The organism is Alteromonas sp. ABH4_456, from assembly GCF_056160645.1.
On sequence record NZ_JBSWXO010000002.1, the window covers coordinates 1 to 57,671 of the forward strand.

A 57,671-nucleotide genomic window follows, 5' to 3' on the forward strand; every position below is an offset into this window, starting at 1 on the left:
TCTTACTTTTCGCCTTGCCCATTCTTATTCGCCACCAGGAAATATGACGATCTGATCAGGTAAACGCTGTAAAGTTCAATTTAGGCAACAAAGCCGTTAATAAGCATTAACGTTACCTATTTATGATGTATCTTTTTTTAAGTTACAGTAGTTCACAAATTAAGAATACTTATTTTCTTTACTAGAAAGCTTCGATTCCAGACGTTAAGAGTAAGTTATTTATCAAATCTGTTTAGGAAGCTCTCTGCAAGCTCATACTGGTAACTTCTTATAAATTTCATTAGATAAGGTCGAGACTGGGCGTTTTTGGCGTAATACGCCAAGGGCACATTCACATCAGAAAACCGAATCAAATCTATTCTGATATAGTGTTCTATGCTTTCCAGTCGCTCCAGAAAGCGATCAAAGCAATCCCTAACAAATGCTTCTTTTCTAGTGAATTTTAAATCATTAATGCGCATTGCGCTTGCGAACTCTTCCTCTGATATGACCTCTTTACGCTCATCCGATATACGATACTCTCTGCCAGCCCAATCAAGCATTTGAAGAGCGCTAGCACACCTGTAATCGCTTTTAATATCGTCTACCAAAGACTTCGCTTGTGAAGATTGTTTCCAATGATGTTCGACTTCTCTCTGACGTCGATTTTGACGCATCTCAAAAATTGCCCGCCAAACTCCTACTAAACCTACAAAAATGGCGATTAATTTGGCTATCAGTTCAACTTCATCTTTTATCGTAATAAGGTCCATTTATATTTTCCACGCAGTAAGGTAATTAAGTAACTACTTTTTGTGACGAAGAGACAATGAGGCAATATTTCTATCTTCAAGACTTTACTATTCAGTGGTAACAAAGTTATTAATACTCATATTTAACTCAAAAGATACGATAATTTTTATAGACAAACTAGACTTGTACACTTGTTAAAATAGCCTAGGATGCTTCAAACCAGATAACACTTTAACAACCTCTTTTAACTTAGCTTCGGAATGTGTAATCGCTGTAAAGAAGGCTAAATACGGCTCCTCTTCAAAATGATTTTCCTTGAACTCAAAATGTTCCGGTACTGCTGTATCAATGCGAATATTAACATCAGAAAAAATGGCTTTGAGTTTAGTGTTGGTGAAGTCCCCCCAAGATTCAATTTTTCCTGGGTTTGCAGCATATAGTGGATAGTGAAGACAATGTATTCCGCTCTCTTTAGACTCGAGCGTCAATTTTTTAGGCTCTAGCCCTAATTGCAAGTAACAATGAATTTTTTCTAAATCATACCCGCTTCTATTCATTGCAGATAACCACAGCATACCTCCAGGTGAACGCGCATTAACTTCGATCAGGTTAAGCTCTCCGTTCGACTCAATTCCTTCAATATGAAAAACACTATCAGGGTATCTAAGTCCACGGAGTATATGTCTAGCAAACTCGCATACTACTTTTTCTTCTGTAGTAAAAGATTTGAAATTCGGAAAATTTTCGTTAAACGACTTTATTGGAGGAGTTACAGTAGGACCGTCGCCAATATAGGAACTTTGGATAATTGTTAATTTATGTTGTACGATCGCGTAGATTTCACCGCCGATCAAATATCCATCAATCGAAAACTCAGTGCCGTCTATAAAAGGCTCTATAACTTTAGCCATGCGTCTTTCGGGCGAAACATTCAATGTTTCGAGAACATCTTCAGGAAAAAGTTTATTTTCTGGAATCGGCTCCTTTGCGTATTCGACTGCGCGAAGCCAAGAGTTAAAAATTTTTACTCCCTCTGCACTTGCACCAAACGCAGGTTTTACAACGTATCTACCACTTGGAGAATCGATCTTTTTAAGATGAAGTGAGGACTTTGCATTTACTTCAACAAATTCTGTACAGAAATTAAAATGTGATAAATATCTTTCTTTATCACACTTGTATAGGGACATAATTTCTCGACAAGCAATCTTATCGCAAGCGTACAAGATACCTAAATCAAAATTACCAAGTACCTCTTTTTCAATTGCTAGTTTTGGTAGCAAAGCAAATTCGTTTAACGCAATAAAGCGCAAAGTTCCAGAATCAATTTCTTTAGGAAAGAAACGAATGAGCTCTGACTTTAAATTCTTTATGTCTCCTTTGAAAACTCCGCTGATTCCAAGAGGAACATCACTGTAGCTTGAATCCCAACCTTCAACAATCGCGATAAAAGTCTTAGAATCTTTAACTAGATGCTCTCTCAACTTCGTCACAAAGCGATGAGTCTTCTCGTAAATTTGGTCAACAACGAGTATTACAGTTAGTTTTTTCATAAACCATTACGACCTAAAAGCAATTAGTTGTTTTTGGCGTTCGATTTATCGAAGTACAAATTAAGCAAGTAAAAACCGAACATTATTTTTCCTAAAAACAACATCCAAGCAATGCTATTGGCGGAAACGGCAGAAGCAAATAACTCAACATTGTCTAAAGAGCATTTAGTTAAAAAAGTATGTTCTTTAACAGTTAAGCAGTCACGGCCTGGAGCAGCCAGTTGGGCAGCTCCAAACAACAGTATGCTTAAATTAGTTACTGTATCTGGTGACTTAAAATTTCTGCGCAATACTGAATACAAAGAGAGAACTATGAGGCAATTGCAAATATTTACCATAAGCCTTAGAGCTTGATCATTCTGTTCATTAACTGCTTCACCTTGAATACTTCCACGCCAAAGTGTAAATGCAACAAGTGCAAAGCTTATAACAACAATGGGTAATATTTCCGCTCGTCGGTCTTTTTGACGAGGAGAGTTTTTACTCACAAACACCCAAGCTAAAACGAAACAAATAGTCCCAAACATTTCAATATATGGCTCGACAATTTGCTGGTCATGATTGATTAAATGGAACGCGCCAATCAGTAGGTATGCTAGAGACAAAAAACCTAATGGCATGGTCATTGGCTTAAATGACGAATCCATGCAGTCATACATGAAGCACACAGCTAGGAGCAATCCTATAGTAAAACTAATAACTGCTGAAAAGTTCGCAGTTGGATTTACCTCAATAAAAAATGCCGAAATTATAGCCACTACGAGCCCCGAAACTACTGTTCCTAGCCATGTGCTTTTCTGGAAATACTCATCTACTCTTTGCTTTGCCGAAGTTAGATTCATTTCAAATGGCTCCATTACAAAATTACTAGTCGTTCCATTGAGGATTATTTTCAGTGACTGATAAAACTGATGTAATTTTGAATTAAATTAGCTTAGATTGTCGTAAGCTATTCATCTTTTGAATCACGAACTTTTTCATCAATTTCAGCTGACATAGTGTGCTCTACTTCCTGGCCACTAGAAAGACCGGTCACTGCAAACTTCAGTCCTGCAACGAGCCAGCTTATCCCGAACGCTATTAAGCAAACTACCTCAACCCAAAATATGGATTGGTCACTCGGCGCATCAGTATCAGCTAAAAGAAATCGGAGACAAATAGAGGCAATCATACTTAGTCCGCACATGTAATAAATGATTCTTCGCCTAAAAAGCTGTTTCTTAAATTGCGGATATTTTTTTTCTTTTTTGCATGTTCTATGGGCAAATATAAAACATAATATGCACAGTATTCCAATAAGTCCGAAAGCACCTGTAAAGTGTACTGTAGGCGTCAATTCCCACGAATACATATTGCAATGTGCGTCTGGCGAATTTTCCCAGAGTTCTTTGCACTTTGTTGGTAAATCTTTAAGAATGAGGGGATTTTCCTCAGTAAGCATAGCAATCCATCGTCCGTCTATGTCAGTGGGGAAACAAGCCACCAAAAGAGCAAACACTCCGGCTAATTTGGTCAATATGAACTGAATTCGACTCGTACCGTGAAAGGCAAATAAGAATGACGCGACAATGAATAGTATCCCAACAAACGGAATAACTGAGCCCAAGTGGAAAGTAACACTTATACTCGTTGGAATATTCGAAATGGTCCACGTTAGATCGGTATAAAAAAAATAGGTAATAGTAGTGATGAGCGCAACAGCGATTGCCAATAAACCAACTATCGTCCTTAGAGCCTCATAGTAGAAGATTTCTTTATGAATCGCTTTGTCCATGCCTTGCCTATCCCCATTTCACTTATTCTTAATCCTGCATTCAACAAGCTGCATATTTTAGCAAGTTGTCACTTGTAAAAAATTAAATCAAACATAAGTGTTACCTGTCAGATTTCATATTTTGCGGATTAAAAGTTTGCACTAAAAAGAATCATAAGGCCGCCCACATCTCTTTTCTGTATTAAATCTGAACTGTCTGTAAAGCTCGTTGTATCTCCGTCTTTTAAACCATCGCGCAGTGTTTCAAAATCTGTATCTCGAAAATACCCTAACCCTATGTTCATATTCATCACATCTTTTTGACGCAGGCCAAACATCGCCCCAACCCCCATCACCGAACCCAAGCTATTACCTTGCTGCGTGGCAAGACTAACTGATACAAATGGACCGACGCCATATTGGTATTTTCCTCGTGACCAGTCCCAAAAATAATGAGCTTCAAGCATCAAAGCTAACTGAGTGCCCACCTTTTTCCCAACAAATATGGTTCCATCGCCTCCTTCAGCATTACTTTCAATTTCAACATCTTCAATATAGTCTGGCCCGTTGTATGAGAGGAAAACTAGCGCGGGGTTCCAATTAAACCCACCGAAGTCAGCAGCTTCCTTTTTCTCTTCTTCTGCCTTTTTTGCATCCTCGATAGCTTCCACAACTTCCGTTGGAGCAGGCGCGACAGTGTTTGGATTCGATGTTGACGAAGCGGAGTTTAAAGTACTCAACCGCGCTAGTGCAGGGTCCCTTCCTGTCGCAACTCTTTCTAATAATAAGTTTTCTACGTTTTTAGCTGCTTTTGTATAAAGCTCAATATCTTCTGTTTCGTAAGGCTTTTTGGGTAACCCGAAACCTGCGTCCACACACTCTTGAACATTACCAAAATTGTTCCTATAACCAGATGTTGTTAAAGGGTAATAAGTGCTCCCCTTTCCATGGCACAAGTAATTTCTCGAAAGTTTAACTTCAGGATCTTTGCCTTTACTATTCTGTATATAGACACCGAACTCTTCTTGATTTTGCGTTTCCGCTGCTATATTGGCAACTTGTGCTAGAATTGCGGATGGGTAAAGAGTTAGAAAAACGATAGTTGTTATAAAAAATGATTTGAGAGGTTTCATAGAAGTTCCTTTTCCTTGCTAACGTGATCTTTCACAACTTAATTAATAAAATTGCAAACCAAACTGATCATTTTTTAACCCACCAAAGGCTACAAAGCAAGATATTTGTTCAATTATTAATCAACCCTCTGTTCTATGACTAATAACTTGGCCACTCCATTATTTGTTTCCCTTTCATTAATCTATATTAACGTTACCTATTCGAGTAAAGATAAGAAATTAGCTTTCCACTTTTGAATACGATATGTCATGCAAGCGAATAGCGCTCACTTCAGAAGCAAATGTTGAATAATTAAAGGGTTGTAAATCTCTGCCAAGATAGTTGGGTGACGTCAACATGTTGGAGATATACAAGATGAAAGCTAAGCTGCCTCATATTGGTATTTTTTGGGTCTACAAGTCGATTGTACTTGCTAAAGCAATGCCTTTGAATAGTGCAGAGCCTGATAGCCTTTCACTCTATGACAGTGACTTTAGCCATTTAGTAGAGTGGGAAGAGCATAGAATATACCTTCCGTGTTTTCCTGAGCTCATTGCTGCTGAATATCAAGAAGTCAGCAGGGGTAGAGTAATCTACTCTGGAAACTCAAAGTTCTTTAAAATATATGCAGACAGAAAAGTGGTACAGAGCGTTGAGCTTCAAACCTTGGTATGTGATAAATTTAATCTAATACCGAGTCAATGCACTTGGAAGCGAGACAAGCATTACCGAATCTTTAGTTCATAAAAAGCTTACGAAAAAGTTAAAAAGTCGCTCAGTAAAGAATACGCAAGCAAATCATAGGGACATGACGTTGAATATATTTGAAGTAATAAACAATAGTATTTCTGATTTTGTAGAAAACCAAGAAAATAAAGCGCTCAAGAGAGGTACAGGCTCTTATTCGATACCGTTTAGAGGCTCTATCTTTGGAGAAATCGAGACAGCAAAAGTATTAAGTAAGCTTAATACAGAATCAGTCGATGTGATTTGGTTAGGCTCAAATCCTAATGTTCCTGAATCTCTCGACGCTATTTTGACTCCTTCCTCCCCTTCTCACTACGAGGGTTTTGTGCAACAAGCCATGAACGACAACTTCAGCGAAGCGTACAAAAATAGCGATGGTGTGAATGCCCCATTGTGGGATCCTATTAACAAGCCAAACAACAAGTGGCAATTCTACTCAGAAATATTCAACAAGCGGTTTGGCGAACACAAAACGCTCATGGCTAACATAGTGCTGTGGGGAAGTAGGGATTTTAAAAGCTTCACCTCTCAGTTGGCTAGACACGATAAAGCGCTTTTAGACAGAGCCATTCAGTTTTCGTACAAGCTGAACAATCAGATAATAGAGTACTTCAAGCCAAAGGTTGTTCTTGTTCCCAAGAGCTTTAATAGCCCATCATCAAAGAATTGGCTGTTACACTCTTCAAACTTAACAGACATACAGCATCACGAAGTGAGAGGTAAAGTAACGTTCAAGTTTTCAGTAGGTAAACTGCAAAAAGACGATTTTAAAACAACTGTAATATCAGCCCCCCACCCTTCATACACACCAAGAATTGGTCGTGAATTTAGAGAATCTGCGCAAAACGCTATCTTCACAGTATTACAAAATTGCTGATACACATTACTCAACACGTCTACAGTAGAGTGTTGCTTGCGCTATCATCTGGCAACACTGTCAACTGTTCAAGAAAATATCTTTGTAGCGTTCAAGCATTTTAATGCGTTTAGTCTCTAGAGTGTTAGGAGACAGAATAAGATTACGTGTGTTGCTCCTCTCTATACCAGATAACGTTCGCTTCCCCATTAGTTTGACTCTATCTTCGATGGGCATTTCGACTAACGAATCGGGAGCAATGATATCAAACTGACTCAAGAAACAAGGCACACGCTCCATCTCTAGTAGAGAATACTTTTTCGCCGAGTGTTTATATGAATAGACATATGCACTCTCGACCCTAGTTGCATACGATATGTTTTCCATAACCATAAGGGCATCATTTTCGGTATAACGTCGTTTATTAAATATGAGGTTAAATAGCTTCGATACCGGACAATAAATTTTGTTCTTTATGGTCGCACCGCACTCAGCTTTAAAAATATCATAAGTGGCCTGAGTAAACGGTTGCTCTTTACCTCTTATTTTCCAATTAAACTTCTCTTCCTTCCCGAACAAACTGTTATGAACAATTTGAGGAGCAAAAACATTATGTAATTGAAGGCCATTTTCCATTAACGATATGATAGAGTTTTTTGTCGCGCGTTTACGCTCGCTCCCTAGTAGCTCGTTAAACCAATTAAAAAACTCGGCTAACTCACCATCCTTAAAATAAGAGGGAGTGAAGTTGATTTTAACATGCCTAAAATCCACACCACCGTTGTTACTAATTAAATAAAGCCTTATCCCACGTTCTTTTTTAAATTTCAAAACCCAAGAATATTTATAATATTTGTTGCTTGAACTTTGTTCTAAAGTAGCATTTTTAGGACAATCGCCAGCGCTTAACCGACTCCTTATTTTTAAAGACTTTTCTTTAGATATACCGTAGCCAATTGTTAACCTATCAAAGTCTGGGTCAACCCATCGAGGATTATCTAAGTAGCGATAAAAATTATCTGAGTTTCTTTTTAAAAATCCGTCATTACTTACTATGGCACTAAGTGCGCTATCTCTGTCCTCAATTCGTAGTGCCGAATAAAAGTCTTGAATTAACTTTGAATCCTTCTTTTGAGTTTTGGCGTTACTGCACATTGAGTCATTAAGTTTGCATCGGGAACGTAGTTGACGAAACCTCCTTCTACTACAATGATTATTAATGAAATTGTTATTATGTACTGTGGTAGTAGTATAGTTAGTAGTATTAGTGATAGTAGTAGTGTACATACTGATAGTTGTGTGCGTGTGTAACATGTATTTAAATTAGTTAACTCACAAAATTTTCCTATTATTTTAAAAAATATCTTTTACGCCTCAAAAACGTGCTCTAGCCCTGCTAATACCGCATCCCTACTGCATTTTTACGATATTACATTTTTCAGAATGCAAGCGTTGCGCAACGACTTATCATTAAAGAAAATGTGTTAGTAGCTACTAACGTAAAATGAGTTTCGCACACAACGCTCTACTTCCAATCCACTTTTAAGCCGTAGCACTACGTCAAAAAGTTCAAAAATCACACTGTAGCACTACGCCTTCTCACTTACAACAAAAGCGTAGCACTACGCATAAATTCTTCGTGAGTCAGAAAAATTAGTACACTTACTTATTGACAAGAACACATTTCGCTCTTAGTTTGATCATAAAGAAATCAACTTCCATCGAGATTATGAAAAGAAAAACTTTCGACACCGAGACATGGATAGGGCAAGGAGAGGCTCTGTTAAAATTAGGAGTGAATGTTTCAAAAGAAGACACGATTCACCACGAAACAATGAATACTATTGCCCTAAATCTTCCACTATTACGAAAAGCATTAAATGCTGGAAAGAACGATAAAGCAGAAAAAATAACAAATGAATTAAACAGTTTAAATAGCGATATTGACGACCAAGTATGGAAAATATGGAGTACAAGAATTCGCGTTAAGAAAAATAACGAGAGAAAAAACACCGTTAGATTAGAGAATGAATCTTTAACATATGTTAAAGATTACTCTAAAGCGAGAAAAACGACAGTTAACTCCTTATTTAAAGACCTTAATCATGAGTATTTCTTCGTAGAAAAATCGCAAAAAAAGTATTTAGACTCTTTCATCGAATTGACAGTAGAGGAGAAAACTCTTTTTAATTTTATTTGCAGAAAAGTAGTGAACTGCATTAATGAAAAAGAAAAAATTAATCTGGCAAAAATAACATTGGAAGCGAGAGGTGAAATACCGGTACGCGGAAATATTTATCACTTCGGCTCTATTAACCATAAAATCGAGCCTACCGTCAAATACACAACAAAGCCTTTTAAAAAAGTTCTACAAGAAGGTTCTATAATTCACCTAGTTGAGCCTTTACCTCGAAGGATTTTAAGACTTCTCGTATTGCTTCGTCAAAGGTACTTAAACTAAAAAACCACTACTTTCATGCCGAATATACCCGATATAGCGAAATAATAATTATTATTTCGCTGGGACAAAACAGCCATATAAATCATTAAAATCGCCTGATATTATCTTCTTCGCTTTCTAAGCACTTCCATTCAAATTCAATACTTTTAACTACAACTTCGGAGCATTTTATGAATGCAGCTTGCCCCTATGCGCTGTATTTAGGTCGACTTGCGCCTAATAGTCAGCGCTCTATTGCTTCACAGCTAAATAGCATCGCAGACATGATGGGTTGGACTGATGAAGAGAGAACAGATAAATATCATCATATCGATTTTCAACAAGCTACCTATATTAAAACGAAGCTTATTACTCAGGGTTGGTCAGCTAGATCTATCAACAGAGCAATGATAGCGATCAGAAGTATCGTAAAAATAGCTGTACTGTCTGGACTCGTTCCAGAAATGCAGTCGATTCAACTTCGGGCTATCAGCAAAGTGAATCACGGCAAACATAATGGAAAGCCTCTCTCAACTGAGCAGGTCAGAAAGCTACTGATAAAGTTACAACGCGATACATCTGTTCTTGGTATTCGAAACTACGCGTTAATCTCAACACTTTTAGGCACAGGGTTACGACGAAGTGAACTAGTAGCACTCTTGGTAGAAGACTTTATCGAAGGTACTGCTCTGGTCGTCAAAAAAGGAAAAGGAAACAAGAGCCGAACTGTTCATCTGCCAGCATGGACGCAACTTGCGCTGAATCAATGGCTAGCACTTCGAAGTAAAAGCAACGGCCACTTGTTTGTTCGAGTCGCAAAAGGTGGAAATATTAAACACAACACCGCGTTGTCATCGTGCTCTATCTATTCACTCACTAAAAAGTCGCTAGCATCAATTGGCGTAGAAGGAGTCTCGCCGCATGACCTTCGACGAACGTTTATCACACGATTACTTGAACAAAATGTAGATATAAACACTGTGCGCCAAATGGCAGGACATGAGGATATCAGTACAACCATCATGTACGACAAGCGAAATGAAAAAGTGATGCAAGAAGCTGCATCTCTACTTTCCTATCAATAATGGGGCGCTAGCATGTCTTATAAAGTACTCAATAAGTCGAGTGAGCTTAATTACCTTGCATGTGAATGGGGCAAGCGATTACTCAACTATCTGCCTTCAATCGATACCGATATACTCAGTAAAAGTCTTGCCAGTAATTTGCGTGGTAGCAAGGTAGCTACACAATCGTTTTTCATAGGTAGAAGCAAAAACGTCAATTACAAAGCTTGCCTCACTATTACTGATACTCAGCCTCAGGTAACGAAAACCTTTTTAGCAAATTGTCGCTATATCAGAACCGTGATGGACTTGCCTAAGCAAACCGAGTTACTGATTCAGTTCGCCTTACTCTCGCAGGTTAACAAGTGGATTAGAGCGCTTTCTTCTGAGGTGCACATGCAAACAAGCCACCTTTCGTTAAACGAAATCCTCAAAGACATTTCAGGCATCAGTGACGAACTATTTTCTCACGCAACAGCGCAGCTCAATCATTATGGTTTTCTGCCTGATACAGACTTTTTGTCCTTCGAATATGGCGCAATGCCAAAAGCACTTGTTCGAACGTTGCTAAGTGAAACAATTACCTCAAGGGAAACACTAATAGCACCGTTGCTGCATCCTTCGCCCGACGCAAGCTTCACATTAGATGATTTTCCTCACGTGAATACTGCGCTTTTGTCGCAATATCTCACTGCTGCTAGTAAGTCTAGACAGTCTGGAGCAAGTATTTTGCTCTATGGAGCTTCAGGAACAGGTAAAACAGAGTTATCGAGGACACTTGCCAAATACTGCGATAGAACACTTTACGAAATTCGCTCTACTGCACTTGCTAGCAATTTTTCTGAAGATGAGTTCAATAGCCGCTTTCCAAACAAAGAAAGGCTACGTTATTTAGCGTTACTTCAATCATTGCTGACGCGTAAGGCGGACGCTATGTTGCTGGTAGATGAATGCGAGAGTTTATTCGATTGTGCTGACAGCCAATACAGTAAAGAACATCTACAGCGATTCATTGAGCAAAACGAAATTCCCTGCATTTGGATTACAAACCATATCCAATATCTTGAGCCAAGCTTTATCAGGCGATTCAAGCTCGTATTAGACGTTCCTACGTTAAGACCAGAAGAAATCGAACAGATAACGCGGCCTTACTATCACGGCTTGAGTGTTTCTTCCTCAGCACGAAAAATGATTAGTCAAACAGAGAACATTACGCCAGCAATTGTTGCTAACGCAACACATGTCGCTCACGCTGTAAACGCTAAACGTGCTCGCGCAGAAGCTGTAATCGGTCAAGTTGTCGAAGCGTCACTAAGAGCAACGGAGCAATGGCAAAATAAACTTGAGTACAAAAGTGAGCTACCTTTCGATACGAGCTACTTAAATATTAAGCAGTCAAAGGAGTATCTTAACGAAATAGCGTTTGCACTTAAACAAAACCAACCAGCGAGGACATTAATCTCAGGTCCTCCAGGAACAGGCAAAACTGCTTTCGCGCACTATTTGACAGAGCAATATGGTAGGAAACTGCTGCGTGTTAAATGCTCTGATATTTTAAGTAAATGGGTGGGTGAAAGTGAGCAAAAGGTGGCTGAGCTATTTCAACGCGCTCATGATGAGGAGCAAGTCATATTGCTTGATGAAGTGGATAGCTTACTAAGCTCACGTGAAGCGCTCACTGCTCATCACGAACATCAGCTGGTTAATAATTTCTAACGCAAATAGAGTGTTTCACACAGCCTTTATTCGCTGCTACTAACTTTTCCGACAAGCTTGATAAAGCCGTGTTACGTCGGTTCGATTTCAAACTAGACTGCCAATATCTTACATCGACTCAAGTAATAGAGTTGTACAAAAAGCTCACTAGAGTAAGAACGCTCAAGGAAGCTGAAAAACAAAGGCTATCTTCACTGCGCAACCTTACACCCGGTGATTTCGCTCTATTGGCTCGTCGAAAGAAGTTTCAACCCAAAATTCAAATTCGTGACTTTGCCATCAACCTGTTGGCAGACGAAAACCTGCGTAAGCAGAAACACACCTCAATGGGCTTTATCCGCCCTTAACATTCAAAGGTAAACATTATGACTACATCTGTATTGAGTTCACTCAAGGTTATCGCTCGTCCTGAAATTAAGCAAAAGCCACCGGTATTGAACAAGCGCATGAAGCTAATCAACCGACTCGAACAGCAAAAAAAGCTCGCCACTTGCATGCTTGAAGACACACCATTCGTGGCATACAAAGAAAAAACAGTCAAAGATCCAGAAACAGGAGAACGAATTAAAAAGCGTTGGCAGGCTACTGTTCGTCCTTGGTACTACGACACCGATAACCACTATTTCCTTGAGGTTAAGGTGGGCATAAGAGCAATCGAGTTACAAAAGGGGAAACCAGCCATAGATGTTGGCGAGAAAGAAAAGCTCCCAGAAGTCATCGACATCTTGATAAGCGCGGTAGAAAAAGGAGAGCTTGATGAGTTCTTAATATCGCCGCCAAAGACTGTCGCAAAGGGGAAGACTCCGGCCAACGCAAAGTTTGCAAAATCGTAGTTAGCCCCCTGCTCTACTCATCAGTTATCGTCCTTAGCGCGTGACTGTATGAACAACGACAACAAACCAAGAGTCGAGTGCTGTCTATCTAACAAAAGTAAGTCGCACTTACGTAGCGCTAGCGTTTCAGAAGTAAAATGAATAGCGCTACTGAAAGCTTCGTACAGACGCGCTAGGCAGCACTCACATTAATAGATTCCAATCAGAAGAGTTTTTATTATGCATATTCATTATGAGGGACTCGCTTTGCCTGTCTCAAAGCGATTTGCAAAAGCAATCGTCGATTTACTTGTACAGCACAGCGTGTCACAAACAAGCGTGACAATTAATTTCAGAAACCCAAATTACTCAGCTGAAAATGGTGGTTTTCACCCTGTAGAGATTCGTTTGGAGAAACGTAATAATGCATGGCACTTTTGCTACGTCACCGATTTTGCCTATATAGGAAGTGGCCCCAATGCAGAGCTAGCAAAAGACCTCGACTTTGATTTCGATGCAGGTGTTTTTCAAAACCTGTTCGGTGTGTTTCCTATTGAGCAGGCAACTGATATGTACCAAATATGGGAGGGTAACTTCTTGCATTACTGGCAGGAGGCTAACGCATTTTATATTTCTTGCGTAAGCCAAAAATAGTAAGTGACTAAACGTCTCCGAAATACTGCTTTAAGAAAACGTAAGCTTTCTCCTTCTCTGAGTGAGGCATTGCTTGCATAACAGCTAAGGTGTTGATCTTACCTGTAGAGGAATCCCAAAAATTCTTTTTGACGACTTGGTGTCTTCCGCATAATGCTTGCCACTGTGTTGGATCAAGTCGATCAGCATTTGGATTAATTGAGTGAGGTTGCATATGGTCCGGAGTCAATTTTACAGTACCTCCCCCGATGTGATCTTGCTCACCTTCTTCCAATCGGCAATACTCTCCTCCCTCACGCCATTCACAACGGTACTGAGCTCTTTCAAGAACTTTGTTCCAAGTTGCTTTGGTTGGGAGTACTCGTTTGCCTGCGGTCGCTCTTATATCTAAAGACTGAAGGACATACTCGCCAACAGCTAAATAAGCTCTGTCTCTCTTTGAGAGGATTGTATAACCTGAATCGGTACGCAGCTCTGAAAGCCTTTGGTGCCAATTTTCTGGTTCTACATTTGTAATAGGATCTTTTGAGACTTCAATCAACATCTCACGAGTAACAACTTTTCCAACATTATCAACGAAGAAAGCTTCTAGACGTTCCTTTATGCTCTTTTGTGTATATTGTTTTTCAATAGAACCTCTCGGGTACGGGTTAATGCCTGACACAGCTTTCCTTTTTGACAGTAATGAGACCTGATAGAATGAAACCAGATTACGAACACGATGACAACATGCTAGAACACATTTTAGACATAGAACAACAAGATATATCTGAACTTGTTGAAGATGAAGGGGATAAAACAGTTGATTTTGAGGCTGCTAATTCCTGCACTTTATATATTGGCGACAATTTAACCAACCTGTCAAAAGTTTCTAAACGTTTAGTTGGACAGGTAGGATTTTGCTACATAGACCCTCCATACAACACTGGCAGCAAATTTATCTACCCTGACTCTTTGAAAAGCAAAGAAAATAATATCTTTGGAAGTCATGCAGCATGGATGGAGTTTATGTCATCTAGATTGAAAGCTGCCAAATTATTACTTTCAAAGAAAGCCATAATTGCTATTAGCATTGATGACTACGAACAACCTTATTTGAGGGTTGTGATGGATAAAGTATTTGGCGAAAACAACTTTATCGGCTGCCTTTGCATTAAGAGAAGCAACAATGGGAAAGGTGCGAAGAATAGTATCTCAAGTAATCATGAATACGTTGTTGTTTATGGAATGTCAGATCAATCGAAGGCCATGGGTTTGATTGAAAAGGATACGGAAAAGTATGACAAAGCGGACGAATGGGGTGCGTATAGATTAGATGGCTTGTTTCGAAAAAAAGGAGATGCAAGTTTAAAAACTGAGCGACCAAATATGTTTTATCCGCTGTATTACGACGATAATGGCAGGGTCTATACTGAAAAGCTTAAAGATGGATTGAAAGAAGTTTTCCCTGTAGATAGCAAAGGAATAGAAAGGCGTTGGCTCTGGGGAAAAGATAAAGCAAATAGTGAATACTGGAAGCTTTTTGCAAGTAAGGGTGGGGTGATATACGTCAAAAACTATCATTCGAACGATAAACGTGTGAAACCCAAAAGCATATGGAGCGATAACAGATATTTAACTGAGAGGGCTACAAATGAAATCAAAGATATATTTGGTGACAAAGTTTTTGACACTCCAAAACCAATAGCACTCGTAGAAGACTTAATCGACTGCTTTGCTGAAAAAGATGCTTTGATATTAGATTTCTTTGCAGGAACTGGAACAACTGCACATGCCACTTGGAATTTAAACAAAAGAGACAACGGGAATAGAAGAGTAATTTTAATGGAGAACAATTCAGAGATTTCTCAGAAACATAAAGCTTACCATCATGGCTATAAACATATTCATGAAATAACAGTAAAAAGGCTTGAGCACTTAGGAAGGATTTACCCAGACTTTTCTTTTAAGTGCGTTAAATAGGATTTACAAAGGGAATTTTGATATTGTCGACTAAATTTACAATTTCAGAAAGTATAGAAAAGCATGGTATCGCGATACTCCCACCTATGGACGTATTCGATAGTATCAAAGTCGTTAACGAAGTCGGCTTGAAGGTAAGCGTCTCGATGTTAGATCCTTGGTATAACAAAGGTGTTGGTGGCGTTCGAGAAGATTATGTTGAGTTTATTAACACAATACTGGCCTCTACTAGTACATTCTCTGAGCATCTTTATCTTTGGGGTTTTCCTGAGATTGTCTCGATCTTTTGTAATATGATACCTGACGGATTTAAGTTAGAAGCTTGGCTTACTTGGTATTACAAGAACAATCCATCGATCATTAGAGGGTGGCGTTCCTCTCAGCAAGCTTGCTTACATTTAAAAACACCAGAAGCACCGATGTATCCAGAACATTTTTTGAATGACATTCAAAAAGAGAAGCAGGCTGCTGGAAAGCTTCGGTATATACCAGGACCAACAAGCGTGATTGAAGCAGCCTTGAATATCGGATTTATAGGCAGAAAAGAGCAGACTGGACACCCAGCCCAAAAACCAGAAAAAGTTTATGAAAAGCTTTTAAATATGGTGTGCAAAGAAGGGAATCTTGTATTTGATCCCATGGCAGGCTCTGGAACGACAGGCTCCGTAGCTAGGAAATATGGTATAAACGCAATCCTAGCTGACCATGACGAAAACTACATTCAAATAATGGAAAAGAGATTAGGCATCAATCGAATATCATTATAGAACGCCTTACCTACTCTACTCCATAAGTATGTTTCTTTCGTGTCTCATTCGGAATCAAAAAAGTTAATCATTCTATTATACATCGTTTTCGGCTGAGGAGTTTTGACAACCTCTATTTTCGATGAAAACACTTTGTGATATCTTTTATATAGAGTTTTATCCTCTTCATAATTCAGTTTCCATATACATTCAACGCCCAATTTTTGCGAGGTTTTAGGGGAGGTTCGTTGAATAATGGCACTATAAGCTTTGTTATTAATATGTTTAACACTCGTACGTAAGATCTTAGCAATTTCCTGTAAAGAACTGTAGTTGAGTGTTATAGGTTTTTCCAAATCCGCACCATGACTGTCCATTCCTAGTCGCATAGCATTTTTTGCACCTAGTTTGCCGAATCTATGTACACAGCAGTGGCGTAACTGACAAATCTTATCGAACTCCCGGCTAACTCTTTCATCCAACACCAAATGCACTTTTAAGAGCTCTTTGAAGGTGGTCACTATATTTTTTGAGCCTGTGAACGAAAACTCGTCCATGAGAGCCTCTGGCAACATATCTCTATCATGATGAAAAGCTGCTCCAAATTTGATTTCTTTCTCAAATGAGTGCTTTTGAGATAAAGGATCTACCTTCACTATTTCTCTTACTAAAGCTCTGATATAGCTTTCAAATGCTGAAAAATAACCTATGAGCAATACGGAAGCATAAGCTCTATCAATTCCATCTTGCGCTAACCACAGCCTGTTAATAGCGTTGGAGTTATCGATAAATTCATCAATCGGTGAAAGCCAAGGCTTCCGTTCTCTAGGCCCAAAAAAATCTACGGTATTTACAGAAAAAGTTAATGCATCTACCTGAACCATTAATGAGAAATCTGATTGGCTCATTGTAAGAACTCTTCAACGTAAGCAGCTACTAAATTTGTTATTTTTTCAGCTCTTACTTCGCCAACCCGCTTGATACGCCTCAACTCTGTCCCAGGGTCTTGAGAAGCCAAAAGATCTCCTATAGTTTTAAAAGTTATATTTTCACTTTTTAGCTTATCTTTTGTCCACTCTGTTAGTCCTGGTATTTCATGAAGAGGTAAAGACATACACGTTTCAAATGTAGAGCCGTCAACTAGTTCTGCCCCACAGTTGTGACAAAATTTCTGATTTATATTAAGTCTCTCCTCACCACAAGAAGCACACTTTGGTAAATTTAAAGACAGCGAATCAATAGTTTCCCTACTGATAATATTAGAAATTACTCTCCTTACGGGCTGCTTTTTGGAAGGTAGCTTCAATCTTGCCGAAACTTCTTTTGCGGACCAGCCTTTGTCACGCCCTGAAAATGCTCTAGAGTTAAGTAATGCTGACAAATGTGGGATATATCTGAAATATTCGCGCCCCTTCCCGTGCGATACTTTTTCTTCAACTTCGAACAAAAGGCCTGCTTCTACAAGTAGGTTCAGCATTCTAAGAACGAACGGCTTCTCTTCAATTCCAGATATTCCTATCTTAAATTGTTTTTCGCCTTTATCGATATTCTTCTGGTTATCTTCAGTTAAAAGTCTAACAATTTCATTAAAAACACTCTCCCCATTTTCTATAAGAATTTTCAGTTTAGGAGATTTTATTGAGATAGTTTTAAACTCAGCAATTCTATCTTCAATGTTAAGTTGAACAATCTTATTTATACCTTGCTGTATAGTTCCAAAATCTTTATTTTTATAACTTTCCAACATTGAAAGATAGGCTCTTGGTACACCAAAAGATGCGAACTTTAAATACTCTTTAATTTCCTCTGGAATTGAATCAAGATTGGAAGTTCGTTTATTTGCAATAGAATCCATGTCTTCTAGGTATCTAGGATCCTCAACAGACAACCAGACTGAATGTAAAATACCCTCTTGAGTGGGGTGAAACCTTGGGCTGTATTCTGTTGTGCCAGGGTATACTGATGCTTTGGGAGAAACGGTTGGAGATTTCAATACTCTAAAAATTTCGAAGAACTCCTTCATATATTCAGGAGTAAGGGTCAAAGCAGCATCGTCTAAGAGCAACACTGTCCGAGTTCTATTCAGCTCTCTTTGATGACGGTTAATTAGCTCTAGGACCAAGTATATATTTAGGCTCTTGGACAGCTCACTTTCTTCTTTATTTACAGAAAGATTCCTCTCTATTTTGGAAATCAGTGACTTAAGAGTTTTAATACTCACTTTATCAAATAAAACTACATCTTCTGATTCGAGCTCATCGTTTTCAGAAATCGCTAGAACTATTCTCGCTAATACCCACGAGTGAAAGACACTGATCGCATCAGCTTTAGATGCAAGCATCGGCTCCAGCCAAAAATACCGATTGAATGTCACATAAATCGCCGCAGGAAGAGAATGATCTGTTTTGCATTTTGCAGCAATATATCTCATCATGTGAGTTTTACCGCACCCCCTAGGACCTACAATTAGCGCAGTTTGCTTCTTCAATAAAATCGTTTCTACTTTCTTTGAATGCTCATTCTCAGCAGTTAAATCCAGTAGTTTTTCTTCATCCAGATAGTCTGCCCGTTGCTCAAAAGTATTATTAATATCTTCCGGATGTGAAGTCATAATGTAAAGCCCTTGGTAGGTGGTCTTTCTTCGACAATAAACTTAATAATTTATAAATATTATGTCACAACGTTCTGATTTACAAAACAATATGAATTTTTAGCGGAAATGACGGCGATTTAAAAGACGCTTCGAGAGTGAAGAGAATGAAAATTTATTGATCCAACAATACGCAGATTCTATTTTAGGTGCAACTTACAACTTTCAAATCCAAATAAAAAAGCCCTGATCATTTCTAATCAGGGCTTCCGAATGGATGGTGCCTCGACCCGGGATCGAACCAGGGACACGCGGATTTTCAATCCGCTGCTCTACCAACTGAGCTATCGAGGCACATAAACTGTGCTATGTAAGCTTTATAAAAAACTTTGCAAAACTTTGCAAGCTTTATCGAAGTGCTTACTAACTTTAAAACTATTGCTCTAGAAGCTTTCTTGGTAAATCTGACTGGAAGTGCTTGCACTTTTCAATCCGCTGCTCTACCAACTGAGCTATCTGGGCGAAACTTGGTAGCTAGGAGACTTTTTAAAGCCTGTCCTGCTGTGGGTGCGTATTAAACGGATTTCCGTGCTTCAAGTCAACCGTTTTTCTGCATATTTTTTTCAACTGCGCATTAGTTGCGCAATTCAGAGAAAAAAACAGCAACCCGTGCATTTTTCAGCCGTTTAACACTACTTCTTTGGGGGGACGTAGCCTTCGATGGTCGGCTCAACCCCTTCGAACAAAAAGGCCTCCATCTTTTCTTCCAGGAACTTTCTGTCTGTAGGTTCCATCATATTCAGCTTTTGTTCGTTAATCAGCATGGTTTGCTTTTTCTGCCATGCGGCAAAGGCTTCTTTAGAAATATTGTCAAAAATACGCTTTCCCAGTTCGCCGGGATAAAGCTGAAAATCCAGTCCGTCTGCGTCTTTATTCAGGTGCTGGCAAAATACTTGTCTGCTCATGGTGTCTCCTTAAGCCGGGCTGACAAACCCGCGATTGTGGGCATAGTCTAAAGGAATTGTTTTATTTGCGAGATAATTTTTTGCGTGGGTGCTGCAGTACCCACGCCCAGAGGCTCATCAAGATTAAACCAGCGCTGACTATTTTCCTCAACCCGCTGCTGCTCAATGCCGTCAGCCAGAATCAACCAGGGCTGAATATCCAGATGAAAATGACTGAAGGTATGCCTGAAAGGCTCAAGCGCTTTCATTTCGCCCACACTCACCGGTAACTCATCTGCCAGTTCTGTGACCGTCTTATCTGTTTCTATAAATCCGTACAATCCGCCCCAGAGGCCGGCCGGAGGACGCTGCGCCATTAACACACTGCCGTGATAAAACACTGCCACCATAGACGTGGTCCGAACAGGCAAGACTTTCTTTGGCTTTTTACCGGGAAACTCGCCTTGCCGTCCCTGCGCATAGGCCAGGCAATCTGTTTGCAACGGACACGCATCGCAACGGGGCTTTGAACGGGTACATATCATGGCCCCTAAGTCCATCATGGCCTGAGTGTAGTGATTACAACGTTGCTCAGGGGTATTCGCAGCGGCATATTCCCATAGCTGATTCTCCACCGGCTTTTGTCCCGGCCAACCTTCCACGGCATAGAACCGCGCCAGTACCCGTTTAACATTGCCATCAAGGATTGGATGATTCTGACCGCAAGCGATAGACAATACAGCACCGGCAGTAGAACGGCCGATGCCGGGTAAAGCGACAACCTCATCAAGGGTAGCCGGAAACTGGCCATGATATTGCCCGGCGATAATGCCTGCCGCTTTATGAAGATTGCGGGCTCTGGCGTAGTACCCCAATCCCGTCCAGTGATCCAGTACGGCATCCTGCGATGCATCTGCCAGGTCATTTACCGTAGGAAAACTATTCATAAAGCGCTGGTAATAAGGGATGACTGTTGAAACCTGCGTTTGCTGAAGCATGATTTCCGACACCCAAACCCCATAGGGCGTGATATTCTGCTGCCAGGGAAGATGTTTACGGCCATGCACATCGAACCAGTCCAGTACACGTTCTGAGAATTGCTTTGTCATTTAGGCTATTTATTCACTCTTTCTGCTACCCTGCTATGATAACATGCCGCGCTGAATACCAAAGTTAAGCAGGTGTAAGCGTGTCACTTCCTACATTATTCCTTCCGGGCACATTGTGTGATGAAAGAGTGTGGTTGCCGGTATGGCAGAAACTGCAGGTTCATCAGCGTCGCTACGTACCTTTGCAGTGGGCTTCTTCCATTGATGAGATGCTGGCTTTGACCACCGACCGTGTTCTGGCAGGTGAAAAAGTGCACCTTGCCGGCTTTTCCATGGGCGGTTATATCGCTGCACGCTGGGCGATTGATAATCCTGACAGCGTTGCATCACTGACGATGATCGCCAGCTCTCCTTACGGTTTAACTGCAGAAGAAGAAAAACGCCGTGCCCAACTGGTCACGATGTTGAAAAAAGGCAGTTTCAAACCTGACAGCCCGGCCTACATTACCCGCTTTATTCACCCTGACCACCAGAACAACCCCGCTGTAGCCGGTGTTGTGCAGGACATGGGGAAAGATCTCGGTGCGGCCACCTTACTGGCTCACACACAAGCGACCACGCCAAGACCAGCGCTGACAGACAAACTAAAAGCCTGCTCCTTCCCTGTTCATTTCATTGCTGCCGCTGACGACCAGGTAGTCACAGCCGGTGTACTTAAAGACGCCGCTGAAACTATTCCTTCAGCCTCATATACGTCGGTACCCGGCGCCGGCCACATGTGTCTTTTAGAGCAACCGGACACTGTGAGCCGTATTTTACAGTCGATTGTGGACTAATCCGGCGGATTTCACAGCAGTACCACAGTAATTGCAGTAATATTAACCACTCTATATTGCAATCACCCGGGCAGCGGGCATAATGCCGCCCCTGTTTAACCGGTAATAGTGCGGACACGAAAAAATGGGTCAATACAAAAATCAGGAAGAGGCGGAAGCCGCCGGCGTTTACATCAGCAAGGTACGCAGCTTTGTTAAACGTGAAGGCAGATTAACCAAAGGACAGGCTAAAGCGCTGGAATCTTTCTGGCCAACCATGGGCATTGAGTTTAAAGATGAAATGCTGCCTTTACAGGATCTTTACGGTCGCGATGCGCCGGTGGTGCTGGAAATAGGTTTCGGAATGGGCAAATCTCTGGTAGAAATGGCAGAGAACGACCCGCAATCAAACTTTTTTGGTATTGAAGTACATCGTCCCGGAGTAGGCGCATGTTTATCGGAAGCCGGTGAACGTGGCCTGACGAACTTACGTGTCATGGAATACGACGCGGTAGAAGTGTTTAAGAAAATGATCCCTGACGGCAGCCTCGCCCGGGTTCAACTCTACTTTCCTGATCCATGGCATAAAAAGCGTCACCATAAACGTCGTATCGTACAACCTGAATTTGTACAAATGGTGCGTGAGAAGCTTGCTGTCGGCGGTAAATTCCACATGGCGACAGACTGGGAACCTTACGCTGAGTATATGGCGGAAGTGATGAATGCGGCTCCCGGCTATGAGAATACCGCGACAGACGGAGACTATGTACCCCGTCCGGACTACCGGCCAATTACGAAGTTTGAAGTCCGTGGACAAAAGCTTGGCCACGGTGTGTGGGATCTCATATACCAACGTACAGAATAATAAAATAACCGGAAAACACACATGCTCAGCCCGCAAAGCCAGTTAATGGAAAGAAACCTGGCACTTTTTGAAGAAGGTAACTGGTTGATTATCAACCCTGCCGACGCGTACTTTGCCGATCAGATAGATCACAGACCTGTGACCTTTCTTCACCAGTACTTCGACATTTTCAGTGAAAGTGTGCGGGTGATCCCCTGCTGTGAGTTCGACAGCCGCGATGTCAGTCATTCTGAGGCCGGCTTTTGCATTGAACAAAAGACCGGCGCTCACCGCCATCTGTTTGCCCCGTTCACTCCGGCGGAAACCTGTTTTTCTGACATTCTGATTTACATGCCTAAATCAAAAGCGCACATGCAGATGTTGCTGGCCATGGCTGTCTCTGCGTTACAGGAAGGCGGTCGCATTCACATTGTGGGCGAAAATAAAGGTGGCATTAAAAGTATCGGTAAGCTGATTGAAAAGACCGGTCCGTCACAGAAAGTAGACTCTGCAAGGCATTGTAGTCTGGTTACGGTGATGCCTGATAAAGCGGGAACAGCGTTTACCCCCGGGGACTGGATTGACGAAGCTGAATACGAGGTTCAGGGGATCCGGTGGGAAGTCGTTTCCATGCCCGGCGTGTTCAGTCACGGTGAACTGGATGACGGTACCCGTATGCTGCTGGACAAAGGATCTGACCGTTTACGGGGTAAAGTACTGGATTTTGCCTGTGGTGCCGGTGTTATCGGTGCACATTTGCTCCGTCGCTTTCCCCATCTGGATATGACATTGCTGGATGTCAGTGCCCTTGCCATTTATTGCAGTGCCAGAACGCTGGCCGCAAATCAGCAGTCAGCAACACTGGTTGCATCAGACGGCTTGCATGGCGTGAACAAATCTTTCTCACACATTGTCACCAACCCGCCGTTTCATACCGGCGTAAAAACAGATTACACAGTGACCCGCCGGTTTATTGAAGACAGCCGCCGCTGCCTGAACTCAAAAGGCACATTACAAATGGTTGCCAACCGCTTCTTACCCTACCCCGGACTGCTTGGTGATATTTTTCCGCAAACCCACACGGTGGCGCAGGATTCCCGCTTTTCATTGTATTTGAGTATTTGCGGATAGGCAGATTTTGAACTGTGTGGTAACGTTTACCATCACATAACCGGTGTTGATTTAACTGTTTGGTAAACAAAGCAGCGCCATTGCTTTGAGGTTGTCGGGAGTCTTGTTGTGAATATTGTTTTCGCCATTTCAGAAGTGGAAGATTTAGTCAAAACAGGAGGACTTGCCGACGTAGGAAAGGCATTGCCTCTGGCTTTACTGGATGCCGGTGAAAAAATCAGCATCATCATGCCCTATTACAAGGCGATTGCGGACGAATATAAACTCGCCGATGCCTGTGCACAACAGACATTATTTGCCGAAGGTAAGGTATACCACTACAACATCAAACAGTTGTCCTGGCAGGGACTTAATATCTACTTTATTGACTATCCTGAATATTTCGCCCGCGACGGTTTATACAGCAGCACCTATGAAGCCTACCAGGACAATGCTGAACGCTTCAGCTTCTTTTGCGGAGCAGCGTTGAATGCATTGCAGGCTCTGAGTATTCAGCCTGATATTATCCACTGCCACGACTGGCACACGGCCATGCTGCCATTTCTGTTGCGCTTTGATCAGTCCGGCTACTTCAATAAGACGAAGACGGTTTTTACTATTCACAATGCAGCCTTTCAGGGCGTGCACAAACTGGACGACATTCCTTATCTTCGCCATCACCCTGCGATTTTGTCTCAGATCCACGGCGGCTACATCAATATGTTGCAGTCGGGCATCGAATTCGCCACCAAGGTAACAACTGTCAGTCCGAATTACGCAAAAGAGTTGCTTACAGACCTGGGCTCACACGGCCTGCACGACCGTCTGGTCATGCGCCAGCAAGATTTGTCGGGTATTCTGAACGGTTGTGATTACGGGCAATGGAATCCGCAGGACGACGCCTATCTGCCGCAAAATTATTCTGCCGACACCTTACACGATAAGAAAACCTGCAAACTCGCGTTACAGGAACTCAGCCATTTACCTCAAAATCCCGATGTGCCGCTGCTGGGCATGGTGTGCCGTTTAACAGAACAGAAAGGCTTCGGTTACCTTGTCCCTATTTTGCAGGATTTGATGCACCACAACGTACAGATGGTCATTGTCGGCACCGGTGATCCCACAGTTTGTATGGATCTGGATGAGTTTGCCCAGAATCATCCTCAACAATTTGCCTTTATAAACGGTTTCAGTACCCACCACGCTCACCTTGTGGAAGCCGGCTCGGATTTCTTCCTGATGCCATCCCAGTTCGAGCCTTGTGGCCTGAATCAGATGTACAGCCTTGCCTACGGAACATTACCCATCGTACGTTCAGTGGGTGGCCTGAAAGACACTGTCATTGATCAGTGTCAGGATAAAGGAAACGCAACTGGCTTTGTTTTTGATGCCCCGACACCGGAGGCCCTGCTGGCGTGTATCCGCCGTGCCCTGTTGTTCTACTATGAACACCCGGTGCAGTTCAGAGAAATGCAAATCCGTGGCATGCAAACCCGTTTCACCTGGGAAGCGTCAGCAGAATCTTACCTCGCACTCTACAGGACGATGATTTAAAGGATTAAATCACGGATGTTGCTTTATTTTTACGCAACTATAAGCCACTATTGAGTGAAGGGACGCGCTTAGAATAAGACACTGTTTAATGAGTCAGCACGCTGTGCAGCTATCAATACGTAGTTTGTTTTTGTGGATGGTTATGGCCATCGCCACAGCGTCTTTGCTTGTATCTGCGGGTCTGTCCGGCTACAACCAGGTGAATCATTACCGCGAAGCACAGCGCGAAGATGTCACTATCTTTATTGACTTACTCGCCGCCCTGTTTAAAGACGACCTTCTTAAAGTACAATCAGACAGAGATAAACGGTTACTGGGTAATAAACTTAAAAACCTGGCGGTTTCTCCTGATTTGCTCAACGTGCATATTTACCAGCAGGATATATCCGGTCAGCTCAGAATGGTGGCAAACTACACCAAAGAAGGCGAAACCCGTACCAGTTCGAAAGAGTCCTCTGTCAGTAATTATTTTCGTCCGGTTTACTCAAACGAAATCGTTGAAATTGCACGTGCCATCGAGAATGAAGATGCCTCAACGGCGGGGTACATCTATATTCAGGTGTCCACACATCGTCTGAATGAAAAAATCCAGCAGTCCATTTTGACGTCTGTCACCGTCATTATTCTGATGCTGGTGATCTGCTTTATTGTTTCTCTCAAAATGCAAAAGCTCATTACTGCGCCTATCCAGCGTCTGGGAGATTTTCTCAGTAAAACGTCCCGGCAAAGGGATTACTCCGCCCGTGCTGAACCCGGCAATATCAGAGAGCTGGCGTATTTATCTGAATCGATTAACGTAATGCTGAGTCGTATCCAGGAATACATGCAAAAACAGAAAATGGCGGAGGAGCAGCACCGTAAACTGAATGCCAGCCTGGAAGATATGGTGAGCCAGCGCACGAACGCGCTTAAAGATGCCAACCAGGAGTTAATCCAGACACTGGAGAAGTTACACCAGTTTCAACGACAAATCGTTCAGAACGAAAAAATGGCGTCACTTGGAGATATGGTTGCCGGTGTGGCCCACGAAGTTAACACACCAATTGGTCTTGGTGTCACGGCTTCCACCATGATGCTGGACAGATTGCACATCATTCAAAAAGAATTTGAGAGTAAAACACTAAAAGCCAGTACAATGGCCAGGTTCTTAAATGAGAGTCAGGAAAACCTGAATATCATCTACCGGAACCTTAACCGTGCAGCAGAGCTGATTTCCAGCTTCAAACAGGTTGCGGTAGACCAGTCTTCAGAGAGTAACCGCAGATTTTGCTTTGCACAGCTGGTTAATGAGATACTGTTATCCTTACGTCCCAGATTAAAAAAGCTCCATCATGATATTCGCGTAGACTGCGATCCGACGTTATCAGTGGAGACCAAAGCCGGCCCTATCAATCAGATAATAATAAATCTGATCATGAATTCTGTCATACACGGCTTTGAGCATATAGAACACGGTGAAATAGACATCATTGCGGAAATGATGACACCGACAAAAATGAAATTAATTTACAAAGATAACGGAAAAGGCATATCGAATGATATCCGCAAACGTATCTTTGACCCGTTTGTTACAACTAAGCGGGGGCAAGGTGGTTCCGGACTGGGTATGCATCTGGTCTACAACCTGGTAACACAGGCACTGAACGGCACCATCTCAATTACCAGTGAAGAAGGAAACGGCGTGGAATTTATTATCATTTTCCCTGTCGAAAGCTCTGAAACCGGAAATTTACCGTTAAAAGGTGAATAAGCCCTTGTAAATTTTGTACAAATCCTTATACCGTTGACAAGTTATCCGATAAACGCTTTTAAAATAGTCACCCGGATATTAGAATTGTCAGAAGCTAGCTTAATCGATTGTAGAAGAGTGTAAAACACCATGCAGACGCCAAATATATTAATTGTTGAAGACGAAGTGGTAACGCGTACCACACTAAAGAGCTTATTCGAAGCTGAAGGCTACAATGTGTTTGAGGCCGAGAATGGCGATCAGATGCATGATTTCTTCGAAAATCACTCTATTAACCTGGTTATCATGGATATTAACCTGCCGGGCAAAAATGGTCTGATTCTGGCGCGTGAAGTACGCGACCGTAAGAATGTAGGTCTGATTTTCCTGACTGGCCGTGACAACGATGTAGACCGTATTCTGGGTCTGGAAATCGGTGCAGATGACTATCTGACTAAACCTTTCAATCCACGTGAACTGACTATCCGTGCCCGCAACCTGCTTGCACGCACTACCAGTTCTGCAGAAGACGACGACTTACCAAGCCGCGTCAGCTTCAACGGCTGGATTCTGGATGGCGATAGCCGCTCACTGATTTCACCAAGCAGCACGGAATTCCGTCTGCCACGCTCTGAATTCCGTGCACTGCACCTGTTCCTGAGCAACCCTGGCAAAATTCTTACCCGTGAACAGCTAATTATGGAAATGACAGGCCGTGAACTGCGCCCGAACGACCGTACTGTTGACGTAACCATCCGCCGGATCCGTAAACACTTCGAATCCGAGCCGAGCGATGAAGAGTTGATTGTAACCATCCACGGTGAAGGTTACCGTTTCTGCGGTTCTGTAGACAGCTGATAGCCCGCCGGGCATTAGCTTTCACATTCCACAGATGAAAAAATGCAGCCTCTGGCTGCATTTTTTGTGTCTGATGTTTCTGATGCGGCTATTTGATTGAAGCCGACAATCAGCTGCCGGCTATACGCATTTCACCAATCAGCACTGAGCCGGTTTGAACACCGCCGCGAAGCTCGCGTTCGGCGCCGATGGCAGCAATGTTCATAAACATATCTTTCAAATTACCGGCAATGGTCACTTCGTGAACCGGATACTGGATAATACCGTTTTCAACCCAGAAGCCGGCAGCACCACGGGAATAATCGCCTGTTACGGTGTTTACACCCTGCCCCATTAGCTCTGTAACCAGTAAACCGGTGCCCATTTCTTTGAGCATCTCAGCATCTGACTGCCCGGTGTCCCCCACAATCCAGTTGTGGATACCGCCAGCGTGACCGTTTGAAATAACACCCAGTTTGCGTGCTGAATAGGTCGTGTAGAGATAGTGAGATAAACAACCGTTCTCCACAATCGTCATGTCTTGTGTTGCCACCCCTTCAGCATCAAAGCTGGAACTGGCCAGCCCTGATTTCAAATGAGGCTTTTCTTCAATGTTCAGCCATTGAGGGAAAACCTGTTCGCCCAGCTTATCCAGCAGGAATGAAGAACGGCGGTACAGGCTGCCACCGCTGATGGCACTGACATAATGGCCAAATAATGAACTGGCAACGTCCTTATGCAACATAACCGGTACTTTGCCTGTGGCAATTTTACGGGCTCCCAGACGGGCGACAGTTGCCTCAGCGGCTTCACGGCCCACTTCTGCAGCAGGTTTAAGCAAATGCGCCTGACGGTTTACTGTATAGGCGTAGTCCCGTTGCATATCACCATTTTCAGAGCCGATCATCATGCAGCTCACGCTGTAACGACTGCTCGGATAGCCGGCGTTGATACCATGGGTATTACCGTACACCCGCATCCCCAGGTTTGCGTTATAAGATGCGCCGTCTGAGTTGGTAATGCGTTTGTCGTATGCCATGGCGGCCCGCTCAGCTTCAATGGCAACCTCAATGCCTTTTTGCGGGTCCAGCTCAATGGGGTGATACAATTCTAAATCAGGAAATTCAGTGGCAATCAGTTCTTTGTCTGCCAGGCCAGTGCACGGGTCTTCACTGGTATAACGGGCGATATCCACCGCTTTTTCTACCGTCAGTGCCAACGCTTCCTTACTTAGATCCGCTGTAGACGCACTGCCCTTATGCTTGCCGACATAAACGCTGATCCCCAGACCACCGTCGTTATTAAATTCCACATTTTCTACATCGCACATGCGGGATGACACAGCAATCCCCTGCACTTTCGACATACTGGCCTCGGCCTGCGTCGCGCCTTTTTTCAGCGCCATTTTAAGAACGTCGTCTACGACATTCTGAATTTCCGCAATTTGCTTTTCAATTTGCATAGTGAGTTTCGCTATTTCCGTCTGTATGTCACAATAACCGAATACTGCAGTGTAACATTTATGAGTGCCAAATGAGCGATAACAACCACCATTCTGATGAAGAAAACTCATTTAATGAAATTGATCAGGATGATGAGAGTGAATTAATCAGTAAATCCGAACTGAAGCGTCTGTCTGCTGAACGTCAGAAGCTCGGAGAAGACCTGGTTAACTTAACGCCGGCCCACCTTGCCACCATTCCTATGGACGAAGAGCTGGAAGACGCAGTGATGCTGGCGCGAAATATTAACCGCAAAAAAGATGGTTTCAGACGTCAGCTTCAGTTTATCGGCAAATTAATGCGCAGCCGGGATACCAGCGATATTGAAGCTGCGCTGGCAAAATTGACGCACGCACACCAGGCCAGCAATGCCGCGTTTCACGCGCTGGAAAAAGCCAGAGAAGCGGTAATTAATGAGGGTGATGACGCCATACAACGCCTGATGGAAGAGCATCCTGCCCTGGATCGCCAGAAACTGCGGCAGTTCCACCGTCAAATCAGAAAAGAGCGGGAGAACAACGCACCGCCAAAAGCATTCCGCGAGTTATTTCAGTACTTAAAAGAAGTGATTCACGAAGGGTAATTCAAAAAAGCGCGATAAGATTTTATCGCGCTTTTATCAGAGTAATAAAAAAATTAAGCAGTACCACCTACGGTGAGTTCATCCACCTTCAGCGTTGGCTGACCAACGCCAACCGGCACGGACTGGCCGTCTTTACCGCACACACCGACACCGCGATCCAGCGCCACATCATTACCAATCATAGAAATTTTCTGCATGACTTCCGGGCCATTGCCAATGAGGGTAGCGCCTTTTACCGGCGCAGTAATTTTACCGTTCTCAATCAGATAAGCCTCTGCGCTGGAAAATACAAACTTACCGGACGTGATATCTACCTGACCACCGGCGAAGTTCGGTGCGTAAATACCTTTGTCGATTGACGCAATGATCTCCTGCGGGTCGTGCTCACCGGCCATCATGTACGTATTGGTCATACGTGGCATGGGTAAGTGCGCGAAGGACTCACGGCGTCCGTTTCCGGTTGGGCTCACACCCATCAAACGGGCATTCATTTTATCCTGCATGTAACCTTTCAGGATGCCGTCTTCAATCAGCACGTTATGTGCTGACGGCGTGCCCTCATCATCTACAGAAAGAGAGCCACGGCGGTCAGCCATTGTGCCGTCATCTACCACTGTGACCCCTTTGGCAGCTACACGCTCGCCTATACGGCCGCTGAAAGTAGATGCATTTTTACGGTTGAAGTCACCTTCCAGACCATGGCCTACCGCTTCATGCAGCAGCACACCCGGCCAGCCGTTACCTAACACCACCGGCATGGTCCCGGCAGGGCTGGCGATCGCTTCCATATTCACCCGCGCCATGTGCAGTGCTTCATCGGCCAGGGTTTCGTAGTAAGGCCGGCCGTCTTTATCTGTGGTGAAGAAGTCATATGAGTGGCGTCCGCCGGCGCCGGCACTGCCACGCTCCCTGCGATCGCCTTTTTCCATCAGTACTGAGCAGTTCAAACGCACCAGCGGACGAATATCTGCCGCCAGGGTGCCGTCAGTCGCAGCCACCAGTACTTCTTCATACACGCCGCTTAAGCTCACTACCACCTGATTAATACCGGGTTCTTTTTGACGGATATAAGCATCCACCGATTTTAACAGCGCAATTTTTTCAGCGTCCTGCATGGCAAGCAAGGGATTGTTGTCTTTGTAACGGGTGATATAGCTGCCGGTTTCCAGTGACTGAACATGATGTTTACCACCGGAAGGAGCAATCGTGCGGGCTGCACGGCAGGCGTCCAGCAGAGCCGTTTCATTGATGTCGTCAGAGTATGCAAAACCTGTTTTTTCACCACTGACTGCACGCACACCCACACCGCGCTCGATGTTGCAGCTGCCGTCTTTGATGATGCCGTCTTCCAGCACCCAGCTTTCATGCTGGCTGGACTGAAAATACAGGTCAGCATAGTCATTGTCATGGTGATAAATTTCACCCAGCGCTTTTTCCAGCGATGACAAATCAAGGCCTGAGTCTGTAAGCAGATGCGTTTTTACGTTATTAAACAAGTTGGCTCCTGAACCGGTTATGTTGGCTGACAGGCATATTCGCCTTCAACTTCACCCGATCGTTAATGTCTATTTTAGCACTTACCAGCCCGGTCTGTTCAGGCTCGCAGGCCAGAACATCCCCCCAGGGAGAAATCACCATACTGTGACCGTAAGTTTCGCGCTGGTTGGCATGAATGCCGGTTTGATTTGCGCCAGCCACAAAACACTGTTTTTCAATTGCCCGGCTACGCAAAAGCACTTCCCAGTGTGCTTCGCCGGTACGCTGCGTAAAAGCAGCAGGCAACACCAGAATATCGATGTCTCCCATTGCCGTAAATAAGCCGGGAAAGCGCACATCATAACATACTGCCAGACCAATACGCCCGACCTCTGTATCCACAACTACCACCCGGCTGCCGGGTTTCGTATATTTAGATTCCAGATAGGTACCGGTGCGGTCATTTACCGCCACATCGAAAAGGTGAATCTTCTGGTATTCGGTTATCAGTTCGCCATCCGGCGAATAAAACAGGCAGGAAGCTGTAAACAGGTTTTTCTCAGAGGTTTTGAGCGGAATAGTACCACCCGCCAGATAGCACCGGTATTTTGCCGCCATAGCACTGAGTGCCTGTTGAATTTTGCCTTCACCTTTCGCTTCAGCGATAGTCAGTAATGTACCGTCACGGGTGCCGAAACAGGCGAAACACTCAGGCAGTACAACCAGACTGGTCACTTCGTCCGGGTCTGGCAGTAACGCAAGCTGAGACTCAACAAATTGTAAGTTCGCTTCGATATCCGGTCCGGATGTCATCTGTATTGCGACTACATTAACCATTGTTTACCTCCAGTTTGATGCGCTCCATGTCCTGGTCTGTGATGGGATCATCCGGCGATGTTGCCGGCCGCGTTTTCGCCGGCAGTGCGACTTCTTTGCTGTCCCTGCCCACCTCTTCAAATACCGGTTCACTTAAGCTGCCGGTAACATGGTAGTTCACATTTGATATGACTTTCGCTGATGTTAACACCTGGTCAAGTGCCAGTGCAGCCAGTGCGGTTGGCGGCGTGGCGAGGAAGTACACCAGGATAGGCAGGTTGCCGGTGACGTTAGGCGAAAACACCACATTGTAATTCAGCTGGTTTTCCACCAGATCGGTATAGCCTTTGATATTAATTTCACCGGCACCGCCATCAATTACAGTATCGCCGGTATACGCTTTGCCGTCAGCGATGGACAAGGTACCGCTCATATCATCATAAAAGAAGCCCTTCGCGAACACATCACGGAAATCCAGGCTCAGTTTACGCACCAGTGAATTCAGACTGAAAAGGGTAAAAATACGGGAGCCTTTATCACTGACTTCACTGAGATAACCGTCTGACAAAGACCACTTTACATCGCCTGTCAGGGTTTCTGCACTAAAATCCATGGGGGATTTTGCCCAGCTTAAATCAAAGTTCATTCTGGCGCCTGAGTCTTTAATGCCGCTGTCGACGCCCCAGTTTTTCAACATCATGCCCACATCATCACTTTCCAGCGAACCACCCAGTAAAGTGTTGTTGTCGTCGCCGTCAAAGACCCATTTTCCTTTTGCCGAAAACTTGCCATGCTTACTCACTGCACTAAGTTGCCGGATATCCAGACCAGACGTCGCTTTCGCCACATCCAGTGTTACCTCGCCTAAATCTTTGTCTAGGAATATGCATTGTTTACAGTGGAAGTAGACCGGCGGTAACGTATTCGCATCCCAGTTATGGGCCACGCCTTCATCTTCTGATTCCCAACTTTCAAAACGGATATAATCAGCTTCAACGGCAACGCCCCGCGCCAGCCAGTCATCATACAAATTCACCGTCGCTCTGGCTTCCGTGGCGTTGATATCCAGCATCCAGTTATTGTTTTGCTGCTTGGTGGTAATTTTAGCGTTATGCAGATTCTGACCGGCAATCACCAGGTTACCGGCATTAACAAATATACGTTCCGGCACAGAAAATAACGCGTTTTTCTGCGTACCGGGTTCGCCGCCACTGCCCATGCCGTTTACCAGTAACTCGATGGTTTTGTACCAGTCCGTCACATTCACGACATCCATGGCGGCAGAGATACTGAAACCTATGCCCATGCCTACAAAGTCGCTGTCACCCAAAGCCAGGTGGGCGCGGGAAAACTGCATTTCCTGATGAGGCAGTACACCTTCGAAGCGCACATCATCACCTAAGCTGGCTTTCACCGTTGAGGCTTGCTCATTCCCTTCACTGATCACATTGAACAATAAATCACTGTCTGCTGTTTTAGCAAAAGGAGCTGGCAACTTTGAACTAAGGCCGGTTAACGGCGTAGTAATATTCGCACGGTAGCTGAATCCTTCCGGCGGAATACGCAATGCGACAACGGCCTGCCAGTGGGCATCACCGGATAAATAAGTGTCGAAGTCAGGGTTAAACTCAGCCAGCAGAGGATTAATGTTCCAGGTACCATCCAGCGACAGATCCACCAGATAATCTTCGTATTCCTGCTTGCCGTCAAAAGACAAACTCACCGGCTGCCCGAGCAACGACGCCTCTAAATCAGTGAACTGCACCTTTTCGTTTTCAAAGGTGACTTTACCGGTAGCGCCGGCAAAATCCATTTTTACGCTGCTCACGTGAACATCGTTCCCGGGCAGGGTCACTTCCCCCCGGGCAATGACCTGGTTACTGTCGAAAGGAATTTCAAGATGTAAGCCAGCAGACAGGTCTCCCTTTATCTGCACATCTTTTTCCAGTAATCGTCCCAGCGAACCGGATAAACTGCTCTGCAGCATAAGTGAAGTAACATCCGCCCCTCTGGCTTTACCCGTGGCATCGATAATCACTTCCGAGTCACCCCGTAAAGCAGGGATCACAGCAGTCATATTACTTACAGCAACACCACCAAGTGTGCCTCCCGGACTGTGCATAGTCAGGCTGTCGTTCTCGAACAATAAAGTAAGGTCCAGCCCTTCCAGTGGCAGCCAGTCATCAGAGAAGCGGAATGTGCTGCCGGTTACCTGTATTTTGGCCTGAAAAATCCCTTCATTGCCGCTGAAAGGAAAATCTGCCGGTTTACCCTGCCAGAGTATAGTGGCTCCATTTATTTGCCCCGGCCCGACGAAAGCGCGGTTGAGAAAAGCCGTTGTATTCTTGCCAATTAGCGGACCAGGCAACAAGTGCTGTATATCTTTTACCGGACGGGACACGATGTCAGCACTTACCGACAACTCCCGTGATGTGGTATCAAAGCGGAATGCAGGTTGAAACGATAATTTATCCGACTGCACATCCAGTTTGTGGCTTTGGACAACCCAGTGATTGCCGTCATCAAGGGACTGCCGGTAAACAAACACTTTCCCTCTCAGCTTGCTTACCTTCACTGATTCCGGTAGCAAATTATCGATGTCCAGGGTGCTGTCATCTGCAGATAACAACACCACACCTTGTTTCTTATGCCAGAAAATGTCCATGTCGAGGTGAGAAAGCCCGGGCACATAGCCATCCTGATCCCAACTCACGTCAATGAGTTTTGCTGCCAGGTCAAACCCTTTCGGCTGCAGTTTTACCTGTAGTGTAGCCAGTTGCCCCCCCGGGTTGATATCGCGGATATTGTCATCGGCGGTATCGTCTGTGAACAGGGGTAATAACACCAGAAAAGGGTTCACCGGTGCCGGCTTCACCGTATTCACCAGTAATTCATTATCCGATACAGTTCCTACCAGGTCTGTTACCAGGCTCTGATCGTTGGCATCAAAAATAAGCTGATCAACACGGAAGTGCCATTTGTCTTTAACCGGTTGCGCCTGAATGCTGCCGCCGCGGATCCCCGAGTTAAACACCAGCGCATCGTCGCCCCCCCACGCCAGCTTACTTTCGTGGAATTCGGTATAAAACGCACTGAAGTGACTTTCTTTTACTTCAGCCCAGAGTTCAAAATTCGCCCGGCTTTCACGCAACGGACGCCGTGTTGCCAGCAAGCCGCTAACCCAGGGAGAAATATCCAAATCCTCTGCCCGGGCGTACATCACGCCATCCAGTGAATCAGGGGTACCGGTGAGATCGAGAATAAAAGAAGCGGAGTTATTTGCCAGTTCCTGTACCCGCACAGCGCCGGTGCCCTGGTGACGCCGGTCTTTGTTGATCCAGCTCAGTGACTCCAGTTGCAGTACTTCCCGCTCATTATTGCGGGTAATCGCAACCTCACCTTCAGTAAGTGAAAAGCGCTGTAACTGCTCAAGGAAAAGGCTTTTAAGCGCATCGACGACAGGAAAATCACTCTCACCGGCACCGTCAAGACGGTCGGCATCGATTTCGAGTGTCAGTGCGTCCAGAGTAAAGGCATTGGAAGACAACATCCGTAAGCGCAGGCTTTCCCAGAAATCGATGTCCATGTGGACTTGTTTAATGCCAAGCGCCACCGGAGAAGAGTCGCCGTTGGCGAGCACCACATCATTTAATACGATACTGGGGCCTGATTTTTCCCAGTCTGCCTGAACGCTGCCAATTTTGAGATCGACACCGTATTTTTCACTGACATAGTCTTCGAGCAGGTATTTTTTATGGTCGATATGGGGCAATGCGTAGCGCATAACGCTCAGCATGACAGCAAACAACACTAAAAAGACTGCCAGCAGCATCCACAGCTTTTTTACCAGCCAGGTGGCTACCTTACCTGCTTTACTCACTTAACGGGCACCGCCTTACATCATGACTACGTCGTATTTATCCTGGTTGTAGAGCGGCTCTGTCTGCACTTTAATCTGCTTAGACACAAACACTTCCAGCTCAGCCAGAACATGGGATTCTTCACCCAGCAGCGCATCGGCTACATTTGGCGAAGCATAAATAACAAATAATTCTGCGTCATAGGCACGGTTAACACGCACCACTTCACGCATAATTTCAAAGCAAATCGTCTCGATAGTTTTTACCGAGCCCCGGCCTTTACATACCGGGCATAGTCCGCACAGGGTATGCTCAAGACTTTCGCGGGTGCGTTTACGGGTCATTTCAATCAGACCCAGTGAGGTAAACCCGTGAATATTAATCTTTGCCCGGTCTTTCACCGTTGCCGCTTCCAGACTATTTAAGACACGCCGTTTATGATCCGGTTCCGACATATCAATAAAGTCGATGAGGATCATACCACCCAGATTGCGCAACCTGAGTTGCCTTGCGATAGCCAGCGTGGCTTCAATGTTAGTATTGAAAATGGTCTCTTCCAGATTGCGGTGACCGACAAACGCACCGGTATTAATATCGATGGTGGTCATCGCTTCGGTCTGGTCGATAATGAGATAACCGCCGGATTTAAGATCGACTCTGCGATCTAACGCCCGCTGTATTTCATTTTCGACATCATACAGGTCAAAAATGGGCCGGTCGCCACGGTAGTACTCCAGTTTGCTTTGAAGCTCGGGAACATATTCGGCGGTAAATTCACCTAACTCCCTGAAAGACAAATTAGAGTCAATACGGATACGGTCCAGCTCGGTGCCAACAAAGTCCCGCAGCACCCGGCGGGCCAGTGGCAAATCTTCATACATGATATGCTGCTTCTTGCGGCCCATCCGTTGTTTGATTTTGTTCCACAACCGGCGCAGAAAAGCCGCGTCGGAAGAGAGCTCCTGTTGCGATACTCCCTCTGCGGCTGTTCGCAAAATAAAGCCGCCTTCATCGTCACAGTATTCCTGTACCAGATTCTTCAACCGCTCCCGCTCCGCTTCATCTTCAATTCGCTGGCTTACGCCAACATGGGTGACGCTCGGCATGAAGACCAGATAGCGTGACGGAATGGTAATGTCGGTAGTCAGCCGCGCGCCTTTCGTACCGATGGGATCTTTCACCACCTGCACAATAATGTCCTGACCGTCACGCACCAGCTCGCGGATATCCCTCTTTTGCAACTGACTGCTGGATACCTCATCAACAATTTCATTGTGGACAACGATGTCTGATGCATGCAAAAAAGCGGCTTTATCCAGACCGATATCCACAAACGCTGCCTGCATGCCAGGTAACACACGGCTCACTTTCCCGCGGTAAATATTCCCCACCAGCCCTTTCTTGGTGTGCCGCTCTACGTGCACTTCCTGAAGGATACCGTTTTCGATTAATGCGACCCTGGATTCAGAGGGCGTTACGTTGATTAGTAGTTCTGCACTCACGATGAAATTCCAAATTCTTTCAACAAACAACGGGTCTCGTACAATGGCAGACCAATCACTGAACTCACACTGCCGGATACCGATCTGACAAACTGACCGCCAATACCCTGAATGGCATAACTTCCGGCTTTATCTGCAGGTTCTCCTGTCTCCCAGTATGCGGCAATATCGTCGTCGGTGACAGGGGCGAAAAGTACCTTTGTGCATACGCACAGTGTTTTTGATTTACCGCCGCAATAAATACTCACGGCAGTCAGCACTTCGTGTTCCTTGTCAGACAAAGCTCTGAGTGTGGCAAAACAATCATCACGGTCTGCCGGCTTACCTAACGGCCGGCCCTGAAAAGCAATGAGCGTATCTGAAGCCAGCACCACATAAGACGAATCCGCATCCGCGCTCAGGCGCTCACTGGCAACCCTTGCCTTCTCAGCCGCCAACCGCGTCACCATGGTTTCAGGAGATTCTCCGTCGAGGGGAGACTCATCGATATCGACGGGAAACTGACGATGGGCAAACCCCATCTGGTCAAGTAATGCAGTGCGGCGGGGAGAAGCTGATGCCAGAATAAGTTGCGCTGACATAACGCCTCCTAATTAATGTTGAGTTGTCTGCGTGCTTTACGGAGCACCCAGAATATCCATGGCCATAAAATCATCGTGCTGAGAACAGGCCATAAATAGCTGAGCTGAAAAGGTATGCCAGTGAGAAGATGCTGAAGCCAGAATAAAACGGTGTGATAGAGCGCACTGATAAGGCCAATGATAATTGCCTGTTGCCACACCGAGTAGTTGCGTAAACGCTGATAGTTAGCCGCCAGTGTAAATACCGATAAACTCAGGGAAAAACTGTGAATCCCCAGCGACGTCCCCAGCAAAATATCCATGGCAATTCCCGCCATGAAGGCCACGCCTACATTCACGCGGTGAGGCAATGCCATGGTCCAGTAAGCCAGCACAATGAGCACCCAGTCCGGCCGGTAAATATCGACCTGGATAGGCAGAGGCACAATTTGTAAAACCAGTGCAATGAGTAAAGTGGCAATAATGGCAGAGTGGCGGGTCTTAATCATTCTCACCCTCCGGGCTTTCATCACCGGCGGTACTGACACCATCAAATTCCGCTTCCCCGTCATGATGTTCCGGCCACAACAACAGCAAATACTTCAACCTGTCCAGCCGTGCAAGAGGCGTAGCGGCAACAATGGCAAACGGGCGGCTTTCGTCACGGATCACCCGGCTGACCTGTGCCACCGGATAACCCTCCGGAAATACCTGTCCTAAACCTGATGTCACCAGAATATCCCCGACTTCCACGTCCACACTATGAGGGACATGTTCCAGCAGCAGCTCATCGAGAGAGCCGGTGCCGCTGGCAATAAAGCGGATATTATTACGTACTGAGCGTACCGGCACAGCATGAGTCACATCAGTGATCAATACCACCCGGCTGTTCGTTGTACCCACTTCCATCACCTGGCCCACTACGCCACGGTCATCCAGCACCGATTGCGACAGGAACACATCGTCCAGCGCTCCTTTATTAATCACAATTTGCTGGCTGAAAGGACTGTTTTCAACGGCCATCAGCTCTGCCACCTTTTTACGCACGTCCGGTTTTGCCGGCGTATCCAGTAAGGCACGGAGTTGATCGTTTTCTGACTGCAACACATCGAATCGCTGTAAACGTTCACTCATCAGCAAAACCTGATTGGTCAGCCGCTGGTTTTCTTCAACGAGGTCTTCATGGGAGGTAAGGCGTTGCGCACTGGCGCTGAGCAGTACGCTGGGGAGGTTCGCAAGGTATTGTAATGGACTCATCAGTGAGTTCATGTACACGCGCGAAGACTGAAACGCATCAAATTTCGAATCTGCGATTATCAGCGCCACCGACATTACCAGCGCAAGAATGAGGCGGCTAATCAGTGAAGGTCCGCGTGTGAAAATCGTATCCATATTACCCGTGATACGCAGTAAGGCTACCTTGCGGTAGCCTTTCTGGTTTGATTATTCGTAGCTGAACAGGTCGCCGCCATGTATATCAATCATGTCGAACGCTTTACCGCCACCGCGGGCTACACAGGTAAGCGGATCATCTGCCACCACTACCGGAATACCGGTTTCTTCCATCAGTAAGCGGTCCAGATCTTTCAGTAACGCACCACCACCGGTAAGTACCATGCCGCGTTCAGAAATATCTGAAGCCAGTTCCGGCGGAGACTGCTCCAGGGCAACCATGACCGCAGACACGATACCGGTTAACGGTTCCTGTAAGGCTTCTAAAATTTCATTGGAATTCAGCACGAAGCCACGGGGAACACCTTCAGCCAGATTACGGCCGCGCACTTCAATTTCACGTACTTCATCACCCGGGTAAGCAGCACCGATTTCGTGCTTAATACGCTCTGCAGTAGCTTCACCGATGAGTGAACCGAAGTTACGACGCACATAGTTAATGATAGCTTCGTCAAACTTATCACCACCAATGCGAACAGAAGAGGAATACACCACACCGTTCAGTGAAATAATTGCGACTTCTGTGGTACCACCACCGATATCGACCACCATGGAACCGGTAGCTTCTGATACCGGTAAACCCGCACCAATAGCAGCCGCCATCGGCTCGTCAATCAGATACACTTCGCGGGCACCTGCACCCAGTGCAGATTCTTTAATAGCACGGCGTTCTACCTGAGTAGAACCACAAGGTACGCATACCAGCACTCGCGGGCTGGGACGCAGGAAATTGTTGTCGTGAACCTGTTTAATAAAATGCTGCAGCATTTTTTCAGTCACATAGAAGTCAGCGATAACGCCGTCTTTCATTGGACGGATAGCACGGATATTACCCGGCGTACGGCCAAGCATACGCTTAGCTTCAGAACCCACCGCGGCAACACTTTTTGGTCCTGATGCCCGTTCCTGACGGATTGCTACCACTGATGGTTCGTTAAGTACGATGCCCTGATCTTTTACATAGATGAGCGTGTTAGCCGTTCCGAGGTCGATGGACAAATCGTTGGAAAACATGCCTCGAAGCTTTTTAAACATGAAATGCCAGTTCCTGTTATTGCGCCTGCATACCTTTCTTCGGGCATGGCTTGCGGCGTGACTGCGAAATGAAGATATATATCCGCACACTTTAACAACGGGTACTACTTTGGGCAAGCAAATAGCCCCCTGAGGCGCACAAAATACCGCTTCGCTGGTCAGCTTAAATGATTGAGCAGAATTTTAGTTCAAAAATCAGCCAGCAGGGGGATTGTTTCGTCATGTAAAAGTGTGCAAAAAGAGTGACAATCACCACTCTGAACAGTCGTTAGACTGAGAAGACGGCATTCCGTTCAGGAAAAGTTCAGGAAAATCCGGAGGCAAAGATAAACATACCAGGCAAGACTAATAGTTGAAGGGTTTAGTCATGTTGTATGTGTTGGATTTCGTCGCCACCATATCACCGGCAGCGCAGGTGCCGGTGGATTTAATTTCATAATGGTACTCTGTCTGGTTTCCGCTGACAGGGATTGAACGGGTGGTACACCGCACTACAATCGTACAGCCTTCAAACCCCTGCATATTCACCACCAGACTGTCCAGGTTGAAAGAGTTGTCGCAAATATGCAGATTACCGTTAACTGGTTTAATCGCGTGGACCAGTATTTCTACTCCCACCAGAGAGGCCTGCTCTGCCCGCTCGCCCATGACTTCATACACAATGGTTTTTTCTGATGACTGCACCATTGAAGCCATCGATATACCAATGAGTGACAGCACTACAATGGCAAACATCGCCAGTACCAGCATGCTGCCCTTCTGTGATGCGGGCAAAGCGCAGGTTGTTTCAGGGTTTGAACGCAACGTGCACCTCCTGAAAATGATTAACCTGTTCACCGTTATCATTAAACTGAAGGTTTATCCTGACGAAATTGCTTTTTCCGGCCGGGCCCGCAAATACCATTAACGGGTCGTTAGCGGCATAGGAAGACGCCGGATTACCTGACAAGGAATTTGTAACATGCTCAGCCACAATTACAGCACCAGACAACGACAAAGATTGCGAGGTATTCATATTTTCCTCTTTGCGATATACGTTGCCATTCGCCACACAGTAGCTGATTGTCCGGTTAACAAAATAGGCATAGTGATGAGGTGATGCCTGCTGAAATGCACGGTCTACCTGTACCTGAATAACATCATCACTGTCATCACGGGTGAGGCAATGCCCGTCTCCGTCATCTGAGCATCCTGTTACCCGCGCTTTTCTGTTACGTGACAGATCGTATACGTCAGCGGGTTGCAGGGGATAAATGACGATGTGCTGATCATTAGCGACAATATGGTAATTACCATCCGGGTCGTGTGGCCAGAACATATTAATCGTACGGTTGGACGTTGAACCAAAAGGTGCAGTGGCATAGCTGGCAGGCCAGACGACCGGGGTAAATTCAACGCAGTGCACACCACTGTTTCCGGCGATGCGAAAACTGTTTGGCACTGCACGGGCCATTTCCCGCTGCATCCGCGTTACGGCGAAGCGGCCCTCGTTCATCAGTTGCTCTCTCTCAACACTGCCGGCAAACAGCAGCATAGTATTTCCCATAAAGCTGCTTATTCCCAAACCCACAACCCCCAGGATCACAATCACTGTGACAAGTTCAATCAGGGTGAAGCCTTTTTGTACACTGAACTTCGCCATCAGATATTCCACTTGTATGCAGAGAACACCACCGTATCGCCACCCGGTGTGGTAATAAAGACGACAATGCGTTTTATATTCCCGGTATAGGTACCGGTATCGTATACGCCATCCTGATTAATATCGTCATCGTCTATACCATCAATATTGTCATCGTAATGCACCCGGACAAACAGCGAAAACCCCTGATAAAGTGGTGAGCCGTCTGACGCAATTAGCGCTACACCACGGCTGTCAGTAATACCGGCACCCGACTGGCTGAGCAGGTGATAATCATCCACATCATCCCAGTTTGCTCTGAGCTCACCGCTACCCGGCCCGAATTCATTGGTATAAGAACAGCGACTGCCCTCATTACACCGGGGGGCGTCGGGATTAGAACTGGAACGCACATCAAATTTTTTACTGTTAATTTCCGATAGCAATGCCCGTCCGAGTTCCGCTGCACGGGTTTGCCAGATGGGTTCCAGGCTTTTCTTTGATTGTTCAGCAATGAGCTGCACAGACGTGGTCAGCACGATGGCAAATATCACCATCCCGATAACCGTTTCCAGTAATGTAAACCCCCGGTTAGCATTCATAGATGAAACCCTGGCTGTTTACGCACACACTGGCGGTTGATTTGCCGGCAAATGAAATACGGCAACCGGAACCTGAAGCGCACAGAGCGCCGGGGGTCAATGGTTTACCCACATTGTTAAAACCGATATAGACCGGCGCGGAGGCATTGCCATCGTAGCCCGACATAGTGACTTCCATGGCACTCATTTCGCCATTATCCGTACGGAGGTGGCTGGCAGCGCTGAAATCAATGCCGCTCTGACAGGACGCGGATGAACTGGCAGTTGCCAGAGTGGCCACTGGCGGGCCGAAATTGAGCGATGACGGGGAATAATTGAAGTTCAGCCGGTGACAATATCCGTCACGGGTGTCCTGCATGGCCTGCATCTGAACATGCCTTAGTGCGCTAAGCAGGCGCTTTTGCAGCAGGAACTCGTTGTACCCCTTGCCATCATCGAAGCGTGAAATCGCTACCACCGATAACACACCCAGTAAAACTATGATGATGACAAGTTCAACAAGGGTAAAGCCCGACTGAACATAATTTGACGTAATGCGCTTTCGCATTACACATCCTTCTTTATTTCAGAGTATTAGCAACCGTCTGTGTAAACATCAACGGATGGAGCTGTATTCGCGTCTGCAGCTTCTGTATATACCACCTGACACGCATCAGATGAAGTGATAGCTACAGCTGTAACACCATTTGGAGTGATCGTAAATTGACCGGCAGCTGGTGCATTCGCCGTGAAGTCCCAGTCTGCATCAGCAAACTCTACCCAATAGTTCAAGTTTGCGAGTGAAGCAACTTCGGCATCTGGGTACCCAAAGTCAGTATTAACGTTTTCCCCTCCAATAGTTACCCGCGTCGTAGCGTTACCGGCATAGGCCGTGCGTTGTTCACCGGCAATGGCAGATTTTGCATAAACCAGTTGCATGCCGCTGGTCAGTGCCGCTTTAGCACCTTGCAGGGTAGATGCACGGGCATCGCCTTGTAAGTCAATGAAACGGGGCGCTGCCGTTACGGCAAGAATACCTAAAATCACTATCACAATGACCAGTTCGATAAGTGTAAAACCACGTTGTTGCATGCTCAGTACCTCTAAATAGGAAATTAACTATATATATTATGGCTCAAAATATTGCTCAGTTAGTTATGGATTGATCGCTATTGTTAGTGAACACAATAACCTGACCTATCCTTGAGTCGTATATGAATCCATTTCCCTGTGTGTTATCGACCGGCGCGGTGTTTAAGTTCTTGATGGTTTGACTTAAATAATAGTAGCACTGGTCATTTCCGCCAGATCCTGTACCACTGCTTACAGCGGTATAGTAACGAAATCGTTCCGTGGGAATATTTTGCCAGTTAGCAGTAATGGTCGGTGCACTCTGCATGATCAGACTGAAAATGCTCTGGCAATCTGCATTACTCATACTGGTATCTTCCGAGCTGCCATCATTCGCCAGCTGTCCGGTAGGGTAGCCGGTGTCACTGTCGACCCCTACACGCACGCCATCCAATGTGACAAAGGTTTGATTCGTGCTGTCGTTGTCCTGCGGACGGGCCTCAAGTTCCCATTGCGCCCGTACCAGCCCCACGCCGGTGGCAAAACCGCCTGCCACACCTTCAACGGTGGCATTTTCCGCATCTTCGGTTACGTCCAGAAACCGGGGAATGGCCACCGCAGCCAGCAGGCCAAGCAATACCACAACAATGGTCAGCTCAATCAGCGTAAAGCCGGCCTGACTCTGTGTTGCCCGATAACGCTGTATATCCATGTTTCTGTTCTCCCGTTTTTCTGCATGCTGGCGATGTACCGGGTCACTCATCTTCATAGGTCACATCTCCGCGATAAATTGCATAATCAAAATAGTCACCGCTGCTCAGTCCGAACCGGCAATAAGCATTAACTGGCTCACCCGACTCTGTATCTGTACCACCTTCGTAAAAATCCCCGCGGACTCTGAAACCATCCACTTCCATAGGCTGATTCAGCAACATCTGCCACAGCTTCCGGCAGCCGTCATCTGTATGTTTAACGCCGGGCCAGCCCGTTACTCCCATCACCACCGGACGGCGATCAGTCTCTTTACCTTCGCTATTATAGTGCACCAGCAAAATACGCTCCGGACGGCCCTCCGCCTGCCACTGCCAGTGTGCGCTGACAGCACTGTCTTCGAGTTTATCGCCGAAGCGGAACAGGATCTGGCCTTTCAAATTCGGCTCCGATTCGTAGAGGTAGACGATAAAACTGCCCATTAAAATGGCAAACACCAGGGTTGATATGATGCCAAGGAACATCTTGCGCTGTTCATTCACTGCGGCGGCGTTACTTTTTCTCACCGGCCCCCCTTTATCGCACTCATCATGTCCCACATCGGGGAGAAAATACCCAGAGCTAAAATCAGTACCATGCCGGCGACAATCACAATCAGGAACGGCTCAATTTTCGCAGTCAGGCTTTTCAGGTCGTAATCCACTTCCCGTTCATAGAAACCGGCAACCTCAGCAAGCAGCTCATCTACCCGCCCGGTTTCTTCCCCCACGTTAATCATTTGCAATATCATCGGGGTGAAGAGTCCGCTGGCATGGCTGACCCGGGTTAAATTCTCGCCCTTCTCGATGCGCTGGCGCATTTCAATAACAGAAGCTGACACATAAGCGTTATCGACCGCATCCGCCACAAGATTAAGGGCATTGGTAAGGGGCACACCGGAATGGAGCATCATAGAAAAACTGCGGCTGAAACGGGCCAGCAGTGAGCGGCGGATGATGTCTCCCACCACGGGAAGACGAAGCTTGAGACGATCCCATTTATACCGGCCGCTTTCGGTACTCACATAGCGGTAAATGCCGTAGCTGATTAAGGCGATAATGCCGATAAGAATATAACTGCGGTTAAGCATGAAATCAGAAATGGCCAGCAGCACTTTGGTCATGGTGGGCAGTTCGGCTCCGAATTTGGCAAACATGGTGGCAAATTTTGGGATAACGAACACGTTGAGCACTACAAAGGCCATTGCCAGAGCAATCAGCACGAATATAGGATACCGGGTGGCGGCTTTAATTTGCTTACGGGTTTCCTGCTCCCGTTCAAGGTACTCAGCCAGCTGTAAAAACGCATCATCCAGACGACCGGTATTCTCGCCCACGTGAACAATGCTCACAAAAAGCTGGTTGAAAATATCGCTGTGCAAATGCAGCGCCGAAGACAAACTGCGTCCCCTTTCCAACTGGGCGATAACATCAAGCAGAGCAACACGCATTCGCACAGAATTACTGGACTCCGCCAAACCACTGACGGCCCGCAAAATAGGAATACCGGCACGGGTCAGTGAAAACATCTGACGACAGAAAATAACCAGCTCGTCCAGCGACACATTGGGCGTGTACCAGTGCACGTCCATGGATTTTTCAGCACCGGAAGCCGGCTCATCTTTGCTCGCAACAATTTTGATGGGGATGACATTGCGGGCCAGCAGCAGCTTTGCCACGGCGCTCTCGTCCGTGGCTTCCATAGTTCCTTCGGTTAACTCACCCGTCCTTTCACGGGCAGTATAACTAAACCTGGCCATCACCCGTGTCCTCTGCTTTGTCCACGTCTGTATCTGAGGTATCGGCGACCATTTCAGACAACTTGAGCACTTCCTCAACGGTGGTCATGCCCATTTTCGCGTAGGTTAATGCGGCGTAAGCCAGCGGCCGGTAACGATTACTTTCTCTGGCATGTTGCGCAAAGCCTACGGTATCCCCAACCTTCAGCGCATCCATCATGGCGTCATTCAGTTCCAGCAGTTCGAACACACCAATCCGGCCTTTGTAGCCGGTCTGATTACATTTCTGGCAACCGCGACCTTTTTTAAATACCACCTCTCCCAAAGATTTATCCACGTGTTTAAGCCAGAACACCTCTTCCGGGGTGGGGGTGTGAACACTTTCACAACTGTCACAAATTTTACGGACCAGACGCTGGGCAACAACGCCACGTAACGCACTGGCGGCCAGGTAACCCGGCGCTCCCATATCAAGCAGGCGGATAGCACTGGAAACAGCGTCGTTGGTGTGTAACGTTGACAATACCAGGTGACCGGTTAATGCTCCCCGCAGACCGATTTCCACCGTCTCCTGGTCCCGCATTTCCCCCACCATGATAATGTCCGGATCCTGACGCAATGTGGTACGCAGTACACTGGAGAAAGTCAGGTCGATTTTGCTGTTAACCTGCACCTGGTTTACCCTGGGCAAACGGTATTCCACAGGATCTTCAACAGTGATGATTTTTCTTTCCGGTTTATTCAGCTCACTCAGCGCGCCGTAAAGGGTCGTTGTTTTCCCTGAACCGGTAGGACCGGTAACCAGAATCATGCCGTGCGGGCGTTGTAACAGCGTGCGGAAACGTTTCAACAGCGGCGCGGGCATCCCGGTCTGTTCCAGTGTTAATACTCCGGCTGACTGATCCAGCAAACGCATTACCACCGCTTCACCGGACTGAACCGGCATGGTTGATAAACGCACGTCAATGCGGTGTCCCCGTACTTTTACCTGGGTACGGCCATCCTGAGGTAACCGCTTTTCAGAGATATCCAGACCGGCCATCAGCTTCAGGCGTAATACCAGTGCTGCAGCAATGTTTCCCTGCGGAATAACAGTTTCCTGCAACACACCGTCGACACGCTGACGGATGCGCAGCTTGCTTTCATCCGGCTCAATGTGAATATCCGAGGCTTTGGCAATGACCGCATCATCGAAGATTGACTGAAGTAACCGGGAAACAGCGGTGTCCTGCTCTTCTTCCACACCGGCACTTAACGAAAAGTCATCTGTTTCCTGATATTCCTCTGCCAGCTCATGGGCGAAAGAGGCGATTTCATCGGTTTTACGATAATGGGTATCGTAGGCGTTATATAGTTGCGCTTCGCTGACCACAGCCATATCAAATGGTTTGGGCAGCAGATCTGACAGGTTATCCTGCGCGTTGAGGTCAGCCGGGTCGCTCATCGCCACCAGCAACCTGTCACCTTTGTCTTCAATAACCAGCGCTCTGTACCGGCGGGCCTGAATTTCCGGTAATAGCTTTACGGCACTGGCATTCACCTGATACTGGTCGAGGTCGATAAGCGCGACCTTAAGGTGGCGGGAGAGTAACGTTAATAACTCCTGCTCTGTCACCAGCCCCATGGAAATAAGTGTGGCACCCAGCTTACGGCCTGTTTTACGCTGTTCTCCCAGCGCCCCTACCAGCTGCTCACCGGTAATTAAACCATCCTGTACCAGCAGATCTCCTAAACGGATTTTCGTCTGACTCATAATTACTCCGAGAGATCCTTAATCCGTTTCCGGACGAATAGTTCGACATCGTCTTCCAGCCCTTGTCTGTTAAGAGCCTTCTGGTATGCCTGCACCGCCAGGTGTCGTTGATCAAGCTTGTCTGCAGCAATGCCTAAACCTAACCACCAGCGCGCTGTGGCAGGCTGCAGTTCTGTCAGCGCCCGGTAATCATTGATCGCTGTGTCGTATTTTTGCTGCTGATTGGCGTAACCTGCGCGAAATCCCAAAAAGTCCGTGTCGGTAGTGACGACCGGTTGACTGATCACTTCCCAGGCCAGTTCGCCCATGTTCTGCTGAGTGTAAAGACGCCCAAGCATCAACCGGATACTGGTATTCGCCGGTGCTTTCACGAGTGCCTGTTCCAGTATTTGCTGCGCCTGCTCTACTTGTCCTTCTGCGAAATACACTGATGCCAGTTTCTTGCGGACATCAAGGTTATCCGGCTCCCGTTGTGATAACAGTATCAGCAGACGGGTGGCTTCACGCATATTGCCTTTTTTCATCTCACCGGCAATCTGATCGCGCAGTGTAGCCTCCACAGCGGCAGGCTGCGACTTAGTGACTTTCATCACCCCTGTATCAGCCGTTTTACTATGTGCTTTTTCCGGTTTTGTTACCGGCACACGGTTGCCTGCAGATTCCGGAGCCGTTTTTTGTACAGCTTCTTCCTGCCGGGATTGTGGCTCTGTTTGAACATGATTAAAAACAATGACCGGACCATTGTCACCGGCTTGTGACGCTGTCCGGCCTCCGGCCTGCGGTATATTTTCCGGCGTTACCGGTGCTGACTCTGAGCTATTTGTAACGGCAACTGATGTATTATCAGGCGGTGCTATTGCGGTGAGGCTGCTATCTCCTGATGCGGTAAGGCGCGGCTCCGGCTCAGATTCATCAGAGACCGGAGATGACGCGGTATTCAACGATAACGGCGCTGTTCCGGCTTGGTTATCCGGTGAAGTCCCGGCTGTGACCGGTGGGGCGGTTCTGTCCCCGTTGTCTTTGGCATCCACCAGAAAAGTAAACGCACTCCATGCAATTGCGGCAAACAGCAACACACCCAGAATGATCAGCCGGCTCTTTCTGCCAGCGTCTCCCGATGAGGACGGTTTATAGTTTTTTGTGTTGCCGCCCTGTTTATTCTGTCCTTCAAGGTCGCGGAGCATTTTATTGATTACACTCATACCGCGCCTCCACTGAACCACATACCTGCGATGACAGTAACCGCGATAACCACTCCCGTCGCTACGAGACCAATGGCTTGCAGAGGCATACCGGCTATCCGCCGTTGTGTGGCTTCAGTATCTTTTACAGCATATTTAATATGCGCCAGTGTTACCTCATGTTTTCCTTCGCCATAAGCCAGCATTAAAGCCTTATGAGAGACCACATTAATCAGCCTTGCGGTTCCGCGGCAGGCAGACACCATCATCTGGCAGGGGCGGTGCCCGAACACAGGAGAGCCTTTGTATCCGGCGACCTGCAAACGATGATGCACATACTGCTCAACCTGATCCACATTCATCAGCGCCAACCGGTAACTGAAGGTAATACGTTGCTTTAGCTGCCGCAATCTTGGCGTAGCCAGCTTCTGATCCAGTTCTGGCTGACCAAACAGCACTACCTGAAGTAACTTTTTGGATTCCGTTTCCAGATTGGTCATAAGTCTGAGCGCTTCCAGCGTTTCCTCAGGCATGGCCTGGGCTTCGTCCACGATCAGCACCACCGACAACCCTACTTTAGCTTTTTCAATCAGTTTGGCTTCAATCTGACGGGTAAATTGCTGCTGATCGCCTCCCACATCCAGCACCACACCAATTTCAGCGGCTACCGCACGACGAAACTCTTCCGGTGACAGCATGGGGTTAGGAATATAGGCGGAGGGAAAATTATCCGGCAATTCGTTGAGCAATTTCCGGCAAAGCAGGGTTTTGCCCGTGCCTACCTCGCCGGTCACTTTGATAAAGCCTTCCCCTGCGTCAAGCGCCGTTTTAAGCACTTCCATTGCCTCATTGTGGCTGGGCAACCCGAAGTAAAACTGGGTATTCGGCGTCAACGTGAAGGGCGGCTCCTGAAGGCCAAAGTGACTCAGATACATGACTTATTCCACGTACAGCCAGTCAGCCATCTGCGAACGGCTCATTTCGATTTGCTTACTCCACGTGCCGGGCTCTACCACAGTAGGCTTAAGCAGTATGATCAGTTCTTTTTTGGTTTCCTGCTGACGTTTATTTCTGAACAGGTTCCCCACCACCGGAATATCCCCCAGCAACGGCGTTTTACTTTCATTATCAGTAATGGTGGTTTGCATCAGGCCGCCAATTACAACAATTTCTCCCGAAGAGGCACGGATGACCGTGTCAGATTCCCGGATAGTGCTTTGCGCAAGCGGCAGCACAATTTCTTCTTCGTTGAGGGTGACAACTTTAGTCTGCTCTTCGGTTTCAATAACAGAAGGATGCACGTGCAACAGCACACTGCCCTTATCGTCAATCTGGGGCGTAACGTCGAGCGCAATACCCGAGAAGAACGGCGTCAGTTCAATATCCGGGACCACCGAAGTCGATGTGGCTGTAATCGTATTCTGGCTGGATACGTCGGTAACAAAATACTCATCGTCACCCACTTTAATCACCGCCTTCTGATTGTTTGTTGCAGTAACACGGGGGCTGGACAGCACCTGAACATTCCCCTGTGTGGACAACAGATTCAACACACCTGAGAAATCCTGATTGAGGAAAGACAAACTGGTAATGCCGCCCAAATCCGGGGTTAGTGCGTTGCCAAACGTACCTGCGGTGGTAGCGAATGAGAAATTCGTACTGCCCACATTGGCGATGATTTCATTCCAGTTGATCCCTTGCTGATAGCCGTCACTCAGCACTACTTCAAGAATACGGGCTTCCAGCACTACCTGACGTTGCAGGTGGGTTTCAGATACCTGCAAAAAGCGTTTTATGGCACGGATCTCAGACGGTAATGCACGAACGGTAACCAAACCGGCCTGAGGCGTAACAAACACCGCACGCCCCCCTTCTGTGCCAAGCATAGACGCCAGGCTGGTTTGTAAATCTTCCCAGAAGTTAGTTTCTGTGCGGGTGCTGATCATTGTGCCATTATTGTTACCGGACATACTGCTGTACTGGCCGTTGCCGCCCATTTCACTACCGGTAAAATTACTGAAGTTACCGCTGCCGGACTGACTGCCGTTTCCGCCATTGGCATTTTGCGATACCCCGCCGGAAATGATACTGGTTTGAGTCGCCCCGTTACGCTTCATCAGCAGGTAGTTCACGGCGAAAGTTTCGGTACGCATACCCGCGGGTAACACGCGAAATACGTTTCCCTGTCTCTGGATATCGAATCCGTATAAATCAGAGAGTAATGACATGACCCCGTCCAGTGACACCTGCTTCAAATCGAGGGTAACCGAACCGGTCACATCCGGGTGCACGGCTACACTGTATGGCGTGTCATAAACCAGCCCGGACAAAAACTGGCGCACATCCACGCTTTGGGCATTAATGTCGTATTTTTCAGGGCCAAGCAGTGCCGCCGGCGTAGCGGCAGGTTCAGGCGCGGTCATCAGCGCAGAATTCACGGCATCCGGTACTTCATCCAATTTTTCAGAAGTAGCCTTATTCGCCTTTTCAGCATCCAGCTGTGCCTGCAACTCGTCTTTCAACGAACGCTCAACAACAGATTCTTTTGGCGCTGACTGACAGGCGCTCAAAACGAAAGCTGCGAGTAAGGTGATGGTGGCTTTACGCATTGCCTGATCCCTAATATGAGTCCGCACTGCGGATACTAAACTTATCTGATGATGCCGGATTCACTGACAGCGTCACCGGTTGCCAGCGGCCGTCGCGCTGATGACTGATAATCACTTTATCTTTTAAAATTGTTTTCACGGTTGCGTCACTGAACTGATATCCCTCAGCCACCAGCTTGCCGTTAATGATGGCCTGAGGACGCATGCCATGATTAAAAATCGCTGTTACCTGATAACCGGTCTGCGTTTTTACCGCAGAAGACTGACCTTTATAGCCCCGTCCCGGTCTGGTCGGGTCGCCGGCATGCACAAGCTGGCTCATCATGAGAAGAATGCCGGTAAACACTAAATATTTGCCGTATCTGTTAAACACCGATAAACGCCTTATCTGTACTGAGGGTATATACTTCCACGGTGACATCTGCCGCCGGCCATGCCGTCACCTCATAATCAATTGACCGCCAGTAGAGCTGCCTTGAGCGGGTTTCCAGCACTTCGATGAAATTCTTAACGTCGAAATAATTGCCCATGAATGTCATTGTCACGCCATGCTGATAAAGCTCTACATCCTGCATAGATTCGTTATCTGCAAAAACAGAGACTGGCTCCGCCGACGACATTTCAGTCAACGTCAGTGCGTGGGTATGGGAAAACACTTCTTCCACCAGCAACACCATTTCATCCGGCGACACCAGCTCGTCGAGTTGTGTTGAAAAGCTGACGGACAAATCATTCTTCTTAGCCACCAGCTCATCATATTCAGCATGCTTTTCCGCATCCGGGTCTACCGACAGCGCTTCCACGAACAGGGCCTGTTGCGCCTGTAACGTCTGCTTTTTCATTTCTTCGGCAGCCAGTTCTTTTCTGTACCCGCTTAAGTCATTCATGGCAGGCTCAATAAAGAAGGTGAAGCCTGTAAGCAGCACCAGTGCGATACCGGATACCAGTGTCATCACCTTTTCCCGCCGGGATAACGCTTCAAATTTAACGTGTAATGAAGGCTTACTCATTGAGCACCTCCCGGCAGCGTTAAACCCGGCGCACTTTGCTGTGCCGGCGCAGCAGCCGTTGCTGATGCCGTTCTGCGGGTGGATAACTCGAATTTCAGTGCGTCATCTTCGTCCATATACACCCTGGCAGCGGCAAAACTGCGCCCTCTGAAACTGCTTGTTTCACTTAACCGCTGCAACCAGCGGGGAAAAGCCTGGGGTGAAGACACCTGCCCGTTAAAAGTCATGTTAGTTTCAGACACCGCCATAGACTCGATCCAGAGATCAGACTCATGTTTGTCAGCCAGGTCGTCCAGCAGAATACTGAAACCTTTGAACCGCAGCGGGGCGCGGGCAGCAAGTTCTTCCAGTACACGACGTTGCTTACTGAGATCCAGTTTGATGTCTTCTACCTTTTTGATCAGCGCAGGGTCTGCTTTCCAGTTTGTTACCTCGGCCTGCAATTCATCAATCTGGCTCTGATGGATCCGGTTACGTTCCAGCAGCTTCACGTATTCAGCTTCTGCACTACTGGCCAGATAATGATAAATACTGCCTGTTATCAGTACGATGAGAGCAACTACTCCAATGGCAAGACTGACGCTGGACAATGACAGATAATCAATGCGTGGTTCGAAGCGGGACTGATAGAGGTTGATATTACTTTTCATCAGCCACCATCGGTTTTGCAGACAGCGTTTTATTCCGTGCCGGCGTCAGCGCCATGCCCAGACTGCTCAGATTAGAGATAACTTCCGACGGGTCGTTGACCACCCCGCTAAGATCCAGCTCAGTCACCTCAGCAGAAACTGCCTGTGATATCTGTTCTAAAATAATTGCGGTTTGTGCTGCATTGATGCGAATCATCACCTTACGTACCGGTGCCTGACGCAGCTGGCTTTCGAAAAAGTCCATGGAACGCTGAATTTGAATACATAATGAATCCAGCACGCCCATTCTCAGTTCTTCTTCGGAAAAACTCCCCAGGTTCTCGAAGCCTTTCAGCCTTCGGCTGAGATACAAGTGACCGTCCTTGACGACGTTCAGAATAATTTCTTCTCCGGCTTCCTGCGTCAGCGTGATAACCGGTTCCTGCATAACCGGCAACAGCGCGCAGTGTGCCAGCTCTTCAACAGAAATACTTTCCAGCCGTACATTCGCTTCAATACAACCGGCGACAATCTCTTTTATGGTGTCTTCAGGCATAGCAACGACATTGACCTTTTTATTGCCGGCCAGTGGCACAGGCAGATCGAAGTAGTCCAGCACCATGGGCTTGTCGAATCCCATCAGCTCTTTCACCGGCCAAACCAGAGAATCATTGATTTCGTCATCTTTAACGTCGGGCCGGTCAATCTGCAGCAATTGATACCAGTTTTGCGCCAGCGCAACGTGACACTCTGCACCGGACAGCTTTTGCTTTGCTACCCATTTACTGAGTTGCGTCTGCCACTGGGAATAAAGCACAGAAACTTCAGAGACAACATAAGATTCACCGCCTTTACTACGCAAAGCCGTGAAGGTAGCAGTTTCGGCAGACAACGATACACCGACAGCCATGCCGGCACGCTTCGATTGAAAACGTTGTTTGAGATAAGTTGTCCAACCAATGTACATAGTGATTAATTCGCTTAGTTATTATTCAGCGCCGGCAGAAAAAAGTGTCAGCGTACTGTCAGCCGTTATAAGTGTAGACGATTAACGCCCCAATAGCCGTTATCCTTCTCTGCAACTGCCCAGCCCCGCTGTTGCAACCTTTTGCGAATTTCCCTGTTCATCATTCCATGGCCAAACATGACTATTTTTTTATGGGTCTTTGCCCGCACTTCCAATAAGTTAACGGCCATTTCTGCCCGGGCTTTAGCGTCTTTATAGCTTTCAAACCTGCCGCCCGCCCCGGCCATCCACAGGGCACGACTGAAATAAACCCAGGTCCACGCTCTGAGCCGGAACGGTAACCGGTAATAAGGGATATCCATCTCTCTGAATAAACTGCTGTACTCACAGGCACTATGGCCGCAGCAATATCGGGCCGTTAAACGGGCCCGGTACAAATCGCTGCTCATGACAAAGTAGTTGTTAAGACTCAGTAATTTAGCGGGTTTGCTTTTGGGGTCAAGGTCGGCGGCATTATACTTTCGAATCCAGTTCGCGTAACCTGATGCTGTACAACGGATATTATCTGCTGAGCGGGGTCTGCCATGCCGGATCAATACAATTTCAGTCTTCACACCTGTGCTCATATGTGCAATTTAAATCCGGAATCCTATAATAAACAAACCCTTACAAAAGAGAAAGCACTTTGACCCCGTTACCGTTTTCAGACCGGAGCCTGCCTTCGTTACGCGCGGCACTTCTCCGCTGCGATGTAAAAGGGCCTTACCTCGATGTACTTAGCAAAGCAGACGCGCCGGCTAAAAGCAAAAAACAGGCAATGAAAGCTCTCTTTACATGCCGCGGTCCCTGCTGGATTGAGCCGGTATTTTGTTTGTCAGGTAATGCCTCCGTGGAACTGGGCCGGTTCGTTTTTCTCAATCACAACGTGACATTTATTGCTGAACAAAATATCCGTCTTGGCGAAGGGGTATTTGTCGGGCCGGGCGCAATCATCAGTACCGTGCCGTTAGACACAGGAGAAGTTCATCCCCCCCTCAATATGAATAATGCGCCGGTGACAATTGGCGACAATGTGTGGATTGGTGCTAATGCGGTTATTCAACCTGGCGTCACTATTGACGATCAGGCCATTGTCGGTGCCGGTGCGGTGGTGTTTGACGATGTACCGGCGAACACCACTGTCGCGGGTTCGCCGGCCACCATCCGGAAAAGACCCGCTTTAAAATGACCAGGTCACGCCCAGAGTTGCTGTCGTACCCAGACCTTTAATATTGTAGCCACCGTAGGTGTAAGACTGGGCCCTCGCCGGGTAGTAATCACTGTTGAACAGGTTTTCGATTCCCATAAACGCATTCCAGTTGTCTGCAAACTGATATTTCCCGCTCACATTGAAAATGTTGTAGCTGGAGACCGGGCCCTGATCACCCACATATTCCCCGTCAGCATCAGGCGCAAAGCGCTTACGGTCGCCAACGTGCAAGTAGCTCACTGTTAATGACATACTATCAAGGGGACGCCAGTTTACATTTACCGTGGCCTTCGGCGGACTGATTTGGCGCGAGCCTAAATAGATATCGGCTTCAGTATTCTTACCTTCAACGTAACTGTATGTCGCAACGACCGCCAGGGTTTCAGAAATACGGTAGTCAACCAATCCTTCATATCCCCAGATTTCCTGTGGTGCACGCACCGGCTCATACACACCGGTGACCGCATTAAACTGGTTTGTGGTGCCCAGTTCAGAAGTGCTGCGGTAAGCAGCCACTTCAATACGAACATTATCAAACAGGGAGGTGAAACCCGCTTCGTAGTTATCGATAATAGACGCTTCTGTCTGAATCAGACCGATATCGTCTACTGTTGCTGCGCGGAGTAAACGGCCAATATCGGCGATATCTGAACCCTGTGAATAGTTAATAAACGGACTGAATACATCCTTCCAGTTGTACTTGATAGCAATGTTGTACGTCGTGGCATCATAATCAATGGTATCTCCCTTTACCTGTAACGGCACAGAGCATTGTGTTGCAGTACGGCAAAGCTTGAGTGTTTCGTAATCATCGACAGTTAAGTCAATGCTTTCTCTTCTGACGCCCGCTTTCACAATAATATTATCCTGAATTACCCACTTGGTTTGCAGGAAGCCGGCAATGCTGTCCATGTCCATTTCAGGTACCCATACCCGGCCATCCACCAGAGGCTGTGAAGTGGTGTCCTGCAAGGCATCAACACCATAGATAAACGTTGCTTCCACGCCATCGAAGTCGGCAATGGTGTTGAATGTGGCTCTGGCACCACGTTTCTCTGAACGGATAATCGACTGGCCCCCGTCATAACCCTCGTCAGGGTTTGCAAGGTTCGGCGAAAAGAAAAACACATTTTCGATGTCCTGCGAATACACATCGAGGGTCATTTCGGTGTTGGTGAAAATATTGCTGTCGGTGTATTTAACAGTAATGTTTTCATTTCCGTCAGGCCCCTGGGGCTTACCCTGTTTCTGGAGGGCTTCCGGAACGTGAATAGCGTAGGTTTTCTCACCCTGATTAATGTCGCCGGCCACATCCCCCAAATCTGTTTTTTGCTGAGAGCTGAAATAGTTGTAACTGAATTGCAGACGCTTTTCGTCATCAAACTCATAACCCAGTTTAGTGAAGTAGTTCTGCGTTTCTGCGTCTGAAAGACCGTACTGCAAGCCAAGAATATCGCCCTCAGCATCCCGCTGCACGCCGTTTTCTTCGTAACTGGCAGTCAGCAGGTAATCAAAGTTACCGGTTTTTCCGTTAACCGCTGCGGAGACCCTGGCGCCGGCGGACTCTTCCGTTTTCACCGCACTGAACCGTGATGACAGACTGATCTGCCCTTTATGGCTGTCCTGTGTTGTTGCCTGCTTCGTAATGTAGTTAATGATGCCGCCTGATGCACCGTTTCCGTATACTGACGTGGCACCTTTAATCACCTCGATACGTGCAAGAGCACTGGGATCGATAGTTTTAATCCCCAGTGAGCCATTTCTCAGCGGCGTTGACTGTGGCACACCGTCAATCATGACCAGCGGCGCCCGGCCCCGCAACGACTGACCGGTATTGCTTGAACTGCCTGTATCAGGAGCAAGTCCCGGCACCATTTGCGCCAGCAAGCTCTGAAGCTCGGGATTAACCTTAAGATGTTCTTCAATCTGGCGCTGAGAGATGACCGTAATGGACGCCGGCACTTCATCAATACTTTCGATAACACGGCTTCCGGAAACAATAATGCGTTCAATGTCGTCTGTTTGCGTTTCGACAGCCATTGAAGAGGTGCTGACAGCCAACGCCACGAGAGAAAGGGAAAATTTAGACATGAAAACTCTTTTAAG

The 57,671-nt window shown here is 46.3% G+C and carries 55 protein-coding genes and 1 tRNA gene; 17 read left to right on the plus strand and 39 right to left on the minus strand.

The window, feature by feature from the left end:
- Positions 1-215: 215 nt before the first annotated feature.
- The 5 genes from ACXAG2_RS03070 to ACXAG2_RS03090 all read right to left on the minus strand — a co-directional run bounded on the left by ACXAG2_RS03070 (position 216) and on the right by ACXAG2_RS03090 (position 5,171).
- The gene (locus ACXAG2_RS03070; protein WP_039237013.1) at positions 216-752 is read right to left on the minus strand and encodes a hypothetical protein; all 537 of its coding nucleotides are present in this window, start codon (positions 750-752) and stop codon (positions 216-218) included.
- A 174-nt stretch (positions 753-926) separates the two neighbouring features.
- The gene (locus ACXAG2_RS03075) at positions 927-2,285 is read right to left on the minus strand and encodes an ATP-grasp domain-containing protein (RefSeq protein ID WP_474864470.1); all 1,359 of its coding nucleotides are present in this window, start codon (positions 2,283-2,285) and stop codon (positions 927-929) included.
- Positions 2,286-2,308: 23 nt separating this feature from the next.
- The gene (locus ACXAG2_RS03080; protein ID WP_474864472.1) at positions 2,309-3,127 is read right to left on the minus strand and encodes a hypothetical protein; all 819 of its coding nucleotides are present in this window, start codon (positions 3,125-3,127) and stop codon (positions 2,309-2,311) included.
- Positions 3,128-3,234: 107 nt separating this feature from the next.
- Positions 3,235-4,059, minus strand: a complete 825-nt coding sequence (locus ACXAG2_RS03085; protein ID WP_474864474.1) for a hypothetical protein — start codon at positions 4,057-4,059, stop codon at positions 3,235-3,237.
- A gap of 128 nt (positions 4,060-4,187) precedes the next feature.
- Positions 4,188-5,171, minus strand: coding sequence for a hypothetical protein (locus ACXAG2_RS03090; RefSeq protein WP_474864476.1), 984 nt, complete (start codon positions 5,169-5,171; stop codon positions 4,188-4,190).
- 355 nt (positions 5,172-5,526) lie between these two features.
- On the opposite strand from ACXAG2_RS03090, the gene ACXAG2_RS03095 reads away from it, so the two are divergent.
- Entirely contained in the window at positions 5,527-5,898 is a 372-nt protein-coding gene (locus tag ACXAG2_RS03095) for a hypothetical protein (RefSeq protein WP_474864478.1), read from the plus strand.
- Between the two features lie 61 nt (positions 5,899-5,959).
- Entirely contained in the window at positions 5,960-6,775 is an 816-nt protein-coding gene (locus tag ACXAG2_RS03100) for a hypothetical protein (RefSeq protein WP_474864480.1), read from the plus strand.
- A gap of 60 nt (positions 6,776-6,835) precedes the next feature.
- On the opposite strand, the gene ACXAG2_RS03105 is transcribed toward ACXAG2_RS03100, so the two are convergent.
- The gene (locus tag ACXAG2_RS03105; RefSeq protein WP_474864481.1) at positions 6,836-7,909 is read right to left on the minus strand and encodes a hypothetical protein; all 1,074 of its coding nucleotides are present in this window, start codon (positions 7,907-7,909) and stop codon (positions 6,836-6,838) included.
- Between the two features lie 574 nt (positions 7,910-8,483).
- Here ACXAG2_RS03105 and ACXAG2_RS03110 point away from each other — a divergent pair.
- From ACXAG2_RS03110 to ACXAG2_RS03130, 5 genes are all read left to right on the plus strand, one after another.
- On the plus strand, positions 8,484-9,215 hold the full coding sequence (locus tag ACXAG2_RS03110) for a hypothetical protein (protein ID WP_474864482.1): 732 nt from the start codon (positions 8,484-8,486) through the stop codon (positions 9,213-9,215).
- A 170-nt stretch (positions 9,216-9,385) separates the two neighbouring features.
- Positions 9,386-10,279: a tyrosine-type recombinase/integrase gene (locus tag ACXAG2_RS03115; protein ID WP_474864484.1), complete on the plus strand. Its 894-nt coding sequence runs from the start codon at positions 9,386-9,388 to the stop codon at positions 10,277-10,279.
- A gap of 12 nt (positions 10,280-10,291) precedes the next feature.
- Complete coding sequence (locus tag ACXAG2_RS03120; RefSeq protein WP_474864486.1) at positions 10,292-11,974, plus strand: AAA family ATPase; 1,683 nt, start codon at positions 10,292-10,294, stop codon at positions 11,972-11,974.
- 365 nt (positions 11,975-12,339) lie between these two features.
- On the plus strand, positions 12,340-12,807 hold the full coding sequence (locus ACXAG2_RS03125; protein ID WP_474864488.1) for a DUF6641 family protein: 468 nt from the start codon (positions 12,340-12,342) through the stop codon (positions 12,805-12,807).
- Positions 12,808-13,026: 219 nt separating this feature from the next.
- Positions 13,027-13,440, plus strand: a complete 414-nt coding sequence (locus tag ACXAG2_RS03130) for a DUF2787 family protein (protein WP_474864489.1) — start codon at positions 13,027-13,029, stop codon at positions 13,438-13,440.
- A gap of 7 nt (positions 13,441-13,447) precedes the next feature.
- Here ACXAG2_RS03130 and ACXAG2_RS03135 read toward each other — a convergent pair whose 3' ends face one another.
- Positions 13,448-14,104: a hypothetical protein gene (locus ACXAG2_RS03135; protein ID WP_474864491.1), complete on the minus strand. Its 657-nt coding sequence runs from the start codon at positions 14,102-14,104 to the stop codon at positions 13,448-13,450.
- A 35-nt stretch (positions 14,105-14,139) separates the two neighbouring features.
- Between ACXAG2_RS03135 and ACXAG2_RS03140 the strand changes: the two genes are divergently transcribed.
- Positions 14,140-15,402 (plus strand): site-specific DNA-methyltransferase, encoded by a 1,263-nt coding sequence (locus ACXAG2_RS03140; protein WP_474864492.1) that lies wholly within the window; start codon positions 14,140-14,142, stop codon positions 15,400-15,402.
- 23 nt (positions 15,403-15,425) lie between these two features.
- Positions 15,426-16,169: a DNA methyltransferase gene (locus tag ACXAG2_RS03145; RefSeq protein WP_474864493.1), complete on the plus strand. Its 744-nt coding sequence runs from the start codon at positions 15,426-15,428 to the stop codon at positions 16,167-16,169.
- A gap of 44 nt (positions 16,170-16,213) precedes the next feature.
- Here the strand turns inward: ACXAG2_RS03145 and ACXAG2_RS03150 are convergent, their stop codons facing one another.
- The 5 genes from ACXAG2_RS03150 to mutY all read right to left on the minus strand — a co-directional run bounded on the left by ACXAG2_RS03150 (position 16,214) and on the right by mutY (position 20,791).
- A complete protein-coding gene (locus ACXAG2_RS03150; protein WP_474864495.1) occupies positions 16,214-17,056 on the minus strand; it encodes a hypothetical protein in 843 nt (280 codons plus the stop codon).
- Positions 17,053-18,759, minus strand: a complete 1,707-nt coding sequence (locus ACXAG2_RS03155) for an AAA family ATPase (protein WP_474864497.1) — start codon at positions 18,757-18,759, stop codon at positions 17,053-17,055. The genes ACXAG2_RS03150 and ACXAG2_RS03155 overlap by 4 nt, the downstream gene beginning before the upstream one ends.
- A gap of 257 nt (positions 18,760-19,016) precedes the next feature.
- A tRNA-Phe gene (locus ACXAG2_RS03160) sits at positions 19,017-19,092 on the minus strand.
- 338 nt (positions 19,093-19,430) lie between these two features.
- Positions 19,431-19,703, minus strand: coding sequence for an oxidative damage protection protein (locus tag ACXAG2_RS03165; protein ID WP_474864499.1), 273 nt, complete (start codon positions 19,701-19,703; stop codon positions 19,431-19,433).
- Positions 19,704-19,750: 47 nt separating this feature from the next.
- Entirely contained in the window at positions 19,751-20,791 is a 1,041-nt protein-coding gene (gene mutY / locus ACXAG2_RS03170) for an A/G-specific adenine glycosylase (protein ID WP_474864500.1), read from the minus strand.
- Between the two features lie 80 nt (positions 20,792-20,871).
- Here mutY and ACXAG2_RS03175 point away from each other — a divergent pair, with 80 nt between their 5' ends.
- From ACXAG2_RS03175 to arcA, 6 genes are all read left to right on the plus strand, one after another.
- Positions 20,872-21,567, plus strand: coding sequence for an alpha/beta fold hydrolase (locus ACXAG2_RS03175; RefSeq protein WP_474864502.1), 696 nt, complete (start codon positions 20,872-20,874; stop codon positions 21,565-21,567).
- A 124-nt stretch (positions 21,568-21,691) separates the two neighbouring features.
- Positions 21,692-22,411 (plus strand): tRNA (guanosine(46)-N7)-methyltransferase TrmB, encoded by a 720-nt coding sequence (gene trmB, locus ACXAG2_RS03180; RefSeq protein ID WP_474864503.1) that lies wholly within the window; start codon positions 21,692-21,694, stop codon positions 22,409-22,411.
- A gap of 21 nt (positions 22,412-22,432) precedes the next feature.
- On the plus strand, positions 22,433-23,521 hold the full coding sequence (locus ACXAG2_RS03185) for a methyltransferase (RefSeq protein ID WP_474864505.1): 1,089 nt from the start codon (positions 22,433-22,435) through the stop codon (positions 23,519-23,521).
- 108 nt (positions 23,522-23,629) lie between these two features.
- Positions 23,630-25,054 (plus strand): glycogen synthase GlgA, encoded by a 1,425-nt coding sequence (glgA, locus tag ACXAG2_RS03190; RefSeq protein WP_474864507.1) that lies wholly within the window; start codon positions 23,630-23,632, stop codon positions 25,052-25,054.
- Between the two features lie 88 nt (positions 25,055-25,142).
- Entirely contained in the window at positions 25,143-26,804 is a 1,662-nt protein-coding gene (locus ACXAG2_RS03195) for a sensor histidine kinase (protein ID WP_119502848.1), read from the plus strand.
- Positions 26,805-26,933: 129 nt separating this feature from the next.
- The gene (gene arcA, locus ACXAG2_RS03200; protein ID WP_119502849.1) at positions 26,934-27,641 is read left to right on the plus strand and encodes a two-component system response regulator ArcA; all 708 of its coding nucleotides are present in this window, start codon (positions 26,934-26,936) and stop codon (positions 27,639-27,641) included.
- 109 nt (positions 27,642-27,750) lie between these two features.
- Here the strand turns inward: arcA and pmbA are convergent, their stop codons facing one another.
- A complete protein-coding gene (pmbA, locus tag ACXAG2_RS03205; RefSeq protein ID WP_474864509.1) occupies positions 27,751-29,082 on the minus strand; it encodes a metalloprotease PmbA in 1,332 nt (443 codons plus the stop codon).
- A 71-nt stretch (positions 29,083-29,153) separates the two neighbouring features.
- Here pmbA and yjgA point away from each other — a divergent pair, with 71 nt between their 5' ends.
- Positions 29,154-29,705 carry a ribosome biogenesis factor YjgA gene (gene yjgA, locus ACXAG2_RS03210; protein WP_474864511.1) on the plus strand — a complete coding sequence of 184 codons (552 nt, stop codon included), beginning with the start codon at positions 29,154-29,156 and terminating at the stop codon, positions 29,703-29,705.
- Positions 29,706-29,758: 53 nt separating this feature from the next.
- Here the strand turns inward: yjgA and tldD are convergent, their stop codons facing one another.
- The 25 genes from tldD to ACXAG2_RS03335 all read right to left on the minus strand — a co-directional run bounded on the left by tldD (position 29,759) and on the right by ACXAG2_RS03335 (position 54,930).
- The gene (tldD, locus tag ACXAG2_RS03215; RefSeq protein ID WP_474864513.1) at positions 29,759-31,201 is read right to left on the minus strand and encodes a metalloprotease TldD; all 1,443 of its coding nucleotides are present in this window, start codon (positions 31,199-31,201) and stop codon (positions 29,759-29,761) included.
- Complete coding sequence (locus tag ACXAG2_RS03220) at positions 31,194-32,018, minus strand: carbon-nitrogen hydrolase family protein (protein WP_474864515.1); 825 nt, start codon at positions 32,016-32,018, stop codon at positions 31,194-31,196. The genes tldD and ACXAG2_RS03220 overlap by 8 nt, the downstream gene beginning before the upstream one ends.
- Entirely contained in the window at positions 32,011-35,877 is a 3,867-nt protein-coding gene (locus ACXAG2_RS03225; RefSeq protein WP_474864517.1) for a YhdP family protein, read from the minus strand. The genes ACXAG2_RS03220 and ACXAG2_RS03225 overlap by 8 nt, the downstream gene beginning before the upstream one ends.
- Before the next feature lie 15 nt (positions 35,878-35,892).
- Positions 35,893-37,359, minus strand: a complete 1,467-nt coding sequence (gene rng, locus ACXAG2_RS03230) for a ribonuclease G (RefSeq protein ID WP_119502856.1) — start codon at positions 37,357-37,359, stop codon at positions 35,893-35,895.
- Complete coding sequence (locus ACXAG2_RS03235) at positions 37,356-37,940, minus strand: Maf family protein (RefSeq protein ID WP_474864519.1); 585 nt, start codon at positions 37,938-37,940, stop codon at positions 37,356-37,358. Before ACXAG2_RS03235 ends, rng begins: the two co-directional genes overlap by 4 nt.
- An 8-nt stretch (positions 37,941-37,948) precedes the next feature.
- Complete coding sequence (gene mreD, locus ACXAG2_RS03240; RefSeq protein WP_474864523.1) at positions 37,949-38,428, minus strand: rod shape-determining protein MreD; 480 nt, start codon at positions 38,426-38,428, stop codon at positions 37,949-37,951.
- Complete coding sequence (gene mreC, locus ACXAG2_RS03245) at positions 38,421-39,311, minus strand: rod shape-determining protein MreC (protein ID WP_474864525.1); 891 nt, start codon at positions 39,309-39,311, stop codon at positions 38,421-38,423. The genes mreD and mreC overlap by 8 nt, the downstream gene beginning before the upstream one ends.
- A gap of 51 nt (positions 39,312-39,362) precedes the next feature.
- Entirely contained in the window at positions 39,363-40,406 is a 1,044-nt protein-coding gene (locus tag ACXAG2_RS03250) for a rod shape-determining protein (RefSeq protein ID WP_119502859.1), read from the minus strand.
- 345 nt (positions 40,407-40,751) lie between these two features.
- Entirely contained in the window at positions 40,752-41,210 is a 459-nt protein-coding gene (locus tag ACXAG2_RS03255; protein ID WP_474864527.1) for a hypothetical protein, read from the minus strand.
- Positions 41,194-42,048, minus strand: a complete 855-nt coding sequence (locus ACXAG2_RS03260; RefSeq protein ID WP_474864529.1) for a PulJ/GspJ family protein — start codon at positions 42,046-42,048, stop codon at positions 41,194-41,196. Before ACXAG2_RS03260 ends, ACXAG2_RS03255 begins: the two co-directional genes overlap by 17 nt.
- Positions 42,048-42,629 carry a type IV pilus modification PilV family protein gene (locus tag ACXAG2_RS03265; protein WP_474841664.1) on the minus strand — a complete coding sequence of 194 codons (582 nt, stop codon included), beginning with the start codon at positions 42,627-42,629 and terminating at the stop codon, positions 42,048-42,050. Before ACXAG2_RS03265 ends, ACXAG2_RS03260 begins: the two co-directional genes overlap by 1 nt.
- Positions 42,619-43,176, minus strand: coding sequence for a pilus assembly FimT family protein (locus ACXAG2_RS03270; RefSeq protein ID WP_474841666.1), 558 nt, complete (start codon positions 43,174-43,176; stop codon positions 42,619-42,621). Before ACXAG2_RS03270 ends, ACXAG2_RS03265 begins: the two co-directional genes overlap by 11 nt.
- A gap of 26 nt (positions 43,177-43,202) precedes the next feature.
- A complete protein-coding gene (locus ACXAG2_RS03275) occupies positions 43,203-43,700 on the minus strand; it encodes a type II secretion system protein (RefSeq protein ID WP_474841668.1) in 498 nt (165 codons plus the stop codon).
- A 55-nt stretch (positions 43,701-43,755) separates the two neighbouring features.
- Positions 43,756-44,391, minus strand: coding sequence for a pilus assembly FimT family protein (locus tag ACXAG2_RS03280; protein ID WP_119503517.1), 636 nt, complete (start codon positions 44,389-44,391; stop codon positions 43,756-43,758).
- 43 nt (positions 44,392-44,434) lie between these two features.
- Complete coding sequence (locus ACXAG2_RS03285) at positions 44,435-44,956, minus strand: hypothetical protein (protein WP_474864531.1); 522 nt, start codon at positions 44,954-44,956, stop codon at positions 44,435-44,437.
- On the minus strand, positions 44,953-46,188 hold the full coding sequence (locus ACXAG2_RS03290; RefSeq protein ID WP_474864532.1) for a type II secretion system F family protein: 1,236 nt from the start codon (positions 46,186-46,188) through the stop codon (positions 44,953-44,955). Before ACXAG2_RS03290 ends, ACXAG2_RS03285 begins: the two co-directional genes overlap by 4 nt.
- Positions 46,175-47,920, minus strand: coding sequence for a GspE/PulE family protein (locus ACXAG2_RS03295; RefSeq protein ID WP_474864534.1), 1,746 nt, complete (start codon positions 47,918-47,920; stop codon positions 46,175-46,177). The genes ACXAG2_RS03290 and ACXAG2_RS03295 overlap by 14 nt, the downstream gene beginning before the upstream one ends.
- A gap of 2 nt (positions 47,921-47,922) precedes the next feature.
- Positions 47,923-49,122: a tetratricopeptide repeat protein gene (locus tag ACXAG2_RS03300; RefSeq protein WP_474864536.1), complete on the minus strand. Its 1,200-nt coding sequence runs from the start codon at positions 49,120-49,122 to the stop codon at positions 47,923-47,925.
- Positions 49,119-50,036 carry an ExeA family protein gene (locus ACXAG2_RS03305; RefSeq protein WP_474864538.1) on the minus strand — a complete coding sequence of 306 codons (918 nt, stop codon included), beginning with the start codon at positions 50,034-50,036 and terminating at the stop codon, positions 49,119-49,121. Before ACXAG2_RS03305 ends, ACXAG2_RS03300 begins: the two co-directional genes overlap by 4 nt.
- Before the next feature lie 3 nt (positions 50,037-50,039).
- Positions 50,040-51,710, minus strand: coding sequence for a pilus (MSHA type) biogenesis protein MshL (gene mshL, locus ACXAG2_RS03310; RefSeq protein ID WP_474864540.1), 1,671 nt, complete (start codon positions 51,708-51,710; stop codon positions 50,040-50,042).
- Positions 51,711-51,720: 10 nt separating this feature from the next.
- Positions 51,721-52,083 (minus strand): hypothetical protein, encoded by a 363-nt coding sequence (locus ACXAG2_RS03315; RefSeq protein ID WP_474864541.1) that lies wholly within the window; start codon positions 52,081-52,083, stop codon positions 51,721-51,723.
- Complete coding sequence (locus ACXAG2_RS03320) at positions 52,076-52,720, minus strand: hypothetical protein (RefSeq protein ID WP_474864543.1); 645 nt, start codon at positions 52,718-52,720, stop codon at positions 52,076-52,078. The genes ACXAG2_RS03315 and ACXAG2_RS03320 overlap by 8 nt, the downstream gene beginning before the upstream one ends.
- Complete coding sequence (locus ACXAG2_RS03325) at positions 52,717-53,370, minus strand: hypothetical protein (protein WP_474841685.1); 654 nt, start codon at positions 53,368-53,370, stop codon at positions 52,717-52,719. Before ACXAG2_RS03325 ends, ACXAG2_RS03320 begins: the two co-directional genes overlap by 4 nt.
- Positions 53,360-54,316 carry a biogenesis protein MshI gene (locus ACXAG2_RS03330; RefSeq protein WP_474848346.1) on the minus strand — a complete coding sequence of 319 codons (957 nt, stop codon included), beginning with the start codon at positions 54,314-54,316 and terminating at the stop codon, positions 53,360-53,362. The genes ACXAG2_RS03325 and ACXAG2_RS03330 overlap by 11 nt, the downstream gene beginning before the upstream one ends.
- A 65-nt stretch (positions 54,317-54,381) precedes the next feature.
- On the minus strand, positions 54,382-54,930 hold the full coding sequence (locus ACXAG2_RS03335; protein ID WP_474848348.1) for a histidine phosphatase family protein: 549 nt from the start codon (positions 54,928-54,930) through the stop codon (positions 54,382-54,384).
- 71 nt (positions 54,931-55,001) lie between these two features.
- On the opposite strand from ACXAG2_RS03335, the gene ACXAG2_RS03340 reads away from it, so the two are divergent.
- On the plus strand, positions 55,002-55,544 hold the full coding sequence (locus tag ACXAG2_RS03340) for an acyltransferase (RefSeq protein ID WP_474864544.1): 543 nt from the start codon (positions 55,002-55,004) through the stop codon (positions 55,542-55,544).
- Here the strand turns inward: ACXAG2_RS03340 and ACXAG2_RS03345 are convergent.
- The gene (locus tag ACXAG2_RS03345; RefSeq protein WP_474864546.1) at positions 55,536-57,656 is read right to left on the minus strand and encodes a TonB-dependent receptor; all 2,121 of its coding nucleotides are present in this window, start codon (positions 57,654-57,656) and stop codon (positions 55,536-55,538) included. The genes ACXAG2_RS03340 and ACXAG2_RS03345 overlap by 9 nt on opposite strands.
- Positions 57,657-57,671: the final 15 nt, after the last annotated feature.

Bases quoted from the DNA above. Each gene is read 5' to 3' on its own strand.
- ACXAG2_RS03305 (WP_474864538.1), bottom strand. From the start codon at position 50,036: ATGTATCTGAGTCACTTTGGCCTTCAGGAGCCGCCCTTCACGTTGACG.
- ACXAG2_RS03070 (WP_039237013.1), bottom strand. From the start codon at position 752: ATGGACCTTATTACGATAAAAGATGAAGTTGAACTGATAGCCAAATTA.
- pmbA (WP_474864509.1), bottom strand. From the start codon at position 29,082: ATGCAAATTGAAAAGCAAATTGCGGAAATTCAGAATGTCGTAGACGAC.
- ACXAG2_RS03155 (WP_474864497.1), bottom strand. From the start codon at position 18,759: ATGACTTCACATCCGGAAGATATTAATAATACTTTTGAGCAACGGGCA.
- ACXAG2_RS03075 (WP_474864470.1), bottom strand. From the start codon at position 2,285: ATGAAAAAACTAACTGTAATACTCGTTGTTGACCAAATTTACGAGAAG.
- yjgA (WP_474864511.1), top strand. From the start codon at position 29,154: ATGAGCGATAACAACCACCATTCTGATGAAGAAAACTCATTTAATGAA.
- ACXAG2_RS03295 (WP_474864534.1), bottom strand. From the start codon at position 47,920: ATGAGTCAGACGAAAATCCGTTTAGGAGATCTGCTGGTACAGGATGGT.
- ACXAG2_RS03250 (WP_119502859.1), bottom strand. From the start codon at position 40,406: ATGTTTAAAAAGCTTCGAGGCATGTTTTCCAACGATTTGTCCATCGAC.
- ACXAG2_RS03080 (WP_474864472.1), bottom strand. From the start codon at position 3,127: ATGAATCTAACTTCGGCAAAGCAAAGAGTAGATGAGTATTTCCAGAAA.
- ACXAG2_RS03105 (WP_474864481.1), bottom strand. From the start codon at position 7,909: ATGTGCAGTAACGCCAAAACTCAAAAGAAGGATTCAAAGTTAATTCAA.
- ACXAG2_RS03095 (WP_474864478.1), top strand. From the start codon at position 5,527: ATGAAAGCTAAGCTGCCTCATATTGGTATTTTTTGGGTCTACAAGTCG.
- ACXAG2_RS03300 (WP_474864536.1), bottom strand. From the start codon at position 49,122: ATGAGTGTAATCAATAAAATGCTCCGCGACCTTGAAGGACAGAATAAA.
- ACXAG2_RS03195 (WP_119502848.1), top strand. From the start codon at position 25,143: ATGAGTCAGCACGCTGTGCAGCTATCAATACGTAGTTTGTTTTTGTGG.
- ACXAG2_RS03260 (WP_474864529.1), bottom strand. From the start codon at position 42,048: ATGGCGAAGTTCAGTGTACAAAAAGGCTTCACCCTGATTGAACTTGTC.
- ACXAG2_RS03110 (WP_474864482.1), top strand. From the start codon at position 8,484: ATGAAAAGAAAAACTTTCGACACCGAGACATGGATAGGGCAAGGAGAG.
- mutY (WP_474864500.1), bottom strand. From the start codon at position 20,791: ATGACAAAGCAATTCTCAGAACGTGTACTGGACTGGTTCGATGTGCAT.
- ACXAG2_RS03130 (WP_474864489.1), top strand. From the start codon at position 13,027: ATGCATATTCATTATGAGGGACTCGCTTTGCCTGTCTCAAAGCGATTT.
- ACXAG2_RS03280 (WP_119503517.1), bottom strand. From the start codon at position 44,391: ATGGATATACAGCGTTATCGGGCAACACAGAGTCAGGCCGGCTTTACG.
- arcA (WP_119502849.1), top strand. From the start codon at position 26,934: ATGCAGACGCCAAATATATTAATTGTTGAAGACGAAGTGGTAACGCGT.
- ACXAG2_RS03150 (WP_474864495.1), bottom strand. From the start codon at position 17,056: ATGAGCCAATCAGATTTCTCATTAATGGTTCAGGTAGATGCATTAACT.
- ACXAG2_RS03165 (WP_474864499.1), bottom strand. From the start codon at position 19,703: ATGAGCAGACAAGTATTTTGCCAGCACCTGAATAAAGACGCAGACGGA.
- ACXAG2_RS03320 (WP_474864543.1), bottom strand. From the start codon at position 52,720: ATGAGTAAGCCTTCATTACACGTTAAATTTGAAGCGTTATCCCGGCGG.
- ACXAG2_RS03270 (WP_474841666.1), bottom strand. From the start codon at position 43,176: ATGCGAAAGCGCATTACGTCAAATTATGTTCAGTCGGGCTTTACCCTT.
- ACXAG2_RS03100 (WP_474864480.1), top strand. From the start codon at position 5,960: ATGACGTTGAATATATTTGAAGTAATAAACAATAGTATTTCTGATTTT.
- ACXAG2_RS03265 (WP_474841664.1), bottom strand. From the start codon at position 42,629: ATGAATGCTAACCGGGGGTTTACATTACTGGAAACGGTTATCGGGATG.
- ACXAG2_RS03325 (WP_474841685.1), bottom strand. From the start codon at position 53,370: ATGAAAAGTAATATCAACCTCTATCAGTCCCGCTTCGAACCACGCATT.
- trmB (WP_474864503.1), top strand. From the start codon at position 21,692: ATGGGTCAATACAAAAATCAGGAAGAGGCGGAAGCCGCCGGCGTTTAC.
- ACXAG2_RS03115 (WP_474864484.1), top strand. From the start codon at position 9,386: ATGAATGCAGCTTGCCCCTATGCGCTGTATTTAGGTCGACTTGCGCCT.
- ACXAG2_RS03185 (WP_474864505.1), top strand. From the start codon at position 22,433: ATGCTCAGCCCGCAAAGCCAGTTAATGGAAAGAAACCTGGCACTTTTT.
- ACXAG2_RS03090 (WP_474864476.1), bottom strand. From the start codon at position 5,171: ATGAAACCTCTCAAATCATTTTTTATAACAACTATCGTTTTTCTAACT.
- ACXAG2_RS03235 (WP_474864519.1), bottom strand. From the start codon at position 37,940: ATGTCAGCGCAACTTATTCTGGCATCAGCTTCTCCCCGCCGCACTGCA.
- ACXAG2_RS03290 (WP_474864532.1), bottom strand. From the start codon at position 46,188: ATGGCCAGGTTTAGTTATACTGCCCGTGAAAGGACGGGTGAGTTAACC.
- ACXAG2_RS03125 (WP_474864488.1), top strand. From the start codon at position 12,340: ATGACTACATCTGTATTGAGTTCACTCAAGGTTATCGCTCGTCCTGAA.
- mreC (WP_474864525.1), bottom strand. From the start codon at position 39,311: ATGGATACGATTTTCACACGCGGACCTTCACTGATTAGCCGCCTCATT.
- mreD (WP_474864523.1), bottom strand. From the start codon at position 38,428: ATGATTAAGACCCGCCACTCTGCCATTATTGCCACTTTACTCATTGCA.
- ACXAG2_RS03140 (WP_474864492.1), top strand. From the start codon at position 14,140: ATGAAACCAGATTACGAACACGATGACAACATGCTAGAACACATTTTA.
- ACXAG2_RS03085 (WP_474864474.1), bottom strand. From the start codon at position 4,059: ATGGACAAAGCGATTCATAAAGAAATCTTCTACTATGAGGCTCTAAGG.
- ACXAG2_RS03275 (WP_474841668.1), bottom strand. From the start codon at position 43,700: ATGCAACAACGTGGTTTTACACTTATCGAACTGGTCATTGTGATAGTG.
- ACXAG2_RS03120 (WP_474864486.1), top strand. From the start codon at position 10,292: ATGTCTTATAAAGTACTCAATAAGTCGAGTGAGCTTAATTACCTTGCA.
- mshL (WP_474864540.1), bottom strand. From the start codon at position 51,710: ATGCGTAAAGCCACCATCACCTTACTCGCAGCTTTCGTTTTGAGCGCC.
- ACXAG2_RS03220 (WP_474864515.1), bottom strand. From the start codon at position 32,018: ATGGTTAATGTAGTCGCAATACAGATGACATCCGGACCGGATATCGAA.
- ACXAG2_RS03330 (WP_474848346.1), bottom strand. From the start codon at position 54,316: ATGTACATTGGTTGGACAACTTATCTCAAACAACGTTTTCAATCGAAG.
- ACXAG2_RS03345 (WP_474864546.1), bottom strand. From the start codon at position 57,656: ATGTCTAAATTTTCCCTTTCTCTCGTGGCGTTGGCTGTCAGCACCTCT.